Consider the following 49845-nt stretch of genomic DNA (forward strand, 5'->3'; position numbering starts at 1 on the left):
CATGGCCCGCATGTGGTTGCGCGCCTGATAGTTGCGCACGCCGGTCCATTCCTCTCCGGCCTCGCCCTTGGCCTGCTGCTGCTCCCACGACCAGGCGTCGGGCTCGGACTTGAACAGCCAGAAGGCCATCAGCCCACCACCTTCTTCCATTCCGAGATCGTCACGCTCTCGAACAGCCCGGCACGGGCGTAGGGATCGCCCGCGGCCCAGGTCTGCGCATCGGCCAGCGTCTCCACCTCGAGCACCACGAGAGAGCCGGTCATCTGCCCCTCGGGCGAGAGGAACGGGCCGGCCATCTCGACCACGCCGGTTTCGGCGATATAGGCGAGGTGGGCGGCGCGGTTGTCGAGCAGGGTCTGGAGCGCACCGGGCCGGTCGGTGCAGATCAGGGCCACGCGCATGGGCTACTCCTGTTTCAGGGGGCGGGACAAAAGGGTCTGGATCGCCTGCGGCAGCGTCACGCGCCCGTCGATCAGCGCATCCACCATCGCCGTGATCGGCATGTCGATTCCGCGCCGCGCGGCCAGCGCCACGACCGCCGCCGCCGTCGCCCGGCCCTCGACCGTCACGGCGGGATCGAAGCCCGCGCCCGCGCCAAGGGCCTGCCCGTAGCGGAAGTTCCGCGACTGTTCGGAGGTGCAGGTCAGCACCAGATCCCCCAGCCCCGAAAGGCCCGCAAGCGTATCGGCGCGCGCCCCGAGCGCCAGCGCCAGCCGCTGCATCTCGGCATAGCCCCGCGTCATCAGGGCGGCCCGCGCGGATTGCCCGAGGCCCGCGCCGATGACGACGCCCGCGGCAATGGCGATCACGTTCTTCAGCGCGCCGCCCAGCTCGGCCCCCACCGTGTCCGTCGTGCGGTAGAGCCGGAGCGTCGCCGTCGAAAGCTGGCGTTGCAGCGCCTCGCCCGCGGCCTCGTCCGCGGTGGCAAGGGTCAGGGCGGTCGGCAGGCCGCGGGCGATGTCGGCGGCAAAGCTCGGGCCCGTCAGGATCGCGGCCGTGGCGCGCGGGCAGGCTTCGGCGATCAGCGCGGTCGGGCCGTGGCCGGTGGCAAGGTCCACGCCCTTGCAGCAGGCGACCAGCGCCCGGCCCTCGAGGTGCGCCGCATGATCCCGCAGAAGCCCGCCCAAGGCCTGCATGGGCACCGCGAGCAGCACGGTCGGCTCGGTCACGGTGTCGATGTCCGACGTGAGCCGCACCAGCGGAGGAAGCTCCACCTCGAGCTTCGTCACACCGCGCCGCGCCCAGAGCGTCACGGGCTGCTCGCGCCCCAGAGACACGGCAAGGGCCGTGCCGAAAGCGCCCGCGCCGAGGATGCCGATCATGCCTTTGCCCCCTTCCTGCCCGACCCGATCAGGGCCGGCGCGCTCTGGTCGAGAGGCCAGCGCGGGCGGGCCTGCAGATCCATCCCGTCGCGGCCGCCCGCCCGAAACCTCTCGATGCCCGCCCAGGCGATCATGGCGGCATTGTCCGTGCAAAGCCGGAGCGGCGGGGCGAGGAAGCGCACGCCCGCCTCCTCGGCCACGCGGGTCAGCGCCGCGCGGATCGGCCCGTTGGCCGCCACGCCGCCGGCCACCGCCAGCGCGGGCGCGGGCGCCTGTTCCGCCGCATAGACCGCGAGCGCGCGGCGCGTCTTTTCCGCCAGCACATCCACCACGGCCGCCTGAAAGCCCGCGCAGAGATCGGCCCGATCCTGCCGCGTGATCCCGCCCTTGTCGGCCACGATCCCGTCGCGGGCGCGCAGCAGCGCCGTCTTCAGCCCCGAGAAGGACATGTCGCATCCCGGCCGGTCCAGCATCGGCCGCGGAAAGGCGAAGCGGCGCGGATCGCCCGTGGCGGCCTCGGCCTCGACCGAGGGGCCTCCGGGTTGCGGCAGGCCCAGAAGCTTGGCGGTCTTGTCGAAAGCCTCGCCCGGCGCATCGTCGATGGAACCGCCAAGGCGCGAGAATGCTTCCGCTCCACGAGCGATCAGGAACTGGCAATGACCTCCCGACACGAGAAGCATCAGATAGGGAAAGGCGAGCCCGTCCGTCAGACGCGGCGTGAGCGCGTGTCCCGCGAGGTGGTTCACCCCCACGAGCGGCAGCCCCGTTCCCGCCGCCAGCCCCTTGGCCAGCATCACGCCCGACAGCACGCCCCCGATCAGGCCCGGCCCCGCCGTCACGGCGATGCCATCCAGATCGCCAAGACCCAGCCTGGCCTCCTGCAGGGCGCGTTCGACGCAGAGGTCGAGCCGTTCGACATGGGCGCGGGCCGCGATTTCCGGCACCACCCCGCCGAAGGGCGCGTGCAGCGCCGCCTGCCCGTCCACCACCGAGGACAGGATCTCGGCCCGCTCGGCCGCGCGCACCACGGCCGCCGCGGTGTCGTCGCAGCTGCTCTCGATGCCGAGGAAGGTGAGCGGGTGAGACATGGCGCGCCGTTGCCGAAGGTTCTGACCGCAGGTAACACCTTGCTCATGGCCCCACAATCCCGCCCCCTCCTTCCGGCCGTCCTTCTCACCCGCCCCGAGGCGCAGGGCGCGCGCTTTGCCGCGGCGCTGCGCGAGGCGCTGGGGCCGGTGCGGCTGGTGACCTCGCCGCTGATGGTGCCCGAGTTCCTCTCTCCCCCGATCGCGCTCCGGCCCGAGGCGCTGATCTTCACCTCCGAGACCGGGGTGGACGGCTTCCGCCGCCTCGCCGCGCCCGAACTGGCGGGCGTGGGCCGCGCCTGGTGCGTGGGCAACCGCACCGCCCGGGCCGCGCGGGCCGCGGGGCTGGACGCGCGGTCAGCCGAGGGCGATGCCGAGGCGCTGATCGTGGCCATCGTCGCCGCTGGCGAGAAGGGGCCGCTCCTTCACCTGCGGGGCGCGGAGTCGCGCGGAGAGGTGGCGCCCCGGCTTGCGGCGCAGGGGCTCGTGGCGGACGAGGCCGTCGTGTATGACCAGCGCCCGCAACCGCTGTTGCCCGAGGCGCTGGCGCTGCTGGCCGAGGGGGCGCCGGTGCTGGCGCCGCTGTTCTCGCCGCGGACGGCCCGGCTTCTGGCGCTCGAACTGGCGCGGACGGGTCTGGACCCGCAGCTCTGGGTGGCCGCGATGAGCCCGGCGGTGGCCGAGGCCGCCGGCCCGCTCTGTCCGGCCCGCCTGAGCGTCGCGGCCCGCCCCGATGCCGACGCGCTCCTCGATGCGGTCAAGGCGCTACTTGACGCAGAGGCAGATGCTTGAGGCATCCCGCCGCAGCAGCTAGGGTGACTGCGGTCACAAAACACCTGAAAAACTGGAAGGCACGGCGATGTCAGAACCGGAGTCCCGCGAACCTGGTGAGAAGAATCGGGACGATGACTCGCCCGACCCCCAGACCCTTTCCAACCCCGAACCCGTCGAGGTGGGAGAGGCCGCCGAGCCGACGCCCCCCGAATCAGCGGACGAGGGTCTGACCACGGAAGGCGTTGCCGCCGAGCCCTCCGATCGTGACCGCGCGCTGCCCGACGAGGCCGAGATCATCGCCGAGATGCCGCCCGCCCGCGACAGCGAAGCACTGGACGAGCCCGCTCCCGTCGCCCCGCCACCCCCACGCAAGCCCGAGCCGCAGCGCAGCGGCAGCGGGCCGGCCGGCTTCGTGCTTCTGCTCGTGGGCGGAATTGCGGGCGCGGCGGGCGGCTTCGCCTATTCCCGCCATGCCCAGCCCGACTGGCCGCTCGCCAACTACGGGCAATCCGAACAGTCCGCGGCGCAGCAGCGCGAGATCGAGGAGCTTCGTGCCGAACTCGCCTCGGCGTCGCAGGCGGCCCCGGCCGCCGAACCCGCCCCGGTCTCCGGCCCCTCGCAGGGCGAACTGACCGCCGCGCAGGACCGGGCCGCCGCGGCCGAGGCCCGCGTGGCGGAGCTTGAGGCGCAACTGGCGCAGGCGCCGTCCGAACCGGCCCCGGCGGCGGATACCGGATCGCTTCAGGCCGAGATCGAGGCGCTTCGCCGGCAGATCGCCGAAGCCTCGGGCTCGGCGGTCAGCGACGCGCAGGCCGAGGCGCAGGCCCGGATCGCCGAGGCCGAGCGGGCCGCCGCCGACCTCAAGGCCGAGGCCGAGGCGCAGGCGCGCGCCGCCACCACCGCCGCGGCCCTCGCGCAGGTCGAGGCCGCCATCGACGCGGGCTCGCCCTTCGCCGAGCCGCTGCAGCAGCTTTCCGAGCGCGGCATCGAGCCGCCGGCCGCCCTCGGCGCCCATGCCGAGGCGGGCGTTCCGACGCTCGACACGCTCGAGGATGATTTCCCGGCCGCCGCCCGCGAGGCGCTGGCCGTGTCGCGCCGCGCGACGATGGGCAACAGCTGGACCTCGCGGGCGCAGGCCTTCCTGCTCTCGGAGGCGGGCGTGCGCTCGCTGGCGCCGCGGGCTGGCGACGATCCCGACGCCGTGCTTTCCCGCGCGGAGGCCGCCGTTCGCTCGGGGGATCTGCCGAAGGCGCTGGACGAGATCGCGGCGCTGCCGCCCGAGGGTCAGGAGGCCATGACCGGCTGGACCGAGGCGGCGCGCAAACGCATTGAGGCAATCGACGCCGTCGCGGCTCTCGCCGCAGCCGCGGAAGGGAAGTGAGGCCGGTTCCATGCTTTGGTCCTTGATCAAGATCCTGATTTTCGTGGCCCTCGTGGTCGGGCTCACGTTCGGCGCCTCGCTGCTGATGGAGAGCGGCGGCGCCTTGCGTCTGGCCGTCGGCACCCTCGAGCTGAACCTCGGGCCGCTGCAGGCGGTGATCGCCGCGCTGCTGCTGATCTTCACGGTCTGGCTGTTCCTGAAGATCGTGGGGTTCCTCTTTGCCGTCCTGCGCTTCCTGAATGGCGACGAGACGGCCGTCTCGCGCTACTTCGACCGTTCGCGCGAACAGAAGGGCCTGCGGGCGCTGTCCGAAGGCATGATGGCGCTGGCCGCGGGCGAGCCGCGCATGGCGATGTCGCGGGCATCGAAGGCGCGGAAATACCTCGGGCAGAATGCGATGACGACGCTGCTGAACGCGCAGGCGGCCCAGCAGGCGGGCGATTCGCGCCGCGCGCAGGAATCCTACAAGCTGCTTCTCGAGGATGAGCGGACGAAATTCGTCGGCATCCGGGGCCTCCTCAAGCAGAAGCTGGACGAGGGCGACACCGAAACCGCGCTGGCGCTGGCCCAGAAGGCCTTCGAGATCAACCCCAAGCATTCCGAGACGCAGGACATCCTGCTCAAGCTGCAGGCCGACCGCCACGACTGGTCGGGTGCGCGCAGCACCCTCACCGCCAAGATGAAATCGGGCGCCCTGCCCAAGGCCGTCTACAAGCGCCGCGACGCGGTGCTGGCGCTGCAGACGGCCAAGGACGTGTTTGACGAGAATGCCTCGATCGAGGCGCGCGAGGCGGCGATCCTTGCCAACAAGCAGTCGCCGGACCTGATCCCGGCGGCCGCCATGGCGGCGCGCAGCTACCTGGCGCAGGGCAACAAGAAGTACGCGACGCGGGTGCTGAAGAAGGCGTGGGAGGCCGAGCCCCACCCCGATCTGGCCGCGGCCTTCGCCGAGATCGAGCCGAACGAGACCCCGGTCGAGCGGCTCAAGCGGTTCCGCACGCTCACGTCGATCAATCCCGACCACGAGGAATCGCGGCTGCTCACCGCCGAGTTGTCGCTGGCCGCCGAGGACTTCCCGGCGGCGCGGCGCGCGCTTGGCGACATCGTCTCGCGCCATCCGACGCAGCGGTCGCTGACCATCATGGCGGCGGTCGAACGCGGCGAGGGCGGTGACGAGGCGCTGGTGCGCGGCTGGCTGGCGCGCGCGCTGTCGGCGCCGCGGGGGCCGCAGTGGTGCTGCGACAACTGCCAGACGGTCCACGCCAACTGGGCGCCGATCTGCGACAACTGCGGCGGGTTCGACACGCTCAGCTGGCGCGAGCCCACGCAGAAATCCACGCCGAGCGCCACCGGGACCGAGCTTCTGCCTCTGATCGTGGGTGCGCCCGCGGCGGCGCAGGCCTCGGCCGCGGATGATGACGTGATCGACGAAAAAGCGGTTGAGCCCACCTCAAAATAGGGCTACCCACCGCCGCGGGACTTTGCTAGAAGCCCGCAACATCGCCGGATCGGGCGCAGGCGGACCAGCCGCCGTGCGCCAGATCCCCGGAAGAAGACCGCAACATCAGCGGCTTGAACCGGAGCAGCGACGGACAGGTCCGCCCGGCGGACCTTCCAGAGAAGTGCCGGTGTAGCTCAGCTGGTAGAGCACGTCATTCGTAATGATGGGGTCGGGGGTTCGAGTCCCTTCACCGGCACCACTTCTCTCCCGATCTCCGACAACCTTCCACGCCTCTTCCGCTCTGGCTCGGCGTTCGGCGCCGCCGTTCCTGACGGACATGGACGGGCCGCCTTGGGCTGTTCGCGAAAGGCGACTTTTCCCGTTCCTTTTCATGACACCCGGGATCACGCTGGACGCCATGGCCGCAGGGTGCCACCCTCGCTCCGGCACCAAGCGGAGGATGACATGATCGAGAAACGCGACTTCTACATCGGCGGCCGGTGGGTGGCGCCGGTCACGCGGAAGGATTGCGAGGTCGTGGACCCTTCCACCGAAGAGGTCTGCGCGGTGATCTCGCTCGGCGATCAGGCCGACACGGACGCGGCCGTGTCCGCGGCCAAGGCCGCCTTCGAAGGCTGGGCCGCCACGCCCCCGGCCGAGCGGCTGCGGCTCGTGAAGGGAATCCTCGCGCAATACGAGGCGCGCAAGGAAGAGATGGCGCAGGCGATCAGCCTCGAGATGGGCGCGCCCATCGACCTTGCGCGCACCAGCCAGGCGCCTTGCCTGCCTTGGCACCTCACGAACTTCCTCAAGGCGTTCGAGGAGATCGAGTGGGTCCGACCGCTCGGCCCGCACGCGCCGTACGACCGCATCGCGCTGGAACCGATCGGCGTCGTGGGGCTCATCACGCCCTGGAACTGGCCGATGAATCAGGTGACGCTGAAGGTGATCCCGGCGCTGCTGGCGGGCTGCACCTGCGTGCTGAAACCCTCCGAGGAGGCGCCACTGTCCTCGCTGCTCTTTGCCGAGTTCGTGCATGATGCGGGCATTCCGGCGGGCGTCTTCAACCTTGTGAACGGCGACGGCGCGGGGGTGGGCACGCAGTTGTCCTCGCACCCGGATGTCGAGATGATCTCCTTCACCGGCTCGACCCGCGCGGGCCGGGCGATCTCGAAGGCCGCGGCCGAGTCGCTCAAGCGCGTGACGCTCGAACTGGGCGGCAAGGGTGCGAACCTGATCTTCGCCGATGCCGACGAGCGCGCGGTCGAGCGGGGCGTGAAGCACTGCTTCAACAACTCGGGCCAGAGCTGCAACGCGCCGACCCGGATGCTGGTCGAGCGTCCGCTTTACGACCGGGCGGTCGAGATCGCGGCCGAGGTGGCCTCGAAGACCCGCGTGGCCTCGGCGCATGAGGAGGGGCCGCATATCGGGCCGGTGGTGAACAAGCGCCAGTTCGAGCAGATCCAGGCCTACATCCAGAAGGGCATGGACGAGGGCGCGCGGCTGGTGGCGGGCGGCCTCGGCCGGCCCGACGGGCTGAACCGCGGCTTCTTCGTGCGGCCTACGGTCTTTGCCGACGTGACCCCCGGCATGACCATCGAGCGCGAGGAGATCTTCGGGCCGGTCCTGTCGATCCTGCCGTTCGAGACCGAGGACGAGGCGGTGCGGATCGCCAACGACACGCCCTATGGCCTGACCAACTATGTCCAGAGCCAGGACGGCGCGCGGCGCAACCGCCTCGCCCGGCGCCTGCGGTCGGGGATGGTCGAGATGAACGGCAAGTCGCGCGGCGCAGGCGCCCCCTTCGGCGGCGTCAAGGCCTCGGGCCGGGCGCGGGAAGGCGGCGTCTGGGGGATCGAGGAGTTCCTCGAGGTCAAGGCCATCTCGGGCTGGGATCCCGAGGCCGAGGCGCTGGCCGCGGAGTGACGACGGGCCGGGGCGGGCTAGCTTTCTGCCCCGGTGCCGCCCGTCAGAAGGGACAGGGCGCGCTGTAGGTGAGGCTCTTGCCTGTGTCAGGATGGCGGACCCGCAGGCTCTCGGCGTGAAGCATCAGGCGCGGATGCTCCCGCGCGGCACCCGCCGCATAGAGCGCGTCGCCGAGGATCGGATGCCCGGTTTCGGCCATATGCACGCGAAGCTGGTGGCTGCGGCCCGTGACCGGCATCAGCCGCACGCGGGTCTCGTTCGGCAGATATTTCACCACCCGCCAGTCGGTCTGGGCCGGGCGGCCGTTCTCGTGATCCACATGCTGCCTCGGCCGGTTCGGCCAGTCCACGCAGAGCGGCAGGTCCACCCGACCCTCGCGCGGTTCCAGTCGGCCCTCAAGGCGGGCCACATAGACCTTCTTCGTCTGCCGCTTCTCGAACTGCTGGCCCAGCGCGGCCTGCGCGGCCCGCGTCAGGGCGAAGACCATCACCCCGGAGGTGTCGCGGTCGAGCCGATGCACCAGCAGGATCTCGGGGAAGACGCCGCGCAGGCGCTTGATCAGGCAGTCGGTCTTGTCCTCGCCCTTGCCAGGCACGGACAAGAGGCCCGCAGGCTTGTCCACCACCACGATCTGCGCGTCGTGGTGGATCAGCGAAAGCGGCACGTCCGGCGGGGCATAGAGGTCGGTCATCCCCGCCCCATAGCCGAGGCCGCCCGCGGGAACAATCACCCGCTGCCCGCGATTGGACCGGGCGACCCCGTCGGGAGAGAAACCATGAGCGAAGCCATCACCACCCGCGACCATGACACGATCCGCAAATGGGCCGAGGCCCGCGACGGACATCCGGCAAAGGTGGATACGGGCGGCAAGGGCGGCATCCTGCGCATCGACTTCGGCGAGCCGGAAGACCGGCTGACCCAGATCGACTGGGAGGAGTTCTTCCAGATCTTCGACGAGAACGGCCTCTCCTTCCTCTATCAGGACAAGACGAAGGACGGCGGGCAGAGCCGGTTCAACAAGTTCGTCTCGGAGTGACCGTCCGGGGCGTCACTCCTCGTCGTCGCCTTCCAGTTCCGGGGTGCCGTCGTTCACGCGGTAGTAGTCGCCGGCCTCGGCCATGAAGATGTGATGCCCCATCCGCAGCCCGGTGGCCCCGTCGAGGGCACCGGGCGAAAAGCTCATGCGGTCGCTGTCGTCGGGCTTCCAGAAGAGGCTCGATCCGCACAGGGCGCAGAAGCCGCGGCTCGCCCGGTCCGAGGCGCGGAACCAGCGCAGCCCCTCGTCGCGCGTCAGCCGGAAGCGGTCGAGCGGGACCGACGTTGCCGCCCAGAAATGCCCCGACCATTTGCGGCACTCGTTGCAGTGGCAGGCCACGACCGGGCGCGCTTCGCCGTCGGCCTCGAAGGCCACGGCCCCGCAGAGGCACGCGCCGCGCATCACGAGGCCTCGCGGAAGGTGCGGTCGAGCAGCGCCTGAAGCCGCCGCGCGTCCTCTTCGGTGAAGGCCGCCGGCGTGTTGCTGTCGAGGTCGAGCACCCCCAGCAGCCGGCCCTCGCCGTTGCGGACCGGCAGAACGATCTCGGAGCGGGTGGAGGACGAGCAGGCGATATGGTCGGGAAAGGCCTCCACGTCCGGCACCAGCTGGATCTCGCCCGTGCGCGCCGCCGCCCCGCAAACGCCCCGCCCGAAGGGGATCACGAGGCAGCCGTGCGAGCCCTGGTAAGGCCCGATCTTCAGCACCTCGGGCTCGGTCACGCGGTAGAAGCCCGTCCAGTCCGACAGCGGGTGCGCATGGTGCAGCTCGCAGGCGACGGTTGCCATCAGCGCGACGGTATCACGCTCGCCGTGGCAGAGCGCGTCGATGGTCTGGTCGAGCCGGTCGTAGTCCATGTTCCCTCCAGGGTGCCGCCGCGGATGCGGCCGGGCGGGCAGGATAGGCCCGCCGCGACCGGAACGGAAGCCGCCGGTTACCGAATGTCAACGGATGGGCCCTAGCCTGCGTCGGCGGAGAACAGGAGCTGGCGATGAACCTCGAGGCGGAAGCACGCGGAGACCTTCTGGTGGTGCGCGTTCAGGAAGAGCGGATTGATGCGGCGAGCGCGATCCAGTTCAAGGACAGGATGCGCGAACTGGTGGCGGCGCCCTGCCCGCGCGTTCTGCTCGATCTTTCCCGCGTGACATTCCTCGACAGCAGCGGGCTTGGCGCGGTCGTGTCGGTGATGAAGCTGCTCGGGCCGGATCGGCGTCTTGAACTGGCGGCACTTGGCCCGGTCGTGCAGAAGGTGTTCCGGCTCACCCGGATGGATAGGGTCTTCACGATCCACGAACGGGTGAGCGATGCCTTGTGACCAAGGCCTCAGCAGCCGCATCACGCTGCTCAGTGCTCCGCTCGCGGTGCGCGAGGCGTTGGCCTCCCTCGTCGGCTCGCCCGTGATCCGCTCTCTGCCGCAGGAAGACAGGCTCAACGCCGAGATCCTGCTGGCCGAGGTGCTGAACAATTGCGTGGAACATGCCTATGGCGACGGGAAGGGCGAGATCGAGGTGTCGCTCGCGCTCCGGCGCGGGCGGCTGGCCTGCGAGATCGTCGATCGCGGTCGGCCGATGGCGGGCCGAACGCTGCCGCCCCGGCGCGACCTGCGGGCGGGTGCTGCACCGCCGCTGGCCGAGGGCGGGTTCGGCTGGCACATCATCCGGGCCCTGGCGCGCGACCTCGCCTACCGCAACGAGAACGGCGTGAACCGCCTGACCTTCCGCCTCGGCCCCGCCGAGGCCGACTGTTGCCCATGATGGGCCCGCACGCCGGATCGCGGAAGACCGCAATTTGGCCGGATTCCGGCTGCGAATCCGCCCCACCCGCCGCGCAGGCTGATCCTGTAGCGACTCCACGCTTCCCTCGGCGCCGGGTTTCCCCGTCCCCCACATGGTCCGGCGCCGAGGTTCTCATCTTGGAAATTTCGGCGCGGGCTTCTAGGCTCCTCCCGATCAGGAGGATGACATGCGCGATTTCCAGCTTCCAGGCCGCTCGGCCGTCCATGCCAGCAACGGCCTTTGCGCCACGTCCCATCCTCTGGCCTCCAAGGTCGCCCTCGACATCCTGCAGGCGGGGGGCAATGCGGCCGATGCGGCCATCGGCGCGGGCGTTCTGCTGGGGATCTGCGAGCCGCAGATGACCGGGATCGGCGGCGACTGCTTCGTTCTGCTGAAGCCGCCCGGCGAAGAGCGGATCGTGGCCCTGAACGGCTCGGGCCGCGCGCCCGCCGGCCTCTCGGCCGCCCTGTTGCGCGAGAAGGGGCACGAGGTCGTGCCGCTGCACGGGCCCGAGTCGGTGACGGTGCCGGGCGCGGTCGATGCCTTCTGCCGCCTCTCGGCCGACTGGGGCAACCTCGATCTGGCGCAGGTTCTGGCCCCCGCCATCCGCTACGCCGAGGAGGGCGTTCCCGTCGCCCCCCGCACCGCCGCCGACTGGGCCGTGGCCGAACCCAAGCTGCAGGGCGCGGCGCGGCAGTATTACCTCTTCGACGGAGCCGCCCCGCGCGTCGGGCAGATCTTCCGCGCCCCGGGGCAGGCCGAGGTGCTGCGCCGAATCGCGGCCCAGGGACGGGCCGGCTTCTACGAGGGCGAGGTGGCCGAGGACATGGTGACCTCGCTCCGCTCGGCCGGCGGAACCCACACGCTTGAGGATTTCGCCGCCACCGCCTGCACCTATGGCGAGCCGATCTCGGGCCACTACCGGGGCGTCGAAGTGGTGGAGCATCCGCCCAACGGCCAGGGTGCCACGGCGATCCTGATGCTGAACATCCTTGCGCATTTCGATGTGGCGTCCCTCGATCCGTTTGGCGCCGAGCGCGCCCATCTCGAGGCCGAGGCCGCGAAGCTGGCCTATGACGCGCGCAACCGCTTCATGGCCGATCCCTCGCACATGAGCCGCCTTGCCCATATGCTCTCGCCCCGAACGGCCGAGCAGCTCGCCGGCCTGATCGACCGCACCCGCGCCATGCCCTCGGCCGCGCCATTGTCCGAGTCGGTGCACCGCGAGACGGTCTATCTGACCGTCGTGGACCGCGACCGGATGGCCGTGTCGCTGATCTACTCGGTCTATCACAGCTTCGGGTCGGGCCTCGCCTCCTCGCGCTTCGGCATCAACTTCCAGAACCGCGGCGCCGGCTTCTGCCTGACGCAGGGCCACCCGAACGAGGCGATGGGCGGCAAGCGCCCGATGCACACGATCATTCCGGGGATGATCCGGCGCGACGGGCGGCTCTTGATGCCCTTCGGCGTCATGGGAGGCGCCTACCAGCCGGCCGGACACGCCCGGTTCGTCTCGAACCTCGTGGATTTCGGCCTCGACCCGCAGGAGGCGATCGACGCGCCGCGCAGCTTCTCGGGCCCCGACGGGATGCTGGTCGAGCGCGGCTACCCCGAGTCGGTGCGCGCCGCCCTCGCCGCCATGGGCCACGATGTCCGCATCCCCGACGAGCCGATCGGCGGGGCGCAGGCGATTCTGATCGGAGAGGATGGCGTTCTGGTCGGCGCGTCCGATCCCCGCAAGGACGGCTGCGCGCTGGGTTACTGAGGCGTCCCGCTCAGGGGCCGCTCAGGCCCCTGACGATCAGTTGAACTGGAACTGAAGCGGATAGCGACCGTCCTCGAACTCGCCGAACAGCTCGGCAAGGTCGGGATGCTCCACCGGCTCGCCCGTGTCGTCGGGCACGAGGTTCTGTTCGGAAACATAGGCCACATAGTAGCTCTGCTCGTTCTCGGCGAGCAGGTGGTAGAAGGGCTGGTCACGCGACGGACGGCTTTCCTCGGGGATGGCGTCATACCATTCCTCGGTGTTGGAAAACATCGCGTCCACGTCGAAGACCACGCCCCGGAAAGGATGCTTCCGATGACGGAGCACCTGTCCCAGATGATATTTCGCCTCTGTCTTGAGCATGTCACGCACCCCCGACCACTCCATTATTCCGCCTGCCAGCCATTTGTCCACCGCCACCCCGCGCGGTACAGGAAACAGTATGTGGCGCCTGCCCGCCCGCCATCCGGTCCCCACCGGCGGCCGTCACAGATCCCGGCCTGCCCCAGAGGTCAATGGCAAGATCCCGCGACAGTTCCACCGCCTCGCATTTTTCTGATAAGCGAGGCGGTTGCAGCCATTTCCCCCCCGCCGGAATTGCCCTATCCTGCGGCAAAAGAGAACACGCGAGGGGCAGATGAGCAGACTTCTCCGCGCGGCCATACTGCTGGTCTTCCTGGCCTCCTGCGGCGGCGGGCGCTACTCCCCGCCGCGCGATCTGGAAAACGCCTGCAGCATCGTCGCCGAACGGCCGCAATATTATCGCGCCATGAAGGCCACCGAGCGCCGCTGGGGCGTTCCCGTGTCGGTGCAGATGGCCACGATCCATCAGGAATCCAAGTTCATCGGCAATGCGCGCACGCCGCATCAGTTTCTCCTCGGGATCATCCCGATGGGCCGGCAAAGCTCGGCCTATGGCTACAGCCAGGCGCTTGACGGCACCTGGGAGGAATACATGGCCGAGCGCAACAAGCGCCGGGCCCGCCGCGACCGCATCGAGGACGCGACCGACTTCATGGGGTGGTACATGGACGGCACGACGCGCCGCCTCGGCATCCCCAAGTGGGACGCGACCAACCAGTATCTCGCCTATCATGAGGGCCGGACCGGCTACGCCCGCGGCAGCCAGAACGGCAAGCCGTGGCTGATCGCCGTGTCCAAGCGGGTGGGCGAGCGCGAGCAGCGGTACCGCGCCCAGCTCGCCTCCTGCCGCCGCTGACGGCGGCGGCCGAGGCCGCTCAGCGCGTGCGCTTGGCGGTCTCGGACTGGATGCTGAAGAGCGAGGCCGGCAGGTTTCCGCCCTGCGACATCTCTCCGAGGATCACTGTGGTCTGGCTGCCGGCGTCATCCGTGATGACCCACTGGCGCAGCGCCACCGGATTGGCGGTGAAGACCATCTCGATCGTGCCGTATTCGGGATGCGCCGGATCCTGCGCCACGACGCGGGTCGTGTTCCTGTCCTCGCGGTGGCCCACCACCGTGCGCGCGCGGCCCAAGTCGATGTTCTGCGCGAGGATCAGGCTCAGCGGGGTCCGGCTCAGCGGATATTGCTCGGGCGGCTGGTTCGACTTGGCGTCGAAGATCGCCACCTGTCCACCCCCCGCCATCACGAGGCTCCGCTCGGGCGGCGCATATTCGAACCGCACCCGGCCCGGGCGCTTGATGAAGAGCCGGCCGGTGGACATCGAGCCGTCGGCATTGACCTGTGTGAAGTCGGCTTCCGCCGTGCTCAGCCGATTGAGATAGGCCGAGATCGTCGAAAGCGGGATCTTCTCGGCCGCCGCAGGCAGCGCGAGGGCGAGAAGCGCCAGAGGGGCGAGGATCAGACGCATGGGTTTCATGGTGATGAAGCTAGTCGCTCCCCCTGGGCTGCGCATCCCCGCCGCCTTCACGTTGCGGCGAGGAAGGTTTCAGGCCGGTCGGCGCGGCCTCATTGCTCGGGCAAGAGGATCTCGCGCTTGCCCACATGGTTGGCGGCCGTCACCACGCCCTGCTCCTCCATCTGCTCGACAAGGCGCGCGGCCTTGTTGTAGCCGATGCCCAGCTTGCGCTGGATGTAGGAGGTCGAGCATTTGCGGTCCTTCGCCACGATGGCCACCGCCTGATCGTAAAGCGCATCCTCGGAGTCCGAGTTCCCGCCCAGGCCCAGAACCGCGTCGATATCGTCCGCCCGGTCGTCCTCGGGGCCTTCCACCACGCCGGACATGTATTTCGGCGGGCCAAAGCTCTTGAGGTGGTTGACGATCTCTTCCACTTCCTCGTCGCTGACGAAGGGGCCGTGGATGCGGGTGATCTTGGCCCCGCCCGCCATGTAGAGCATGTCGCCCATACCCAGCAGTTGCTCGGCCCCCTGCTCGCCCAGGATGGTGCGGCTGTCGATCTTCGAGGTGACCTGGAAGCTGATCCGGGTGGGGAAGTTCGCCTTGATCGTGCCGGTGATGACATCGACCGAGGGGCGCTGCGTCGCCATGATGAGGTGGATGCCCGAGGCCCGCGCCATCTGCGCAAGGCGCTGGATGCAGGCCTCGATCTCCTTGCCCGCGACCATCATCAGGTCGGCCATCTCGTCCACGACAACGACGATGAAGGGCAGCTTGACCGGCTGCAGGTCCTCGGTCTCGAACACCGGCTCGCCGGTGTCCTCGTCGAAGCCGGTCTGGATCGTCCGCTTGAACATCTCGCCCTTCTCGAGCGCCTCGGCCACGCGGCCGTTGTAGCCCTCGATGTTGCGGACGCCGAGCTTCGACATCTTGCGATAGCGTTCCTCCATCTCGCCCACGACCCATTTCAGGGCCACGACCGCCTTCTTGGGGTCGGTCACGACGGGAGAGAGCAGGTGCGGGATGCCGTCATAGACCGACAGTTCCAGCATCTTCGGGTCGATCATGATCAGCCGGCATTCCTCGGGCGTCAGCTTGTAGAGGAGGGAGAGGATCATGGTGTTGATCGCCACCGACTTGCCCGAGCCGGTGGTCCCGGCAATGAGCAGGTGGGGCATCTTGGCAAGGTTCGCGACCACAGGCCGCCCCGCGATGTCCTTGCCGAGCGCCAGCGGCAGCCGCATCGCACTGTCGCCGAAATCGCGCGCGGCGAGGATCTCGCGCAGGATTACCTTCTCACGGCTGGCGTTCGGCAGTTCGATCCCGATCACCGTGCGGCCCGGCACGGTCGAGACGCGGGCCGACAGCGCCGACATCGAGCGCGCGATGTCGTCAGCCAGACCGATCACGCGGCTGGCCTTCAGGCCGGGTGCCGGTTCCAGTTCATAGAGCGTGACGACCGGCCCGGCCTGCGCGTCCACGATCTCGCCCTTGACGCCATAATCCTCGAGCACGGACTCGAGCATCCGCGCATTCTCCTTCAGCGCATCGACCGAGAGCGTGTTGCGAACCACGGTCGAGGGGCAGGCCAGCAGCGACAGCGGCGGCAGTTCGTAGTCCGTCTCCACCTCCTCGAAGCGCGGCCTGGGCCGGGCCTCGGCCACCGGCGGGCGCGCTGGCTGCGGACGCGCGGGCGTCACCGGGGCCGGCGCGGGCGCCGGGTTCGCCGTCAGCGCGGCGCTTTCCGCCGCCCAGTCGATGCCGTCGTCAAAATCCTCGTGCGGCAGCCAGGCGGCCTCGTCCTCGGCGTAGGCCAGCGTCTCCTGATCGGCCTCCTCCTCGTAGCCGGCATAGGCGCCCACATCGTCCTCGTCGGAACAGGCAAGCTGCTCGCGTGCGGTGAGAAGCGGCTCCTGCACCTCGTCCATCTCGGGATAGGTTTCGGACAGGAGGCGCGGCGCGGCACCGGCGGCCGAGGCCTGAAGCGCGCTCACCGCGATGCGGGCGGTCGCCGAGGCCGGGATGCGCGAGGCGACCATGCCCGAGGCGAAACGGATCTTCTCACCCGCGCCGGCCACGAGCGGCGGCTCGGGAGGCAGTTCCATCGGCGCGCGGCGGGTTGCCACCATCGGCGCCGACCCGGCGCGGCGGCGCGCCACCGGCGGCTCACGCCGGGCGATCGCCGCGGCGATGGGCGAGAGGGGGCCCGTGGTCTGCCGCACGCGCGAGCGGATCACGTCGTTGATGCGGGCCTTGATCCGGTCCTCGGACGGGCCCTCGGCGTTGGCGGCGGCGTCCGAAAGCCTCGGCTCCACCAGCTCGGCCTCGGGATCGGTGACGCGCCGGATGATCTGGGGCACCCGGGCAAGCAGCCCCGTCCGCTCGCGCGGGGCGGCGGGGGCCGGCGCAGGCTCGACGTACCGCGGCTCGGCGCGCAGGCCTTCGGCACGCAGCGCCGCCGGCCGGGTCGTGTCCGCCCGCAGCGTGGCGGGGCGGCCCCAGGCGGCTTCCTCGATCACCGGCTCGGGGTCTTCCACCGGCTGCGAGACCCGCAGACGGCTCAGGAAGCCCATGCGCGGGGCGGGTTCCGGCTCGGGTTCGGGGTCGCTGAAGCGGACGCGCGGACGCGGCATCGCCTCGGCCCGGGCATCCGAACGCACGGCCGCGGCATCGACGGCGGCGCGCCCCTCGCGGTGGGCGCGGATCTTCTCCTGCAGCAGCTGCGCGGCCTGCGCCGAGCCGCGCCCGGCCAGTTGCAGCACCGCGTTGTAGGTCACGACCAGTCCCACCAGCAGGAACTGCGCCACCTGGCGCAACTCGCGCAGATCGAAGCCGCAGACGAAAAGCCCCATCGCCACCAGCCCGCCGCCCACCAGCAGCGAGAGCAGCTTCAGCGCGTAGGCGGCCGGCAGCGGCACGATCTCGATCAGCGCGCCCAGCACCGTATCGCCGAAGAGGCCGCCCAGACCGAAGGAATGGCTCCATTCCGGCCCCGGCACATGGGTGGCGGCGTAGATCGAGCCCAGCGCGACGGCGATGACGGCAAAGACGATGCGGCCCAGCGCCCGCTCTTCGCCCCGATGCAGCAGGAACCGCGCCCCCCAGGCGGCGGCAACGATCGGCAGCCCCCAGGAGCCCTTGCCCGCGATGATCATCAGCGTCGAGGCGACGGCCGCACCGATCCGGCCCAGCGCGTTCTGCGCGGGTTCGTCGGTGGCGACCATCCAGCCCGGATCCTCGGGCGAATAGGTGGCCAGCATCAGCATGAAGACGAAGGCGGTGATCAGCAGGCCGATGCCCAGCAACTCCCGCCCGCGGCGTTCCAGCATCGCCTGCATGTTCTGGTCCAGAAGCGGGTCGCGCTGCCGTGCGTGATAGGATGCCATGCTACCGTCCTCACCCGTAAAGGCAGTCGCGAAGCCGCATGAGCCCGCGCTGCATTTCGTCCTTGGGGGCCACCATGGCGACCCTGATATAGCCCTTGCCGGGATTCTCTCCGCCGACCTCGCGGGCGAGATAGGCACCGGGCAGAACCCGCACCCCCGTCTCGGTCCAGAGCTTCAGCGCCGCTTCCTCGCCGTCCGGGACGGGCAGCCAGAGGAAAAAGCCCCCCTCGGGCCCCATATAGCCCTGAAGGCCGGAAAAGACCGTATCGGCGATGCGGAACTTCTCCTGATAGAGCGCGCGGTTGGCCTCGACATGCGCCTCGTCGGCCCAGGCGCGCTCGGAGACGCGCTGCACGGGCAGGGGCAGCGGCGCGCCCGCAAAGGCCCGGAGTTGCCGGATGCGCTCGATCCCCCCTGCCCCGCCGGCGACAAAGCCCGAGCGCAGGCCCGGCAGGTTCGACCGCTTGGACAGCGAGTGGAAGACGAAGACCCGCTCGGGGTCCGCGCCCGTCGCGTCCGCCACCTCGAGCGCGCCCGCGGGCGGCGCCGTGCGCCAGATCTCGGAATAGCACTCATCGGCGAAGATGCGGAAATCATGCGCCTCGGCCAGATCCATCAGGCTGGCCCAATAGTCGCGCGAGGCGACCGAGCCCTGCGGGTTGGCCGGCGAGCAGAGATAGGCCAGAGCCGTCCGCTCGAGGATCTCGCGGGGCAGGCCCGCGTAATCCGGCAGGAAACCGTTCGAGGCGAGCGCGGGCACATAGACCGGCTCCGCCCCCAGGGCGAGCGCGGCCATCGCATAGACCTGGTAGAAGGGGTTGGGCATCAGCACCACCGGCCGCTTGCCCCGCTTCTGCTCGGGCACCAGCGCGAGCGCGGCGTTGAACAACCCCTCGCGGGTGCCGTTCAGCACCATGAGCCGCTCGGGCCCGACCTCGACCCGGTACCGCCGCTTCAGCCATCCGCCGATGGCGGCCAGCAGCTCGGGCGTGCCGTCGTTCGGCGGATAGACAGCGAAGCCCTGGAGTGTCTCGGCCAGCACGGGACCGACGAACTCCGGCATCGGATGTCTGGGCTCGCCAATCGTCATGGCGACGGGCTCGCCGCCCGGCGGGTGCGAGTCCAACAGCTTCCGCAGACGCGGAAATGCGTAATCTGGCAGGTTCGAAAACCGCTCGGGAAATGCCATCTACTGCCTCTTGATCGGGGTCGTATCGCCCCGTTTGTCGCAGGATAGCGGCAACTTGCGGGAGGGTCCAGAAAAAGGCCGGTGCGGCCCGGACCCGCCCGGCGCTGTGGCTTTTTCGCCCCTCAGCCCAACGCCCGTTCGGCCGCGGCGCCAAGGCGCAGCAGGCGCTCCTCGCAAAAGGGCTGCCCCATGAGCGAGATCCCGCACGAGGGCTGCCCCGTCGGCAGGGTCAGGACCGGCAGCCCCATGAGGTTTCCGATCCGCGTGTTGCGCAGCGCGAGCAGATTCTCGGTGACGTAGTAGGTCTCTTCCGTCATCAGCCGGCCCGCGTCCGGGGGCAGGATCGGCGAGGTCGGCACGAGAACCGCGTCATACCCGGCCGTCCTCGCGTTCCACGCCCCGCGCAGCCGGTCGAGCTTCTGCCAGCCGGCGACATAGTCGGCCGCCGAGACATGGGCCCCCGACCGGAACCGATCCAGGATGCGCGGAAACATGAGATGCGGGGCGGCCTCGATCACCTCGGCCCAGGTGCCGTAGGCCTCGCCGGTGAAGAGCAGGCCCGCGAGCGCCATCGCTTCGGCCACCTCGGGCACGCCCCCCCGCTCGATCCGCGCCCCCGCACGGGCCAGCCGCGCCACGGCCTCCTCGAAACCCTGCGCCGGCGCCTCACGGAGATCCTCGAGCGCGACCGTCTCGAGCACGAGGAACCGCGCCCCCGCCAGCGACGCGCCCCGCAGATCGGGCGCCCGCCCGCCTTCCAGCGCCGCCATCAGCAGCGCGCAATCCTCGACGCTGCGCGCGAGCGGCCCCACCGTGTCGAACCGCGCGGCGAGCGGCACGGCGCCCCCGAGCGGAACCCGGCCGGCGGTGGTCTTGAGCCCGGTCAGGTCGTTCCAGGCGGCGGGAATGCGCACCGACCCGCCGGTGTCCGAGCCGATGGCGGCGGGCGCGAGGCCGAAGGCCACCGAGGCCGCGGCCCCCGAGGAAGAGCCCCCCGGAACGGCCGCCGGATCGTTGATGCAGGGCGGCGTGGCGGTCACCGGGTTCAGGCCCAGACCCGAAAAGGCCAGTTCGGACATGTGGGTCTTTCCGAGGCAGACGAGCCCCTGCAGCGTCGCCGTCACCACCACCTCGGCATCCCGCTCGGGCAGCCGCCCCTTCAGCAGCAGCGATCCCGCTTCGGTTACAATCCCTGCCGTGTCGAACAGGTCCTTCCACGAGACAGGCACCCCGTCCAGCGGCCCGCGGCGCAGGCCGAGCTTGGCGCGCTCGGCCGCGGCCATGGCCTCGCCACGGGCGCGCTCGGGCGTCAGCCGCGCGTAGATCCGGGGGGCCTCGGGATGGTCGCTCGCGGCGTCTAGGAACGCCTCGGCCAGTTCGACCGGATGGATCTGCCCTCCGTCGATCCCCCGCCCCAGATCCGCCGCCGTCATCCACAGCCAGTCCATTGCGCTCTCCCTGCCCCGCGCGAGGACCCTAGCCGCCGCGCCATGGCTGGACAATCCCGCGCGCCCGGCCATATTGGCCCGCATGACCCAAGATGCCGACATCCTCATCGCCGGGGGCGGACTGAACGGCCCCGCTCTGGCTCTCGCGCTGGCGCGGAACGGATTTTCCGTGACGGTGGTGGATGGGCGGCCCGCCCCCCAGCGCGCCGAGCCCGGCTTCGACGGGCGCGCCTACGCGCTGGCGCTGGCCTCGCAGCGGCTGCTTGCGGCGCTCGGCCTCTGGGACGGACTTGCGGCCCGCGCCCAGCCGATCCTGCGGGTCGTGACCTCGGACGGCACCACCGCCACCGGCCCCTCGCCCTTCGTGCTGGCCTTCGACCATGCCGAGATCGAGGAGGGGCCGATGGGCCACCTGCTCGAGGACCGCTTTCTCTACGCGGCCTTCCTCGCCGCGATGGAGGCCGAGCCCTGCATCCGCCTGATCTCGGGCGCCACGGTCGAGGCGCAGGAGGCGGGTGCGAGCGGCGTCACCATCACCCTCTCGACCGGAGCGCACCTCTCGGGACGGCTGCTTGTGGGCTGCGACGGACGGCAGAGCGGCACGGCGCGGCGCGCCGGCATCCGCCGCAGCGGCTGGGGCTACGGCCAGACCGCCCTCGTCACCGCGATCGAGCACGAGCGCCCGCACGACGGCACCGCCTGCCAGTATTTCCTCCCCTCCGGTCCGCTGGCCATCCTCCCGCTGCCCGGCAACCGCTCCTCCATCGTCTGGAGCGAGAGCGACGCCGCCGCAGCCGAGATCCAGCGCCTGCCCGACGCCGACTATCTCACCGCCCTCCGGCCGCGGTTCGGCGACTTCCTGGGCGAAATCTCCCTCGCCGGCGAGCGGTTCACCTATCCGCTCTCGCTCTCGCTCGCCCACAGCTTCGTGGCGCCGCGCGTGGCGCTGGTGGGCGACGCCGCCCACGGCGTCCACCCGATCGCGGGCCAGGGGCTGAACCTTGGCCTGCGTGACGTGGGGGCGCTCGCCGAGGTGCTGACCCTCGCCGCCCGCCGCGGCGAGGATGTGGGCAGCGCCCTCGTCCTCGACCGCTACCAGCAATGGCGCCGCTTCGACGCCACCGCGCTCGCGCTGGGAATGGACATGGTCAACAGACTGTTCTCGAACGACAATCCGATCCTGAGGGCGGGGCGCGATCTCGGAATGGGGATCGTGAACGCCGTCCCCGGCCTGCGCCGCGGCTTCATCCGGCAGGCCGCCGGCCTCACCGGCGATCTCCCCCGGCTGCTCCAGGGCCGCCCGATCTGAGCCTTTCACTCTGCCCAAATATCCTCGGGGGTCCGGGGGCAGACAGCCCCCGGCGCTGGCCCAAGGCCCCGCGGGTCAGAGTTCGCGCGCTTCCGACACCAGCATGATCGGGATCCCGTCGCGGATCGGAAAGGCCAGTCGGGCCTGCCGCGACACCAGCTCCTGCCGCTCGGCGTCATAGCTCAGCCCCGACTGCGACACGGGGCAGACGAGCGCCTCAAGCATCCGGCGGTCGAACTGGGAGGACTCGGTCATTGCATCACCTCTTCACCATTGCCGCCCCTGAGGGCGAATTCGATCAGCGTCACCAGCGTCTCGCGCCGGGTTTCCAGCGACGGCGCCTCGAGCAGCGCCTGCTTGTCCTCGGGATCGAAGGGGCAGAGCATCGAGAGCGAGTTGATCAGAAGCTCTTCCTCGGCCTCGCGCAGGCTGCCCCAGTCGGTCGAAAGCTCCATCGCGGCGAAGTAGCGCCCGAGCAGTTCGAGAAAGGCATCCCGCCGGAAGCCGCAGTCGGACTCCGTCGGACCGAGATCGCGGGTGAAGTCGCTCCAGTCCACGGTGCAGCGGCGGTAGGGCGTGAACCCCTGCACCTCGGACAGGACGCGAAACCGCGAGATGCCCGAGAGGGTGATCATGTAGCGCCCGTCCTCGGTTTCGGAAAAGCCCGTCAGGCGGCCCGCGCAGCCGATGGCGTGAAGGCGCTTCTCGGCGCCTCCGGGCACGTCGCGCGGCTGCACCATGCCGATCAGCCGCTGCGGCGTCTTCAGCGTGTCCTCGAGCATCTGCAGATAGCGCGGCTCGAAGATGTGCAGCGGCAGGCGCGCCCGCGGCAGGAGCAGGGCTCCGGGCAGCGGGAACACCGGAATGACGTCGGGAAGATCGGCCTGCTTGATCATGGGCTCTGAACTAGAGCGCCCCATCGTTCAGGCAAATATCATCGAGGACAGCCGCCGGCGCCCCTTCAGCACGATCGGATCGGTCGGCTTCAGCGCGTCGAAGATGGTGAAAAGCTGGGTCCGCGCCGCGCCCTCGTTCCACTCGCGGTCGCGCCGGAACAGCTCCAGAAGCTGGTCCACGGCCTCCTCGACCTTGCCCGAGGCATGGAGCGCGAGCGCAAGGTCGAAGCGCGCCTGATGGTCGGCGGGATCGGCCTCGACGGCCCGGCTCAGCTCGGTCACCGGCCCCGCCTTGGCGGCCTGCCGGGCCAGCTCGATCTGCGCGCGCGCGCCCTCGATCTCCTTGGCACTGGCGATGGCGGCAGGGGCCGCCGCCGCATAGGCCTCCGCCTGATCCAGATCGCCGGCCGCCAGATGGCAGCGGATCAGGCCCGCATAGGCCGCGGCATTCTCGGGCTCTTCGCCCAGAATCGCGGCGAAGGTCTCCAGCGCGTCCACGATGGCGCCTTCGGCCAGCATCTCCTCGGCCGCGGCCAGCGCGTCGCCCAGACCGCCATCCCCCGCGAGGGCCGCGATCTTGTCCACGAACTTCTTCACCTCCGAGGGCGGCAGCGCCCCCTGGAAGCCATCGACCGGCTGGCCCTGGAAGAAGGCATAGACGGTCGGGATCGACTGGATGCGCAGCTGCCCCGCGATCATCTGGTTCTCGTCCACGTTGACCTTGACCATGCGGACCTTGCCCTTGGCGGCCGTCACCGCGGCCTCGAGCGCCGGCCCCAGGGTCTTGCAGGGCCCGCACCAGGGCGCCCAGAAATCGACGATCACCGGCACTTCGCGGCTGGCGTCGATCACATCCTGCATGAAGGTCGCCTCTGACGTGTCCTTCACGAGATCGCCCTTCGGAGCGGCGCCGTTCGCGGGCTTGTCACCGAATCCGAGCATGGGTTCATCCTCCGTCTGACGTGGTGCCCCTATATGCGCGCCGGCCCCGCAAAGGCCAAGAGGCAAACCATGCGCCGGCCCCGCAAAGACCGGCAGGCATGCGGGGATCCGCGCGCACGGCTAGGCTCTGCGCGCACGGCAGGGCCGGGCCGCCCCTCCGCGGGCCCGGATCAACCGGCCCGCGCCCTAGGGCCTGCGACAGCCCCGTCGCCGTCAAGCCGCTATACAGGGCCGCCCAAATCCTGTAGAGCCCCCGGACGGCCCGGAACCTCGGGACGGCGGGCGAGGAGGCCCGGCCGCGATGGGAGAAGGTTGGCCGTCAACCCGGGCGCCGCTGCGCGTCCCCCATTTGGCAGATACATGACCCATACCGATATTGCCGCGCCGCTGGCCGCGGCGCTTGCCGCCAAGGGCTACGAGTCCCTCACCCCGGTGCAGGAGGCGGTGCTCGCCGAAGGCGTGGCCGGACGCGACGCGCTCGTCTCGGCCCAGACCGGCTCGGGCAAGACCGTGGCCTTCGGCATCGCCGTGGCCGACCAGATCCTGCAGGGCGCCGACCGGCTCCTGTTCGCCGATACGCCGATCGCGCTTGCCATCGCCCCCACCCGCGAGCTGGCGCTGCAGGTCGCGCGCGAGCTTGGCTGGCTCTATGCCGAGGCCGGCGCCCAGATCGCCACCTGCGTCGGCGGCATGGACTACCGCACCGAGCGGCGCGCGCTGGAACGCGGCGCCCATATCGTCGTCGGCACCCCCGGCCGCCTGCGCGACCATATCGAGCGCGGCTCGCTGGATCTGACCGGCCTGCGCGCCGTGGTTCTGGACGAGGCCGACGAGATGCTCGACCTCGGCTTCCGCGAGGATCTGGAGTTCATCCTCGGCTCGGCCCCCGAAGAGCGGCGCACGCTGATGTTCTCGGCCACCGTGCCGAAGGAGATCGAGGCTCTCGCCAAGGAGTTCCAGCAGGATGCCGTCCGCATCCAGACCGCGGGCGAGCGCAAGCAGCATGCCGACATCGAATATCGCGTCCTGACCGTCAGCGCGCGCGACCGGGAACATGCGATCTTCAACGTGCTGCGCTTCTACGAGGCGCCCTCGGCCATCGTCTTCTGCAAGACGCGGATGGCGGTGAACCATCTGCTCGCGCGGATGGGCAACCGCGGCTTTCAGGTCGTGGCGCTCTCGGGCGAGCTGTCGCAGCAGGAGCGGACCCATGCGCTGCAGGCGCTGCGCGACGGGCGGGCGCGGGTCTGCATCGCCACCGACGTGGCCGCGCGCGGCATCGACCTTCCGGGGCTCGAGCTGGTGATCCACGCCGATCTGCCCACCAACTCCGAGACGCTGCTGCACCGCTCGGGCCGGACCGGCCGCGCGGGCGCCAAGGGCGTGTCGGTGCTGATCGCCGCGCCATCCGAGGTGCGCAAGGCGCAGCGGCTGCTGTCCGGGGCGAAGCTCGTGGCCGACTGGGGCAAGCCGCCCTCGGCCGACGAGGTGCAGGAACGCGACGACGCGCGGCTGCTCGAACATCCGGTGCTGGGGCAGGATCTGTCCGAGGAGATGCCGCTGGCCGAAAAGCTGCTCGAGCGGTTCGGCCCGGCGCAGATGGCCGCGGCCTTCGTGCGGCTCTGGCGCGAGGGGCGCTCGGCGCCCGAGGTGCTTCAGGACGTGGCCCCGCCCGAACCCGCGCAGCGCGCGCCGCGCGAGCGGGGCGAGTTCGGCGAGGCCGTCTGGTATTCGGTGGGCGTGGGCCACACCGGTCGCGCCGAGGCGCGCTGGCTGCTGCCCAAGATCTGCGAGGCGGGCGGCGTCACCAAGAACGAGATCGGCGCGATCCGCGTCCAGCAGGAGCAGACCTTCGTGCAGATCGCCCGGGCCGCCGCCAGCCGCTTCGGCGATGCGCTCGAGATCGAGGCGGGCGTGGGGATGGTCCGGCTCGAGGGGGAACCCTCGCTCGAGCGCCCGGAACGGGCGCCGCGCAAGACCTACGCCGAGCGCGCCCCCCGTGCGCGGGACGAGGCACCTCGGCGCGAGAAGGCGCCGTACCAGCCCAAGCCCTCGCGCTTTGTCGAGGACGAGCGGGACGAGGCTCCGCGCAGCGGCTGGACGCCCGACGACCGCCCCGCCCGCCCCCGGCGCGAAGAGGGCGCGCATTCCGCGAAGCGTGAAATGCCGGAAGGCACCGGCGCCCGCCGCGAAGGCCATGACGAGGGGCGCAAGCCGCGGCAGGCGCAGGGCGAGCGTCCGGCGCGTCCGGCCTACAAGGGCGCGGCCGCGCGGGCCGACGGCACCGGCCGCTCGGCCGGCTACAAGTCGCACGGCGGAACGGCGGGCCGGTCGGCCGGCTACAAGTCGCACGGTGCTGCCGGCGACGACGCTCCCCGCGGCAAGCCGCGCGGCGAGGGTGCACCGCGGTCGGCGGGCTTCAAATCCCATGACAAGCCGGCTCGGGACGAGACCGGCCCCCGCGACCGCGGCCCGGATGCGCGCCCGGCCCGCCCGTCCACCTTCAAGGGCGCGCGCGACGACCGGCCTGCTAAGCCGCGCACCGAAGGCGGCGCCAAGAAGGACTTCGGCAAGAAGGACTTCGCCAAGAAGGACGCTCCGCGCAAACCGCGCGCGGACGCTTCGGACACGAGCCGCCGTTTCACGCCTCCGAAAAAGCCGCGCGGCTGAGACGGGGGAAGGGTGTCGCCCCACCGGGCGGCACCCCGCGCTCCGCGCGAGGCGAGCCCCCTGTTCAGAAGGGGGCCGCCAGATGGATCCCCACCGAGAGGCGGGGCCCGCTCTCCTCGACGAGCGCAAGGGACTGGCATCCGTTGTCGAGAAGCGCCGCCTGCACGCGCACCGGAAGGCTCGGGATCTCGGCCACCGCGTGACCCGCCTCATCGACCAGCAGCACCACCGTCGAGGCGAAGGGCCGCCGGGGATCCCGGCTGAGGCGGAGGATGACTCCGGCCGCGGGCGGCGGCTGCGGGCCGATCGGAGAGGCCTCGCAGGTCATCACCCGCACGCTTCCCATCAGCCTGACGTCCGCCTGAACCTTGACCGCACTCGTCACGCTGTCCTGCAACGGATCTTCTGCCGCAATCATCAAGCTCTTCCCAATTCTCGCCGGTGGCGCAACGCGCGAAACCCGACATGGTTCACATCGGACGAACATTTTTTGTCGGAACGATGGCAACGCCCGGAGGTTGGTGCGGCTCATGCCGCGGGGCCCGGAGGTTGCTGCGGCTCATGCCGCGGGGCCCCAAGGTTGCCGCGGCTCATGCTGCGGGGGCGAGGTCCGCCCCGACCAGATCGGGAGAGACAGATCGACATGGCCGACTGCATCATCGTGGGCGCCGGCCCCGCTGGCCTGACCGCCGCCATCTTCCTGGCCCGCTTCCGGCGCAGCGTCATGCTGCTTGACGGCGGCGAGAGCCGGGCCTCGCTGATCCCGCGCTCGCACAACCATCCCGCCTTCCCCGACGGCATTCGCGGCGCCGAGCTTCTCTCGCGGATGCGGGCGCAGCTGGGGCACCTGGGCATCGCGCCGACGCCCCTCGCGGCCGAGTCGGGGCGCCGCCTGCCGGACGGGGGCTGGCGGATCGAGACACAGCAGGGGCCGCTGGAGGCACGCCACCTCATCCTTGCGACGGGGGTCCGGGACCGGCTGCCCGACCTGCCCGACGCGGTGCGCCATGTGCGCGAGGGGCTCATCCGGCAGTGCCCGGTCTGCGATGCGTTCGAGGTGATCGATCACTGCATCGCCGTGCTGGGGCACGAGGACTGCGCCGTCAGCGAGGCGCTCTTCCTGCGCAGCTACTCCCCGAGGATCACGCTCGTCTCGATAGGTCAGGATCTGCCGGAGGCGTCGCATCGACAGCTGGCCGAGGCCGGTGTGCGGGTGGACCCCCGCCCCGTGCGCCGGATCGAGGCCGACGCCGGGCGGCGGGTCACCATCCACTTCGCGGACGGCGAGCCCGGCCGGTTCGACACGCTCTATGCCGGCCTCGGGAACGATCCGCAGACCGCCCTGCCCCGGTCGCTGGGCATGGCCCTTCTGCCCGACGGCCGGATCGGCACCGATGCCCACCAGCGCACGGAACTGCCGGGCGTCTGGGCCGCGGGCGACGTGGTGACGGGGCTGAACCAGATCGCGGTGGCCATGGCGCAGGCCGAGATCGCGGCCACCGACATTCACAACCATCTGAGGGCGGCCGAAGGGCTCAGCCTGTCACGCCTGCCGAAGCAGCCCACCTGAAAGAAGCTGGGAACCGCGGCCGCGGCCGGCCGTTCCCCGGAACCGGCAAGATCTTGCTCATCCCGGGGTGCCGTGACGGCATCCGATCTTCCGGCGATGGGCAAACATGCAGAAGGATCGATTCAACCAGAAGGACCAACACGGAGGACTTCCCGCCATGACACGCTTGCCGCTCCGCACCGGGGCCTGTCTTCTCGCGATGATCGTTGCAGGCGCCGGCGCAGCCGCTGCGCAGGTGACCCTTGTCCGGGGCAACGACACCGATCCCGCGACCCTCGACCATCACCTGACCTCGACCGTGGCCGAAAGCCGGATCCTGAACGATCTCTACGAGGGGCTCGTGGTGCAGGATGCGCGGGGCGAGGTGGCGCCGGGGGTGGCCGAGAGCTGGGAGATCTCGGAGGATGGTCTCACCTACAGCTTCAAGCTGCGCGACGACGCCAGATGGTCGAACGGCGATCCGGTCGTGGCCGGAGACTTCGTCTTCGCGCTGCGCCGGATCGTGACGCCCGCGACGGCGGCGGTCTATGCCAACATCCTCTACCCGATCCTGAACGCCGAAGCCGTCGCCTCGGGCCAGATGACCCCGGAAGAGCTGGGTGTCGAGGCGGTGGACGATCATACGCTGCAAATCACCCTGAACGCGCCCACCCCCTACTTCCTCGAACTGCTGACGCACCAGTCCTCGCTGCCGCTGCATCCGGCGACGGTCGAGGCGGAAGGCGCGAACTTCACGCGGCCGGGCGTGATGGTCACGAACGGGGCCTACAAGCTGGTCAGCTTCGTGCCGAACGACCGCATCGTCATGGAAAAGAACGAACATTTCCACGGCGCGCAGGACATCGCCGTCGATCGCGTGGAATGGGTGCCCTTCGAGGATCGCTCGGCCTGCCTGCGGCGCTTCGAGGCGCAGGAGGTGCAGATCTGCACCGACGTGCCCGCCGAACAGATGAGCTACATGCGCCAGAACCTCGGCGAGCAGCTGCGCATCGCGCCCTATCTCGGCACCTACTACCTGCCCGTGAAAGGCGCCGACGGCAGCCCGCTCAAGGACAAGCGGGTGCGTCAGGCGATCTCGCTCGTGCTCGACCGCGACTTCATCGCCGAGCAGGTCTGGCAGGAGACGATGCTGCCCGGCTATTCGATCGTCCCGCCGGGCATCTCGAACTATGTCGAGACACCCCCCTCGCTCGATTATGCCGAAGAGGATCTCCTCGACCGCGAGGATCAGGCCAAGGCGCTCCTCGAGGAAGCGGGCGTGGCCGAGGGCAGCCTGACGGTGCAGCTTTCCTACAACTCGTCCGAGAACCATCGCAACACGATGACCGCCATCGCCGACATGCTGAAGAACATCGGCATCAACGCGACGCTGAACGAGATGGAGGGGACGAACTACTTCAACTACCTCAAGGAAGGCGGCGCCTTCGACATCGTGCGCGCGGGCTGGATCGGCGACTATTCCGACCCGCAGAACTTCCTCTTCCTGTTCGAAGGCGGCGTGCCCTTCAACTATTCGCGCTGGGAGAATGCCGATTACGACGCGCTGATGGACAAGGCCGCCCAGACCCAGGATCTCGACGAGCGGGCGCAGATCATGGCCGAAGCCGAGACGATCCTGCTCGACGAGGTGCCGGCGATCCCGCTGCTCACCTATTCCTCGCGCGCGCTCGTGTCAGACCGGGTGCAGGGCTACGAGGACAACCTGCCCGACATCCACCAGACCCGCTGGCTCTCGCTGTCCCAGTAATCGTTCCGGGGCGCGGCGGCCCTCCTCCGCGCCCCCCTTGCGAGGGCTTTTCCGATGCTTCGCTACACGCTGCGACGGCTGGCTTCGACCGTGCCGACCGTCTTCATCATCGTCACGCTCACCTTCTTCATGATCCGGCTGGCGCCGGGCGGCCCCTTCGACCTCGAGCGGCCGCTCGATCCCCTCATCATGGAGAACCTCAAGCGGGCCTATAACCTCGACGGGTCGCTCTGGTCGCAATATCTGACCTACATGGGCAACCTGCTGAGGGGCGATCTCGGACCGTCCTTCACGAAGCGCGATTTCAGCGTCAACGACCTCTTCGCCTCGGGTCTGCCGGTGTCGGTGCTGCTGGGCGGGCTGGCGATCTCGCTTGCGGTGCTGATCGGCACCGTCCTCGGGGCCATCGCCGCGCTGAGGCAGAACTCCTGGCTCGACTACACGATCGTGGGGCTTGCCACCTTCGGGATCACGACGCCGAACTTCGTGGTGGCGCCGCTGCTCAGCCTGTTCTTCGGGGTGATCCTGCGCTGGCTGCCCGCGGGCGGCTGGTCCGCGTCGGACCCCGCCTACTGGGTGCTGCCCGTGGTGACGCTGGCGCTGCCGCAGGTGGCGGTGATCGCGCGCCTCGTGCGCGGGGCGACCATCGAGGCGCTGCGCTCGAACCATGTCCGCACCGCCCGCGCCTACGGCCTGCCCGCCCGGACCGTGGTGGTCAAGCACGCCCTGCGCGCCGCCATGCTGCCGGCGGTCAGCTACCTCGGACCGACGGCGGCGGGGCTTCTGACCGGATCGGTCGTGGTCGAGACGATCTTCGGCCTGCCCGGCATCGGGCGCTACTTCGTGCAGGGCGCGCTGGGGCGGGATTACACGCTGGTCATGGGGACGGTGGTGGTGATCGCGCTCTTCATCCTGCTCTTCAACCTGATCGTGGACCTGCTCTACACCCTTCTCGACCCGCGGGTGCGCTATGACTGAGATGCCCATCCCCACGCCGGGCATGCCCTCGCCCGCGCCCGAAGCCCTCGTCGGCCGCTCGCTCTGGCAGGACGCCTGGATCCGCCTGCGGAAGAACCGCGCCGCGGTCGCCTCGGCCTTGGTGCTGATCTTTCTCGGCCTCGTCGGGATCTTCGGCCCGATGCTCTCGCCGCACGACTACACGCGGGTCTATCCCCAGTTCGTGCGTGCGCCCGCCAGCCTCGAGCCTTACCCGCGCGCCGATGTGGTGATCCCGAATTTCGAGCGCACCATGGCCCGCGCCCGGGTTGAGGGGACGCCGGTGCTCGAGAACGGCACCGTTTCGGTCGAGATCGCCGACGACGAGTCGATCGACGAACGCATCCTGCGCTATTTCCAGCGGTCAGACCTCTTCAGCAACCCGCGCCTCGACCTCGCCCCCGACGGGCGGAGCGGCACGCTCTCGGCGGAGGTCGAGCAGATCTACTTCCTGTTCGGCACCGATGCCGTGGGCCGGGATCTCATGTCGCGCATCTTCATCGGGGTGCGGATCTCGCTGGCGATCGGCCTTCTGGCCTCGGCCATGGCGCTCCTTCTCGGCGTCACCTACGGGGCGATCTCGGGCTATCTCGGCGGGCGGGTGGACAATGTGATGATGCGGGTGGTGGACATCCTCTATTCGCTGCCCTTCATCTTCTTTGTGATCCTGCTCGTGGTGTTCTTCGGCCGGAACATCGTCATCATCTTCATTGCCATCGGCGCGACCGAGTGGCTGGACATGGCGCGGATCGTGAGGGGCCAGACGCTCAGCCTGAAACGGCAGGAGTTCGTTCAGGCGGCCGAGGCGCTGGGGGCCACGCGCGCGGGCATCCTGATGCGGCACATAGTGCCGAACACGCTGGGGCCGGTGATCGTCTTCGTCACGCTGCTGGTGCCCAAGGCGATCCTGCTGGAGAGCCTGCTCTCGTTCCTCGGCCTCGGCGTGCAGGAGCCGCTGACCTCTCTGGGCCTTCTGATCTCGGAAGGGGCCGCCAACATGCGCGGCGCGCCGTGGCTTCTGATCTGGCCCGCCCTCACGCTGACCGCGATCCTGTTCGCGCTGAACTTCCTCGGCGACGGATTGCGCGACAGCCTCGACCCGAAGGACCGCTGAGATGGAGCCTGTTCTCAATGTGAGGGGACTGCGCGTCACCTTCGACACCAACGACGGCGAGGTGGAGGCGGTGCGCGGCATCGACCTTTCCGTGATGCCGGGCGAGACCGTGGCCATCGTCGGCGAAAGCGGCTCGGGGAAAAGCCAGACCACGATGGCGCTGATGGGGCTTCTGGCGCAGAACGGCCGGGCCACCGGATCCGCCCGCTACCGCGGCCGCGAACTGATCGGCCTGCGCGAGCGCGAGCTGAACAAGGTCCGCGGCGACAAGATCACCATGATCTTCCAGGAGCCGATGACCTCGCTCGACCCGCTCTACCGGATCGGCGACCAGCTGGCCGAGCCCTTGCGCTTCCACCGCGGTCTTTCCAAACGCGCCGCGCGTCCGCGGATCGTGGACCTCTTGCGCCTCGTCGGCATCCCCGAGCCCGAGCGGCGCATCGACAGCTATCCGCACGAACTGTCGGGCGGCCAGCGGCAGCGGGTGATGATCGCGATGGCCTTGGCCTGCGATCCCGACATCCTGATCGCGGACGAGCCCACGACCGCGCTCGACGTGACGATCCAGGCGCAGATCCTGACGCTTCTGGCCGATCTGCAGAAGCGGCTCGGCATGGCGATCCTCTTCATCACCCACGATCTCGGGATCGTGCAGCGGTTCGCCGACCGGGTCTATGTGATGCGCGCCGGCGAGGTCGTGGAAACCGGCGAGACCGGCGCCCTCTTCGCGGCGCCCGCCCATCCCTACACGCGGATGCTGCTCGATGCGGAACCCGAGGGCACCAAGCCCCCCCCGCCCGAGACCGCGCCCGTGCTGATGGAGGGGCGGAACATCGAGGTGACCTTCTCGAGCGGCGGCGGCCTTTTCCGCAAGGCCGAGGAGCTGCGCGCCGTGGACCGGGTGTCGGTGCGGTTGCGGCAGGGACAGACCATCGGCGTGGTGGGCGAGTCGGGCTCTGGCAAGTCCACGCTCGGCCGGGCGCTCCTGCGGCTTCTGCCCTCGGCGGGCCTCGTGACCTTCGAGGGGCGCGAACTGGCCCGCGACCCGGCCGAGATGCGGCCCCTTCGGCAGCGGATGCAGCTGGTGTTTCAGGACCCGTTCGGCAGCCTCTCGCCGCGGATGACGGTGGGGCGGATCATCACCGAGGGGCTGAAGATCCACGAGCCCGGCCTCTCCTCGCGTGAGCGGGACCGCCGCGCGGGCGAGGCGCTGGCCGAGGTGGGCCTCAGCCCCGACATGCGCAACCGCTATCCGCACGAATTCTCGGGCGGCCAGCGGCAGCGCATTGCCATCGCCCGCTCGATGATCCTGAAGCCGAAGGTCATCGTTCTGGACGAACCGACCTCGGCGCTCGACCGTTCGGTGCAGAAGCAGATCGTGGAGCTGCTGCGCGAGTTGCAGGCGCGGCACGGGCTGTCCTACCTCTTCATCAGCCACGATCTTGCGGTGGTGCGGGCGCTGTCCGACTACATCGTGGTGATGAAGGAGGGGCGCATCGTGGAGGAAGGGCCGACCGCCGACATCTTCGACCGTCCGCAGGAAAGCTACACCCGCACGCTGATGGCCGCCGCGCTCGAGACGCGGCGCTTCCGCGAGGACGCGGAACGGACGGGCGCCTGAGCGGTTTCACCGCGAAGGAGGATGCCATGACCGACAAGGACAAGCCCGCCCACAGCGATCGCCGCCGCGAGGGCAACAGCGTGGACCAGCGCCACCAGCAGATCGACCCCACCGGGCGGGACCGCGAGGATCCGGGCGAGGCGGGGCCGCATCGGTCGCAGAAACAGCCCGGACAGGCGCCGGAGGATCCGCAATCGGGCCGCTGATGCCTGCATGAACAGACCCCGGCCGCGCCTGCGGCCGGGGTCTGGAAAGAGCGCGGGTGGCGCGCCTCAGAACTCGAGCGCGCGATCCCCGGCGGCGTCCTTGATCCGCGTGGGCAGGCCCATCCGGTTCAGAAGCGCGAGGAACGGTTTCGGGTCCAGCTCCTCGACATTGACCATCTTCTTCACGTCCCACGTCCCCTCGGCCACGAGCATGGCCGCGGCGACGGGCGGCACGCCCGCCGTGTAGGAGATGCCCTGCGACCCGACCTCGGCATAGGCTTCGGCATGATCGGCCACGTTGTAGATGAAGACCTCGGCGGGCTGGCCGTCCTTCGTCCCCTTCACGATGTCGCCGATGCAGGTCTTGCCGGTGTAGTCGGGCGCCAGCGAGGAGGGATCGGGCAGGACCGCCTTCACCACCTTGAGCGGGATCACCTCGAGCCCTTCGGCCGTCGTCACCGGCTGCTCGGACAGAAGCCCGAGGTTCTTCAGCACCGTGAAGACGTTGATGTAGTGATCCGAAAAGCCCATCCAGAAGCGCACGTCCGCCTGCGGATAGTTGGCCGACAGCGAATGCACCTCATCGTGGCCGGTCATGTAGGCCTTCTGCCGGCCCACCACGGGCAGGTCGAACTCCTGCCCGACCTCGAACATCCGGTTCGCCTGCCACGCCCCGTCCTGCCACGAATAGACCGTGCCCGTGAACTCGCGGAAGTTGATCTCGGGATCGAAGTTGGTCGAGAACCAGCGCCCGTGGCTGCCCGCGTTGATGTCCACGATGTCGATCGAGGTGACCTCGTCGAGGTACTCGTCCGCCGCAAGCCGCGCATAGGCGTTCACCACGCCCGGATCGAAGCCCACGCCGAGGATCGCGGTGACGCCCGCCTCAGCGCAACGCTCGCGCCGTTTCCACTCGTAGTTGCCATACCACGGCGGCGTCTCGCAGATCTTGGCCGGATCCTCGTGGATCGCCGTATCCATGTAGGCGGCCCCCGTCTCGAGGCAGGCTTCGAGCACCGGCATGTTGACGAAGGCCGAGCCCACGTTGATCACGATCCCGGCGCCCGTCTCGCGGATCAGGGCGGCCACGGCGGCGGTATCCATCGCATCGACGGCATGGGCGTCGAACCGGCCCGCCCCCTTCATCGCGCCCTTCTCGTGCACCGAAGCGATGATCGCCTCGCATTTCGAGAGTGTGCGCGAGGCGATGTGCAGGTCACCCAGCACGTCGTTGTTCTGCGCGCACTTGTGCGCCACCACCTGTGCGACGCCGCCGGCACCGATGATCAACACGTTTTTCTTCACTTCGAACCGTCTCCTTCAAGGACAGAGGGAAGCGCCTCAGCCGAGGCTCGAGGCATAGTCGCCATAGCCGAACTCGCGCGCCACGCGCAGCGATCCGTCGGGCTCGCGGATCACGATCGAGGGCATCTTCACCCCGTTGAACCAGTTCTTCTTCACCATCGTGTAGCCCGCGGCGTCGGCGATGGAGAGGCGGTCGCCAACCTTGAGGGGCTCGGCAAAGCGGAACTCGCCGAAGATGTCTCCGGCCAGGCAGGACTTGCCACAGACCATGTAGCTATGTTCGCCGGCGTCGGGTTCAACCTTTGCCGCCTGCCGGTAGATCAGCAGGTCGAGCATGTGCGCCTCGACCGAGCTGTCCACGATGGCCAGCTGCTTGCCGTTGTCGAGCAGGTCGAGCACCGTCACCTCGAGCGTGGCCGAGCGGGTGATCGCCGCCTCGCCGGGCTCGAGATAGACCTGTACCCCGTGCGCCGCGGCAAAGGCCTTCAGCCGCGCGGCCAGCCGGTCCACCGGATAGCCCTCGCCGGTGAAATGGATGCCGCCACCGAGGCTCACCCAGTCGAGCCGGTCGAGGATCGCGCCGAAGCGGCCCTCGATCTCGGCCAGCTGCCGGTCAAAGAGGTCGAAATCGGCATTCTCGCAGTTGTAATGGATCATCACGCCCGAGATGTCGGGCAGAACCGCCTCGATCTTCTCGGCGCTCCATTCGCCCAGCCGCGAGAAGGGCCGCGCCGGGTCGGCCAGATCGAAGCCCGAGGTCGAGAGGCCGGGGTTCAGCCGCAGGCCGCGCGCGATCCCTCCGGTGCGATCCCGGAACCGCTGAAGCTGGCCCACCGAGTTGAAGATGATCTTGTCGGCGTAGCCCACCGCCTCGTCGATCTCGTGATCGGGCCAGGCCACCGAATAGGCGTGGGTCTCCTTGCCGAACTTCTCGCGCCCGAGCCGCAGCTCGTAGAGCGACGAGGAGGTCGTCCCGTCCATGTGATCGCGCATGTAGTCGAAGGCGGGCCATGTGGCGAAGCATTTGAGCGCGAGCAGCGCCTTGGCCCCCGATCCCACGCGGAGCCGGTCGATGACCGCCATGTTCCGCTTGAGGCTGGCGGAATCGATCAGGTAGAAAGGTGTCTGGATCATGAGACCCCCGCGCGAGAAGGAAGAACGGGGGCGTATAGGGCCACCCCCCCCCCTGATGCAAGGGTTTTGCAGCATCGGGATGACAGCCGGGCCGCGGTGGCTGCTCTTGGCGCGCGATGACCGGGGCGCGCGATGACCGCGGCCGGATCAACAAGGCGTGAGCACGGCCGCCCGAAGCGGGCCCTTGTGCGTTGGCACTTGAACCAGCACGGAGAACCGCGATGACCCTTCCCCGCCTCGGACTGGCGCTCGCCGCCGCCGCGCTCGCCGGCACTGCCGCCCTTGCCCATCACGGCTGGAACTGGGCCGAAGAGCAGCAGTCGCAGGTAACGGGCGAACTGCAGTCGGTCTCGATGAACCCGCCGCATCCCGAGATCGAGATCCTGGCCCCCGACGGCGCCCTCTGGCAGATCGAGCTGGGCAACCCGAACCAGACCCAGCGCGCGGGCTTCACCGCCGAGACCGCGGAACCGGGGGTTGCGGTGCATGTCCTCGGGCATCGCGCCAAGGACGGCACGAACCTGATGAAGGCCGTCCGCATCACGATCAACGGCACGCCCTACGACTTTTACCCTGAGCTGATCGAGCCGCAGGGCTGATGCTTCAGCTTGTGGCGGGCTGGCCGGGGGCGGATCTGATCCGCGGCTCCGGCACGGCCTACCTGCTGGTCAACGCGGCCCACATCCTCGGGATTGCCCTGCTTGTCGGGGCAATCCTGCCGCTCGACCTGATGATCGTTGCCGGACGGCGCGCAGGAGAGGTGGCGCCCTTTCTCGTGCGCAGCGCGGGCGTGGGGCTTGCGCTTGCGCTGGCCACCGGCCTCTGGCTGTTCAGCGTCGATCCGCAGGACTATCTCGGCAACCGCGCCTTCCTGATCAAGCTCGCGCTGATCGCGGCGGCGGTCCTGAACCTCGCCCTCCTGCATCTGGGCCGCGGCTGGAGAGCCTACGCGGTCGGCGGCGCAGCCAAGCCCGCCATACGCGCCGCGGCGCTTGCCTCGGCTGCGTTGTGGCTCTCGGCGCTCGTGGCGGGGCGGTGGATCGGCTTTCTCTAGGGCGCCGCTCGCGCTCAGTGCGTCCAGGCGCCCCGGCGGTCGGTGGCGAAGTTCTCGCCATAGCCACGCGGGCGGATGTTCGGGCGGCGCGGCTTGGGTTCCGTCACCTCGACCTCGATCCGATGCGCCTTGGCGTAGTCCAGGGCAGCCTCGCGGCTGTCGAAATGCAGCACCACCTGATTCTGCGTGTCCGCGGACGAGGTCCAGCCCATCAGCGGGTCGATGTCGCGGGCCTCGCGGCTCTCGAATACCAGAACCCAGCCCTTGGCCTTTCCGGTCCCGGACTGCATGGCGTTTCGGGCAGGCTGATAGATACGCGCGCGCATGAGGCCTCCGTGCAAGATGCCCCGTTATTGGCGGCTTTCCCGCCGCAGATCAAGACCTCCAGACCGCGTTGCAAGCGGCTGTCGATCGATCACGGAGGGGTGGGTGGGGTGTGTGGTGCAACCGACCGACAGCGTTCTGCTGCTTGCCCCCTCCTTCTAGCCGCCAATGGTTAAACGCGGGTAAAGAAGCACCCTCAGATCCCTTGTTTGCGAACAAAAACGGATCAAATCTAAGCGGCCGAGGGGAATCACCATGCCGCACAACAACATGAACATGCCGATGCACCGCCCGGAGGTGCTGACCCGCCCCAAGCTCGAGGGTGGGCGGCGTTTCGAGATGAAGACCCCGTTCAAGCCGGCGGGCGATCAGCCGACGGCCATCGCCGAGCTGGCCTCGGGCGTGCGGGCGGGCGAGCAGAACCAGGTGCTGCTGGGTGCCACGGGCACCGGCAAGACCTTCACCATGGCCAAGATCATCGAAGAGACCCAGCGCCCGGCGATCATCCTGGCCCCGAACAAGACGCTGGCGGCGCAGCTTTATGGCGAGTTCAAGGGCTTCTTCCCCGAGAACGCCGTGGAATATTTCGTGTCCTACTACGACTACTACCAGCCCGAGGCCTATGTCCCGCGCTCGGACACCTATATCGAGAAGGAATCGCAGATCAACGAGCAGATCGACCGGATGCGCCACTCGGCCACCCGGGCGCTGCTGGAACGCGACGACGTGATCATCGTGGCCTCGGTCTCCTGCATCTACGGCATCGGCTCGGTCGAGACCTATTCGGCCATGACGCAGGATCTGATCGTGGGGCAGAACTACGACCAGCGGCAGGTGATCGCCGAACTGGTGGCGCAGCAATACCGGCGCAACGATCAGGGCTTCCAGCGCGGCAGCTTCCGCGTGCGGGGCGATTCGCTCGAGGTCTGGCCCGCCCACCTCGAAGACCGGGCTTGGCGCTTCTCGTTCTTCGGCGAAGAGCTGGAGAGCATCGTGGAGTTCGATCCGCTGACCGGCGCCAAGACCGACAGCTTCAAGCAGATCCGCATCTATGCGAATTCGCACTACGTCACGCCGCGCCCGACGATGCAGCAGGCGGTGCAGGGCATCAAGAAGGAGCTGCGCCAGCGGCTCGACCAGCTGGTGGCCGAGGGCAAGCTGCTGGAAGCGCAGCGGCTGGAGCAGCGCACCAATTTCGACATCGAGATGCTGGAGGCCACCGGCGTCTGCAACGGGATCGAGAACTACTCGCGCTACCTGACGGGGCGGGCTCCGGGCGAGCCGCCGCCGACGCTGTTCGAGTTCATCCCCGACAATGCCATCGTCTTCGCCGACGAAAGCCACGTCACCGTGCCGCAGATCGGCGGCATGTACCGCGGCGACTACCGGCGCAAGTTCACACTGGCCGAGCACGGCTTCCGCCTGCCCTCCTGCATGGACAACCGCCCCCTCAAGTTCGAGGAATGGGACGCGATGCGCCCTCAGTCGGTCTTCGTCTCAGCCACCCCCGCGGCATGGGAGCTGGAGCAGGCCGGCGGCGTCTTTGCCGAGCAGGTGATCCGCCCCACGGGCCTTCTCGATCCGATGGTCGAGATCCGCCCGGTCGAGATGCAGGTGGACGACCTCCTGGACGAGATCCGAAAGGTCGCGGCCGCGGGCCTGCGCACGCTGGTCACGGTGCTGACCAAGCGCATGGCCGAGGACCTGACCGAATATCTGCACGAGCAGGGCATCCGGGTGCGCTACATGCACTCCGACATCGACACGATCGAGCGGATCGAGATCCTGCGCGACCTGCGGCTGGGCGCCTTCGACGTGCTGGTGGGGATCAACCTGCTGCGCGAGGGGCTGGATATTCCCGAATGCGGGCTGGTGGCGATCCTCGACGCCGACAAGGAGGGCTTCCTGCGCTCGGAAACCTCGCTGATCCAGACCATCGGCCGCGCGGCGCGGAACGCCGAAGGCCGGGTCATCATGTATGCCGACCGGATCACCGGCAGCATGGAGCGCGCCCTGCGCGAGACCGAGCGGCGGCGCGAAAAGCAGATCGCCTACAACGAGGCGCATGGCATCACGCCGCAGACGGTGAAGAAGAACGTCGAGGACGTGCTGGCGGGCCTCTGGCAGGGCGACACCGACATGAGCCGGGTGACGGCCAAGGTCGAGAAGCCGATGGTGGGCTCGAACCTTGCGGCGCATCTCGACGGGCTGCGCACCGCGATGCGCAAGGCGGCCGAGAACCTCGAGTTCGAAGAGGCGGCGCGGTTGCGCGACGAGATCAAGCGCCTCGAGGCGGTGGAACTGGCTGTCGCCGACGATCCCTTGGCGCGGCAGAGCGCGGTGGAGGACGCCGCCGAGGCCGCGGTGAAAAGCTCGGGCCGCAGCACGGCCGGACGCGCCGGCCAGCGCGGCGGCAACAAGCGCCGCGGGCGCTGACGCCCCGAGTGCCCTTAAGAGACCCTTAACCACGCCGGGCGCAGGCTGGGCCCGTCGGAGGGTCATCCATGCGAACCGCTCTCATGCGCCTTGCCGGGCCGGTGGCATTTGCCGGGGCGCTCCTCTGCGCCGCGGCGCCGGCCGCCTCCGGGCCGTGGGCACGCGAGAAGGGCGGCGTCTTCCTCACCCTCTCGCAACAGCAGGACGGGGCAGGGGACAGCTGGACGGGCCTCTGGGCCGAATACGGGCTTACCGAGCGGATCACGCTGGGCCTCGACGCCGGACGCTCGGCGCAGGGCGACGGCAAGCTGATCCTCTGGGCGCAGAAGGCGTGGGAGCGTGGGCCGCACCGGATCGCAGCCTCGGCCGGGGTCGGCGCAAGCCTTCTGGCGGGCGAGGTCGCGCCGCTGGTTCAGGTTGGCGGCGGCTGGGGCCGCGGGATCACGACCCGCTTCGGCCCCGGCTGGCTGGCCGCCGAGGCCCGCGCCGTCGTGACCGCCCGCGGCGTCACCTTCTCGCAGCAGGTGAACGCGCGGACGGTGGCGACCTACAGCTACCTGTTGCCCGAAACCAGCGCCAAGGCCGAGATCACGTTCGGCCTCAGGCCGCACGACCGGATCATGTGGATCGAGCAGCTCCAGTTCGAGCAGGGGCGCGAAACGGGGTTCGACGCTCGCCTCGCAAGCTCGCTGGTCTATGACCTGAGCACGCCGCTGAAACTGGAACTCGGGGTGATCCTGCCCGTCAGCGGGCGCGCCGATCCGGCCCTCAAGCTCGGGATCTGGCTCGACTTCTGACCCGCCGCCTCAGTCGAACAGGAGCCTCGCGACGAAGAGCACGATCACCGCGCCGATCAGCGCAGCCACCACCATCGCCACGAGACCCGACGCCGCCAGCACCGTCACCCCCAGCGCCACGAGCAGAAGCGGCGCGGCGATCGCGCCCACCAGCCCGATCAACATGTAGCGTCCGCGGTGGCGTCCACCCGCAACCTGGCTCGCGATCCAGCCGGCCGCAAGCCCGACCACCGCCAGCACCACGAGACCCACGACGCCCACTCCTTGCATGAACTCTTCCATCATCTTCTCCCCTGACCGGCAGGGAAACGCGGAAGACCGCAGGCGGGGTCCGCCTGCCCGCAAGAATGATCGCCCGCGCGGTGCAAGCGCGCCCTCGGGCGCCCGAGGCGTCAGGGGCGCCGCGCCGCCCCGTCAGTAGGCCGCGACGACGTCATACATGACCGGCTCGAAGCTGCGGCAGAGCGAGGCGAAGCGGCGGGTGCGCTCGCGCATCTCGGGCGCCCGCAGCATGGCCTGAAAATCCTCGCGCCTGCGCCATTGCGAGTAGTTGGCCACCCGCGTCTGCGCATCGTTCACATGCAGGCTGGCCGAGATGAAGCCGGGCTGGTGGCGGATGAAATCCTCAAGCGCCGCCTGCAACTCGTCCAGCAGGTCGGCGCAGGTGCCGGGCGTCATCTCGAAGGTCGTGATGACGGTCTGGCCGGTGAAGGCCGGGTCGATCTGGGTCATGTCCGCTCTCCTCTGCTCGAGGGAAAGCCTATGCCCGCCCGCCATGTGCCACAAGCGCGGCGAATGGCCCCGCATCGGGCGGGCGCGCGCTCAGACCATGCGGATCACGTCCTTGCCCACGGCCAGCATGTAGCCGCGCCGCGCGATCGTCTTGACCAGCAGTTCGCTCACCATCTGGTTGCCGAGCGCGTCCCGCAGCCGCTTGACCCGCGTCGCCCCCGCCGCTTCGTCGCAGTCGGTCACGCTCTTGCCCGAGATCATCGCCTCGATCTGCGCCCCGGTCAGCACGTCATCGTCCATCCGCGCCTCGGCCAGCACCGAGAGCGTCTCGATTGCGGCCTCGGTCAGGCTGAACTCCATGTCGTTGATATAGACCGACCGGCTCTCGCGCGAGATCATCAGCGAGGCCACCTGAATGCCCGACCGCTGGATCGCCGACATCCGCCGGTTCAGCGCGACGATGGTCACAAGCAGCACCAGCGCCGCCACCAGCAGCGAGGTCGAGAAGACCAGCAGCACGAAAATCACCATGCGGTAGCTGGCCAGCACCTCCGAGAAGGTGGTCCCCGACTGGGCGATGATCTCCAGCAGCCGGATCTCGGGCCCCGAGCGCAGGGCATCCACCTCGACGAACAGGCGCTCGACCCGCGCGTTGAAGGCGTCGGCGTCGGGCAGGTTGAGGAAGAGGAACACGGCCGCGGCCGACAGGATCAGGACGATGGCCGCGATTCCGCCGGCCACGACCCGGTTGCCGGCCTTCAGCGCGTCAGTAGCGGAGGAAGTAGCGTCCTGCACTCGCTTTCCTTTCGTCCAGTCCCTCGGGCCCGAACGTCGAGAGAACGTTCAGGAGCGTCCAGCCCGCCTGTTCGAGGCGCGGCTTCAGAACGCGTGTGGCGGCCTTGCGGTTGCAGGCGCTGTCGGGCACCTGCGCCACGCCGTAATGCAGGCGGAGAGGGCGGTCCTGCTTGGCCTTGTAATCGGCGTAGCAGGCGGCCTCGGCTGGCGCGGCAAGCGCGCCGGCAAGCGCGAGCACGGCCAGCAGGGCGGAAAGTCTCATGGAACTGCTCCGGGTTTCTCTTGGTCCCGATCATGGGGAGCGGGCCGGGGATAATCAATGTCAGAGCCCGATCCCGTCTCTTGTTATCGCCTATCAGGCCGCGGGTCATCGCCTGACAGGAGCCCGCTATTGCTCGGCAAGAGGTGCGGTGCCCAGCCTTGGGGGACGCCGGCGGGATGCCGGTTGCCTTCAGGAGGATACCATGTTCCCCGTCAGATCCCTAACCGCGCCCCTTGTGGCACTGGCGCTGGCGGCGCCGCTGCTGCTCGTGCCCGGCTGCTCCGAGGCACAGCCGGCCGGCCGCACGCCCGTCGTGGTCGTGGACCGCCCCATAGGCCTGCCTCCGGCGCCGCCGATCCGCCACAGGGCGCCGGACGGCTGGGGACGCCCCTACCCGCCGCCGCCGGTCTGCGGCAGCGACCGCCGCCCCGGCGTCCCCTGCGTCCGGGGCATCCAGCGCGCGCCCTCCGCATGGGAGTTGCCCGGAGAATGCCTCTTCCGAAGCCGCGACGGGAGGACGGCCTACGACGCCCGCTGCCTCTACCGGCATGGCTATCGCCGCTGATCCCCCCCTCGGCGGCGTGGGGCAGGCAATCTTCCGCGGCCTCTTTTCCCGCAGGCGTCCTGCGGCTAAAGCTCGGCCATGGAGATTGCCTGCCCCGACTGGAGCCATGAATCCGCGGCCTTCGCCGAAGGCTTCACCTGCATCGTCGGCGTGGACGAGGTGGGCCGCGGCCCGCTGGCGGGCCCTGTGACCGCCGCCGCCGTGCGGCTCTTTCCGGGCCGCATCCCCGAGGGCCTCAACGACAGCAAGAAGCTCACCGCCGCCCGGCGCGAGGCCCTCGCCGCCGAGATCCTCGCCGTGGCCGAAGTGTCGGTGGCTCATGCCTCGGTCGAAGAGATCGACCGGCTCAACATCCTGCAGGCAAGCCATCTGGCCATGGCGCGGGCGCTGGCGGGGCTGCCCTGCCCGCCCGATTTCGCGCTGATCGACGGCCACCTGATTCCGAAGGGCCTCGCCCACCGCTGCCGGGCCCTCGTGAAGGGCGACGCGCTGTGCCTGTCGATCGCGGCGGCCTCGATCGTGGCCAAGGTCGCCCGCGACCGGATCATGGTGGATTTGGAGCAACAGCATCCCGGCTACGGCTGGCGCACCAACGCAGGATACGGCACGCGGGATCATCTTCAGGCTCTTCTAAATCTTGGCCCGACCCCTCACCATAGGCGTTCCTTCAAACCCGTCCACAATATCTTGTATCAAGAGGCTTCCATAAGTCTTTGATTCAAAAAAGAATTTGACGGCGATTCGCCAATGACTCATCCTTTGCCCCCATAGAACGGCGAATAAATGCCGGCGACAGAGGCAGAGAATGGCGACCAAGACGAAGACGACGGAGGCGACGGCGCTTCCGCTGAACCAGATCCTTGCGGGCGATTGCATCGAGGTGATGCGGTCGCTGCCCGAATGTTCCGTGGATCTGATCTTCGCCGATCCGCCCTACAACCTGCAGCTCCGCGGTGACCTGCACCGGCCCGACAACAGCCGGGTGGATGCGGTCGATGACCACTGGGACCAGTTCTCGAGCTTTGCCTCCTACGACCAGTTCACGCGCGAGTGGCTGGCGGCCGCCCGCCGCCTTCTGAAGCCGAACGGGGCGATCTGGGTGATCGGCAGCTACCACAACATCTTCCGCGTGGGCGCCGCGCTGCAGGACCAGGGCTTCTGGATCCTGAACGACGTGGTCTGGCGCAAGTCGAACCCGATGCCGAACTTCAAGGGCAAGCGGCTGACCAACGCGCACGAGACGCTGATCTGGGCCTCGAAGCAGGAGGCCAGCAAGTACACCTTCAACTACGAGGCGCTGAAGGCGCTGAACGAGGGCATCCAGATGCGCTCGGACTGGGTGATCCCGATCTGCACCGGACACGAGCGGCTGAAGGACGAGCATGGCGACAAGGCCCACCCGACCCAGAAGCCCGAGGCGCTCCTGCATCGGGTGATGGTCGCCACCACGAACCCCGGCGACGTGGTGCTTGATCCGTTCTTCGGCACCGGCACGACGGGCGCGGTGGCCAAGATGCTCGGACGCGACTTCATCGGCATCGAGCGCGAGGAAGGCTATCGCAAGGTCGCCGCCGAGCGCCTGTCGCGCGTGCGGCGGTTCGACGCCTCGGCGCTGGAGGTTTCGGGCTCGAAGCGGGCCGAGCCGCGCGTGCCCTTCGGCCAGCTCGTCGAGCGCGGGATGCTGCGTCCGGGCGAAGAGCTTTATTCGATGAACAATCGCCACAAGGCGAAGGTGCGGGCCGACGGCACGCTGATCGGCAACGACGTGAAGGGCTCGATCCATCAGGTCGGCGCCGCGCTGGAAGGCGCGCCCTCCTGCAACGGCTGGACCTACTGGTGCTACAAGCGCGAGGGGAAGATGATCCCCATCGACATCCTGCGCCAGCAGATCCGGGCGGAGATGGAAGACCCCCGCCCGAACTGATCCTCGGACATCCGGTTCCGCCTGTGCCGTCGGTCCTGCGCCACGGCACCACTTCCCTCGCCGTGTCCCCACGGCGAGGTCTTTTCATGTGACGGATCGCCCGGAACGGCGCGCGACCCGCCGACGACCGACCCCCGCCGGATCGCCCGGCGGGGGCCTGCCCGGTCAGATCGCGGGCTCGCTCTTCTGCGTTTCGGGGGCGGCGGCCGCCTCCGCGGCCGGCGCAGCGGCGGCGCGAGGCGCCTCGGCTGGTGGGGCGCTGGCGACAGCGCCGCCCGGGGCGACCGGCTCCGCCGGGGCCGCGGCGGCCGCGGGCTGGCCGCTGTCGAGCGGCGCCCAGTCCGTGACGCCGGGATAGTAGGTCCTCCGCCAGTCGAGCAGGCGCGGGTTCATCTGCCTGCGCCAGACCTTCGGAAAGAGCGCCAGGGCCGCCATATGCAGGAAGCCGTGGGGCAGGTGCGGGGCCTGCTGCTCGGGCAAGGCCTGCAGCAGCGGGTAGCGCCGGTCGGGATGGGCGTGATGGTCCGAATGGCGCTGGAGGTTGATCAGCAGCCGGTTCGAGGCCTTGCAGTCCGAGTTCCAGCTGTGATGCGGCATGACAGGCTCTATCGTGCCGTCCGGCAGGGCCCGGCGGGTCAGGCCGTAATGCCCGACATAGTTCAGCAACTCGAGCTGGCAGACCGCAACGAAGGCCTGCACAAGGAACAGCAGAAGCCCCTGCGCCCCGCCCAGGGCGAGCGCAAGGCCCACCATCACGATCTGCAGCGCCCCATAGACCCAGAACGGGTTCCGCAGCGAATGGAGCGGCCGCCCCACGCGCTTGAGCTGCTCGGCCTCGACCTCCCAGGCGTGCCTGTGCCCTTCGGCCAGGATGCGCTGGAAGTAGCGGTAGAAATCCTCGTCCGGGCGGGCCGTCGCGGGATCCTGCGGCGTGCCGACATGCAGATCATGGACCTTCAGCCGCTCGGTGCGGAAGTGGCTGTAGAGGCCCATGGCGAGAAGGATGTCGCCCAGCCAGCGTTCGAGCCGGCTGTTGCGGTGAACAAGCTCGTGGGCATAGACCATGCCGACAAGTCCGGTCATCACGCCGATGCCGAGGAACAGGCCGATCTTCTCGATCAGGCCAAGATGGGCGGCGTGGCTGACATATCCGATGAGGCCGAAGACCAGCAGGAACTGGATCGGCACCCAGATCATGGTGAGAAGACGGAACCAGAACAGGTCCTTCTCATCCGTCGCGGGATCCTCGTTCGTCGTGTCCTTCTTGAACACGAGATCGAGCAGAGCGAAGAGCCCCCAGCCGAAGAGGGGCAACAGCAGGACCGTCCAGCCGCCATAGGCGGCGCCGATCAGGGCAAGAGGCACCATCGCGAGCGAGATCGCGAAGGGCAGCGCGCGCTTGAGATGCGCGATCGGTGGCGGGTTTGGCGTCACGACGTCAGGAGGAGAAACCATTTCACTACTCCACTTGCTACGGTCGATCCGCGGAGACTAGTCGAGTCGCGCCTCCTCCCTCGGGTGACGGATCGCCGCTGCGGCAACGTTCCATGCCTTTTGCATCACTGTGGGAAGACTGGCGGGGCGGAACCGCTCGTGCGGCACGAAGCTCCCTCGGGCGGGCGCGGCCTCCTGGGGCACCTCGGCCAGCAGCACCGAAAGCCGCAGGTGGAAATGGCTGAAGGTGTGGCGCACCTCGACCCCCGTCGCACGCCAGTCCGCGGAAATCGGCGGATCGGCCGGCCCGCCGCTCCGGTCCCAGTCGGTTCCCGGCCAGCCGAGCATCCCTCCCAGCATCCCCGTCTCGGGCCGCGTCTCGAGAAGCAGCGCCCCATCGGCCCGGACCGCGATCCAGAGCGTGCCTTCGCGGACGGGCTTGGCGGCCTTGGGCGCCTTGCGGGGCAGCTCGGCCTCAAGGCCGCCGCGCCGGGCCACGCAGTCCGGGCCAAGCGGGCAGAGGCTGCAGACCGGCCTCCGCGGCGTGCAGATCGTCGCGCCGAGATCCATCATCGCCTGCGCATGGTCTCCCGGCCGCTCCTGCGGGGTGATCGTGGCGGCCAGACGGGTCAGCGCGGGCTTGGCCGCCGGAAGCGGGGTCTCGACCCGGAAGAGGCGCGCAACCACGCGCTCGACATTGCCATCGACCACGGTCGCGGGCTCGTCGAAGGCGATGGCCGCCACGGCAGCGGCCGTGTAGGGGCCGACGCCCGGCAGCGTCAGCAGGCCGTCGCGCGTGTCGGGGAAACGGCCGCCGTGATCGGCCACCACCGCCCGCGCCCCCCTCAGCAGGTTGCGCGCGCGGGCGTAGTAGCCCAGCCCCGCCCATTCGGCCATGACCTCGGCATCCTCGGCCGCCGCGAGCGCCCCCACATCGGGCCACCGCTCGGTGAAGCGGTGGAAATAGCTCCGCACCGCGGCCACCGTCGTCTGCTGGAGCATGATCTCGGACAGCCAGACCCGGTAGGGATCGGGCCGCACGCCGGCGCGCCGGTCGGCCGGGCCCACGCGCCACGGCATCTCGCGCGCGTGGCGGTCATACCAGCCAAGCAGGCGGGCCGAGATGTCCGCTGCCACCTCCTCCGGGCTTTCCTCGGTGTCACGCAATCTTTATGCTCTCCCCTGCACCGCGGCTCTGGCGCCCCCGGGCGCGGCGCCTAAGATAGGCGCGCGATCAGGAATGAACAGATGACCCGAGCCCCCGCTCCTCCCTCCGCCAAGCAGAACCGCCGGATGCGCGGGTTCGAGGCGGCGTCGGGCCTGCTGCAGGAGCGGATCCGCAAGGCCGGCGAGAAGCGAGGCTTTGCCGTGACGCGGCTTCTCACCCACTGGCCCGAGGTCGCGGGCGAGGATCTGGCCCGCATCACCCGGCCGGTGAAGGTGGGCTACGGCGCCCGCGAGGGCTTTGGCGCGACGCTCACGCTCCTTGTCTCGTCCGCCCATGCGCCGCTCGTGCAGATGCAGCTTCCGACCCTGAAGGAGCGGGTGAACGCCTGCTACGGCTATGCGGCCATCCACCGGATCGTGCTGACGCAGACGGCCCCTTCGGGTTTTGCCGAGGGGCAGGCCCTGTTCGATCCGGCCCCTCCGGCGCCCCGCGCCGCCGATCCGGTCGTCAAGGCGCGCGCGGCCGCGGCCGCCGATGGCGTGCAGGACGAGGGCCTGCGGGCGGCCCTTGAAAGGCTCGCCGAGAATTTCCTATCACGCTCCAAAGCATGAAGAGGCACGGAATGGTCAAGAAACTCGGGCTGGCGGCGCTGGCACTCACCACGGTCGCGGGCTTCGCGCTCTGGAACGGCAGCCGCGAGCCGGCGCAGACGCTGCTGCCGCCGATGGTGGCCTCGGCGCAGGAGGCCGGTTCGTCCGAGACGGCCCCCGTGATCGAGGACATGGTGATGGGCGCCGAGGATGCGCCGGTCACGATCGTCGAATATTCCTCCTTCACCTGCCCGCACTGCGCCACCTTCGAAAAGGAGGTGCTGACGCCGCTCAAGCGCGACTACATCGACACCGGCAAGGTGCGCTTCGTCTATCGCGAGGTCTATTTCGACCGCTACGGCCTGTGGGCCGCGATGGTGGCGCGCTGCGGTGGCGAGATGCGCTACTTCGGCATCGCCGACCTGATCTTTGACCAGCAGCAGGAATGGGTGACGAACGACCCGGCGCAGGTTGCGGAAAACCTCCGCAGGATCGGCAAGACGGCCGGCCTCGACGATGCGGCGCTCGACGCCTGCATGAACGATCAGGCCAAGGCCGAAGCGATGGTCGCCGCCTTCCAGAAGAACACGCAGGCTGACGACATCACCGCGACCCCCTCGCTGATCATCAACGGCACCAAGCATTCGAACATGGGCTACGACGAGCTGCGCAAGATCATCGAGGCGGAGCTGGCCAAGGGATGAGCACGCCCCTTGCCGGCGTCCGGGTCGTGGAACTGGCCCGGATCCTGGCCGGCCCCTGGGCGGGGCAGGTGCTGGCGGACCTTGGCGCGGATGTCGTCAAGGTCGAGGCGCCCGAGGGCGACGACACCCGCCGCTGGGGCCCTCCGTTCATCGAACGCGAGGGCGACCGGTCCGCCGCCTATTTCCACGCCGCGAACCGCGGCAAGCGGTCGGTCACCGCCGACTTCCGCACGGCCGAGGGGCAGCAGACCGTGCGCCGTCTGGTGGCCGGGGCCGACGTCGTGATCGAGAATTTCAAGGTGGGCGGGCTTGCGAAATACGGGCTCGACTGGCCGTCGCTGCGCGAGGTGAACCCGCGCCTCGTCTATTGCTCGATCACGGGCTTCGGGCAGGACGGGCCCTATGCGCACCGGGCCGGCTACGATTTCATCATCCAGGGCATGGCCGGGCTGATGAGCGTGACCGGCGCGGCCGAGGGCCAGCCGCAGAAGGTGGGCGTGGCCGTCACCGACATCTTCACCGGCATCTATGCCACGACGGCGATCCTGGCCGCCCTCCACCAGCGGGCCAGCACAGGGCGCGGGCAGCAGATCGACATGGCGCTGATGGATGTGGCCACCGGCATCATGGCCAATCAGGCGATGAACTATCTTGCGACCGGCACCGCCCCGCGCAAGATGGGCAACGAGCATCCCAACCTCGCGCCCTATGCGGTCTTCGATTGCGCCGATGGCTGGATCATCATTGCAACCGGCAATGACGCGCAATACCGCAGGCTCTGCGGCTTGCTCGGGTTGCCGGGCCTCGCCACGGCGCCGGCCTTCCTGACCAACGCCGACCGGGTGGCGAACCGGGCCGAACTGGCGCGCGCGTTGACAGCTGTCACCTCGGGCAGGAAGAAGGCCGACCTGCTGGCCGCCTGCGAGGCCGAGGGCGTTCCCGCCGGCCCGATCAACGACATGGGCGAGGTGTTCGCCGATCCCCAGATCCTACACCGGGCCATGCGCATCGCGCCCGAGGGGGTGCCGGGCGTGCGCTCGCCCTTCCGCTTCTCGGGGGCGGAGCTGGCGCTCGGCCGCCCGGCCCCGCGGCTTGGCGAGCATCAGGCCGAGGTGCTGGGCACCCCGGCGGAGCAGGACTGACGCGGCGGGGCGCATTGCCTCGCCTGAAATGTTGCCGAAGATGTTGCCGTTGCCTCAGTAGAA

The 49845-nt window shown here is 69.5% G+C and carries 52 protein-coding genes and 1 tRNA gene (1 of these 53 only partly in view); 28 read left to right on the top strand and 25 right to left on the bottom strand.

All coding sequences use genetic code 11. From position 1 onward, the window contains the following. The 4 genes in view from FG154_RS10775 to tsaD are tightly spaced (at most 3 nt apart) and all read right to left on the bottom strand, a layout consistent with a single transcriptional unit that may run on beyond the window. Positions 1-129, bottom strand: partial view of an EVE domain-containing protein gene (locus FG154_RS10775; RefSeq protein WP_145107515.1) — the 5' end (the start) only. 285 nt of this gene lie to the left of the window's left edge; the window shows 129 of its 414 coding nt (coding positions 1-129); its start codon is at positions 127-129; its stop codon lies beyond the left edge, outside the window. Continuing rightward, the gene (locus tag FG154_RS10780; RefSeq protein WP_145107517.1) at positions 129-401 is read right to left on the bottom strand and encodes a YciI family protein; all 273 of its coding nucleotides are present in this window, start codon (positions 399-401) and stop codon (positions 129-131) included. The genes FG154_RS10775 and FG154_RS10780 overlap by 1 nt, the downstream gene beginning before the upstream one ends. A gap of 3 nt (positions 402-404) precedes the next feature. Continuing rightward, positions 405-1322, bottom strand: coding sequence for an NAD(P)H-dependent glycerol-3-phosphate dehydrogenase (locus FG154_RS10785; protein ID WP_145107519.1), 918 nt, complete (start codon positions 1320-1322; stop codon positions 405-407). After that, entirely contained in the window at positions 1319-2410 is a 1092-nt protein-coding gene (gene tsaD, locus FG154_RS10790; RefSeq protein ID WP_145107522.1) for a tRNA (adenosine(37)-N6)-threonylcarbamoyltransferase complex transferase subunit TsaD, read from the bottom strand. The genes FG154_RS10785 and tsaD overlap by 4 nt, the downstream gene beginning before the upstream one ends. A 45-nt stretch (positions 2411-2455) precedes the next feature. Between tsaD and FG154_RS10795 the strand changes: the two genes are divergently transcribed. From FG154_RS10795 to FG154_RS10815, 5 genes are all read left to right on the top strand, one after another. After that, the gene (locus tag FG154_RS10795; protein ID WP_145107524.1) at positions 2456-3199 is read left to right on the top strand and encodes a uroporphyrinogen-III synthase; all 744 of its coding nucleotides are present in this window, start codon (positions 2456-2458) and stop codon (positions 3197-3199) included. Between the two features lie 67 nt (positions 3200-3266). After that, entirely contained in the window at positions 3267-4562 is a 1296-nt protein-coding gene (locus tag FG154_RS10800) for a COG4223 family protein (protein ID WP_145107526.1), read from the top strand. 10 nt (positions 4563-4572) lie between these two features. Then, on the top strand, positions 4573-6021 hold the full coding sequence (locus FG154_RS10805; protein WP_145107529.1) for a heme biosynthesis protein HemY: 1449 nt from the start codon (positions 4573-4575) through the stop codon (positions 6019-6021). Between the two features lie 165 nt (positions 6022-6186). After that, positions 6187-6262: transfer RNA gene (locus tag FG154_RS10810), tRNA-Thr, on the top strand. A 206-nt stretch (positions 6263-6468) separates the two neighbouring features. Further along, complete coding sequence (locus tag FG154_RS10815; protein ID WP_145107531.1) at positions 6469-7929, top strand: aldehyde dehydrogenase family protein; 1461 nt, start codon at positions 6469-6471, stop codon at positions 7927-7929. Positions 7930-7972: 43 nt separating this feature from the next. On the opposite strand, the gene FG154_RS10820 is transcribed toward FG154_RS10815, so the two are convergent. After that, positions 7973-8620: an RluA family pseudouridine synthase gene (locus FG154_RS10820; protein ID WP_145107533.1), complete on the bottom strand. Its 648-nt coding sequence runs from the start codon at positions 8618-8620 to the stop codon at positions 7973-7975. 84 nt (positions 8621-8704) lie between these two features. Between FG154_RS10820 and FG154_RS10825 the strand changes: the two genes are divergently transcribed. After that, positions 8705-8965, top strand: coding sequence for a hypothetical protein (locus FG154_RS10825; protein ID WP_145107535.1), 261 nt, complete (start codon positions 8705-8707; stop codon positions 8963-8965). Positions 8966-8977: 12 nt separating this feature from the next. Here FG154_RS10825 and FG154_RS10830 read toward each other — a convergent pair whose 3' ends face one another. Both FG154_RS10830 and FG154_RS10835 read right to left on the bottom strand, forming a co-directional pair. Beyond that, positions 8978-9367, bottom strand: coding sequence for a GFA family protein (locus FG154_RS10830; RefSeq protein ID WP_246100219.1), 390 nt, complete (start codon positions 9365-9367; stop codon positions 8978-8980). Next, positions 9367-9819 carry a GAF domain-containing protein gene (locus tag FG154_RS10835; protein ID WP_108221945.1) on the bottom strand — a complete coding sequence of 151 codons (453 nt, stop codon included), beginning with the start codon at positions 9817-9819 and terminating at the stop codon, positions 9367-9369. Before FG154_RS10835 ends, FG154_RS10830 begins: the two co-directional genes overlap by 1 nt. Before the next feature lie 134 nt (positions 9820-9953). Here FG154_RS10835 and FG154_RS10840 point away from each other — a divergent pair, with 134 nt between their 5' ends. From FG154_RS10840 to FG154_RS10850, 3 genes are all read left to right on the top strand, one after another. Further along, positions 9954-10277 (top strand): STAS domain-containing protein, encoded by a 324-nt coding sequence (locus tag FG154_RS10840; RefSeq protein WP_108221947.1) that lies wholly within the window; start codon positions 9954-9956, stop codon positions 10275-10277. Then, positions 10267-10716 carry an ATP-binding protein gene (locus tag FG154_RS10845; protein WP_145107537.1) on the top strand — a complete coding sequence of 150 codons (450 nt, stop codon included), beginning with the start codon at positions 10267-10269 and terminating at the stop codon, positions 10714-10716. Before FG154_RS10840 ends, FG154_RS10845 begins: the two co-directional genes overlap by 11 nt. 208 nt (positions 10717-10924) lie before the next feature. Next, complete coding sequence (locus tag FG154_RS10850) at positions 10925-12502, top strand: gamma-glutamyltransferase family protein (protein ID WP_145107540.1); 1578 nt, start codon at positions 10925-10927, stop codon at positions 12500-12502. A 36-nt stretch (positions 12503-12538) separates the two neighbouring features. Here the strand turns inward: FG154_RS10850 and hspQ are convergent, their stop codons facing one another. Continuing rightward, complete coding sequence (gene hspQ, locus FG154_RS10855) at positions 12539-12865, bottom strand: heat shock protein HspQ (protein WP_044248910.1); 327 nt, start codon at positions 12863-12865, stop codon at positions 12539-12541. Between the two features lie 274 nt (positions 12866-13139). Here hspQ and FG154_RS10860 point away from each other — a divergent pair, with 274 nt between their 5' ends. Continuing rightward, a complete protein-coding gene (locus FG154_RS10860; RefSeq protein ID WP_145107542.1) occupies positions 13140-13721 on the top strand; it encodes a transglycosylase SLT domain-containing protein in 582 nt (193 codons plus the stop codon). A 19-nt stretch (positions 13722-13740) separates the two neighbouring features. On the opposite strand, the gene FG154_RS10865 is transcribed toward FG154_RS10860, so the two are convergent. The 4 genes from FG154_RS10865 to FG154_RS10880 form a co-directional block, all read right to left on the bottom strand. Continuing rightward, on the bottom strand, positions 13741-14379 hold the full coding sequence (locus FG154_RS10865) for a LolA family protein (RefSeq protein ID WP_145107544.1): 639 nt from the start codon (positions 14377-14379) through the stop codon (positions 13741-13743). A gap of 53 nt (positions 14380-14432) precedes the next feature. After that, on the bottom strand, positions 14433-17708 hold the full coding sequence (locus FG154_RS10870) for a DNA translocase FtsK (RefSeq protein WP_145107546.1): 3276 nt from the start codon (positions 17706-17708) through the stop codon (positions 14433-14435). A gap of 10 nt (positions 17709-17718) precedes the next feature. Then, positions 17719-18897 (bottom strand): aminotransferase class I/II-fold pyridoxal phosphate-dependent enzyme, encoded by a 1179-nt coding sequence (locus FG154_RS10875; RefSeq protein ID WP_145107549.1) that lies wholly within the window; start codon positions 18895-18897, stop codon positions 17719-17721. Positions 18898-19019: 122 nt separating this feature from the next. Continuing rightward, positions 19020-20345, bottom strand: coding sequence for an amidase (locus FG154_RS10880; RefSeq protein WP_145107551.1), 1326 nt, complete (start codon positions 20343-20345; stop codon positions 19020-19022). Positions 20346-20427: 82 nt separating this feature from the next. On the opposite strand from FG154_RS10880, the gene FG154_RS10885 reads away from it, so the two are divergent. After that, positions 20428-21654 (top strand): FAD-dependent monooxygenase, encoded by a 1227-nt coding sequence (locus FG154_RS10885; protein ID WP_145107553.1) that lies wholly within the window; start codon positions 20428-20430, stop codon positions 21652-21654. Between the two features lie 75 nt (positions 21655-21729). On the opposite strand, the gene FG154_RS10890 is transcribed toward FG154_RS10885, so the two are convergent. Genes FG154_RS10890 through trxA form a run of 3 tightly spaced genes read right to left on the bottom strand, consistent with a single transcriptional unit; the run spans position 21730 to position 23492 of the window. Continuing rightward, a complete protein-coding gene (locus FG154_RS10890) occupies positions 21730-21909 on the bottom strand; it encodes a Trm112 family protein (protein ID WP_145107555.1) in 180 nt (59 codons plus the stop codon). Next, a complete protein-coding gene (locus FG154_RS10895) occupies positions 21906-22550 on the bottom strand; it encodes an LON peptidase substrate-binding domain-containing protein (protein ID WP_044248408.1) in 645 nt (214 codons plus the stop codon). The genes FG154_RS10890 and FG154_RS10895 overlap by 4 nt, the downstream gene beginning before the upstream one ends. A gap of 27 nt (positions 22551-22577) precedes the next feature. Further along, positions 22578-23492 (bottom strand): thioredoxin, encoded by a 915-nt coding sequence (trxA, locus tag FG154_RS10900; protein WP_145107558.1) that lies wholly within the window; start codon positions 23490-23492, stop codon positions 22578-22580. A gap of 360 nt (positions 23493-23852) precedes the next feature. On the opposite strand from trxA, the gene FG154_RS10905 reads away from it, so the two are divergent. Further along, a complete protein-coding gene (locus FG154_RS10905) occupies positions 23853-26162 on the top strand; it encodes a DEAD/DEAH box helicase (protein WP_145107560.1) in 2310 nt (769 codons plus the stop codon). Positions 26163-26226: 64 nt separating this feature from the next. Here FG154_RS10905 and FG154_RS10910 read toward each other — a convergent pair whose 3' ends face one another. Further along, complete coding sequence (locus FG154_RS10910) at positions 26227-26580, bottom strand: hypothetical protein (RefSeq protein ID WP_145107562.1); 354 nt, start codon at positions 26578-26580, stop codon at positions 26227-26229. Between the two features lie 225 nt (positions 26581-26805). Between FG154_RS10910 and FG154_RS10915 the strand changes: the two genes are divergently transcribed. The 6 genes from FG154_RS10915 to FG154_RS10940 all read left to right on the top strand — a co-directional run bounded on the left by FG154_RS10915 (position 26806) and on the right by FG154_RS10940 (position 33416). Further along, positions 26806-27732 carry an NAD(P)/FAD-dependent oxidoreductase gene (locus FG154_RS10915; RefSeq protein WP_145107564.1) on the top strand — a complete coding sequence of 309 codons (927 nt, stop codon included), beginning with the start codon at positions 26806-26808 and terminating at the stop codon, positions 27730-27732. A gap of 157 nt (positions 27733-27889) precedes the next feature. After that, positions 27890-29479 carry a peptide ABC transporter substrate-binding protein gene (locus FG154_RS10920; protein WP_145107567.1) on the top strand — a complete coding sequence of 530 codons (1590 nt, stop codon included), beginning with the start codon at positions 27890-27892 and terminating at the stop codon, positions 29477-29479. A gap of 54 nt (positions 29480-29533) precedes the next feature. Beyond that, complete coding sequence (locus tag FG154_RS10925; RefSeq protein WP_145107570.1) at positions 29534-30457, top strand: ABC transporter permease subunit; 924 nt, start codon at positions 29534-29536, stop codon at positions 30455-30457. Continuing rightward, positions 30450-31589, top strand: a complete 1140-nt coding sequence (locus FG154_RS10930) for an ABC transporter permease (protein ID WP_145107572.1) — start codon at positions 30450-30452, stop codon at positions 31587-31589. The genes FG154_RS10925 and FG154_RS10930 overlap by 8 nt, the downstream gene beginning before the upstream one ends. Before the next feature lies 1 nt (position 31590). Beyond that, a complete protein-coding gene (locus FG154_RS10935; RefSeq protein WP_145107574.1) occupies positions 31591-33210 on the top strand; it encodes an ABC transporter ATP-binding protein in 1620 nt (539 codons plus the stop codon). A gap of 26 nt (positions 33211-33236) precedes the next feature. Further along, positions 33237-33416, top strand: a complete 180-nt coding sequence (locus FG154_RS10940) for a hypothetical protein (RefSeq protein WP_145107577.1) — start codon at positions 33237-33239, stop codon at positions 33414-33416. 66 nt (positions 33417-33482) lie between these two features. Here FG154_RS10940 and FG154_RS10945 read toward each other — a convergent pair whose 3' ends face one another. Then, positions 33483-34721 (bottom strand): saccharopine dehydrogenase family protein, encoded by a 1239-nt coding sequence (locus tag FG154_RS10945; RefSeq protein WP_145107579.1) that lies wholly within the window; start codon positions 34719-34721, stop codon positions 33483-33485. A 36-nt stretch (positions 34722-34757) separates the two neighbouring features. Further along, positions 34758-35855: a carboxynorspermidine decarboxylase gene (locus tag FG154_RS10950; protein ID WP_145107581.1), complete on the bottom strand. Its 1098-nt coding sequence runs from the start codon at positions 35853-35855 to the stop codon at positions 34758-34760. Between the two features lie 221 nt (positions 35856-36076). Here FG154_RS10950 and FG154_RS10955 point away from each other — a divergent pair, with 221 nt between their 5' ends. Beyond that, the gene (locus FG154_RS10955; protein ID WP_145107584.1) at positions 36077-36454 is read left to right on the top strand and encodes a DUF6152 family protein; all 378 of its coding nucleotides are present in this window, start codon (positions 36077-36079) and stop codon (positions 36452-36454) included. Next, positions 36454-36909 carry a DUF2214 domain-containing protein gene (locus FG154_RS10960; RefSeq protein WP_145107586.1) on the top strand — a complete coding sequence of 152 codons (456 nt, stop codon included), beginning with the start codon at positions 36454-36456 and terminating at the stop codon, positions 36907-36909. Before FG154_RS10955 ends, FG154_RS10960 begins: the two co-directional genes overlap by 1 nt. Positions 36910-36923: 14 nt before the next feature. Here FG154_RS10960 and FG154_RS10965 read toward each other — a convergent pair whose 3' ends face one another. Continuing rightward, entirely contained in the window at positions 36924-37235 is a 312-nt protein-coding gene (locus FG154_RS10965; RefSeq protein WP_145107588.1) for an ETC complex I subunit, read from the bottom strand. Positions 37236-37488: 253 nt separating this feature from the next. Between FG154_RS10965 and uvrB the strand changes: the two genes are divergently transcribed. Together uvrB and FG154_RS10980 are read left to right on the top strand one after the other, a co-directional pair. Further along, on the top strand, positions 37489-39669 hold the full coding sequence (gene uvrB / locus FG154_RS10975) for an excinuclease ABC subunit UvrB (RefSeq protein WP_145107590.1): 2181 nt from the start codon (positions 37489-37491) through the stop codon (positions 39667-39669). A 68-nt stretch (positions 39670-39737) separates the two neighbouring features. After that, the gene (locus tag FG154_RS10980) at positions 39738-40466 is read left to right on the top strand and encodes a hypothetical protein (protein WP_145107593.1); all 729 of its coding nucleotides are present in this window, start codon (positions 39738-39740) and stop codon (positions 40464-40466) included. Positions 40467-40475: 9 nt separating this feature from the next. On the opposite strand, the gene FG154_RS10985 is transcribed toward FG154_RS10980, so the two are convergent. From FG154_RS10985 to FG154_RS11000, 4 genes are all read right to left on the bottom strand, one after another. Continuing rightward, a complete protein-coding gene (locus FG154_RS10985) occupies positions 40476-40748 on the bottom strand; it encodes a GlsB/YeaQ/YmgE family stress response membrane protein (protein ID WP_145107595.1) in 273 nt (90 codons plus the stop codon). Between the two features lie 132 nt (positions 40749-40880). Then, positions 40881-41198 carry an antibiotic biosynthesis monooxygenase family protein gene (locus tag FG154_RS10990; RefSeq protein WP_145107597.1) on the bottom strand — a complete coding sequence of 106 codons (318 nt, stop codon included), beginning with the start codon at positions 41196-41198 and terminating at the stop codon, positions 40881-40883. 90 nt (positions 41199-41288) lie between these two features. Then, on the bottom strand, positions 41289-41993 hold the full coding sequence (locus tag FG154_RS10995; protein ID WP_011909820.1) for a winged helix-turn-helix domain-containing protein: 705 nt from the start codon (positions 41991-41993) through the stop codon (positions 41289-41291). Beyond that, entirely contained in the window at positions 41965-42255 is a 291-nt protein-coding gene (locus FG154_RS11000; RefSeq protein WP_011909819.1) for a hypothetical protein, read from the bottom strand. The genes FG154_RS10995 and FG154_RS11000 overlap by 29 nt, the downstream gene beginning before the upstream one ends. Before the next feature lie 202 nt (positions 42256-42457). On the opposite strand from FG154_RS11000, the gene FG154_RS11005 reads away from it, so the two are divergent. The 3 genes from FG154_RS11005 to FG154_RS11015 all read left to right on the top strand — a co-directional run bounded on the left by FG154_RS11005 (position 42458) and on the right by FG154_RS11015 (position 44744). Beyond that, the gene (locus FG154_RS11005; protein WP_145107599.1) at positions 42458-42820 is read left to right on the top strand and encodes a hypothetical protein; all 363 of its coding nucleotides are present in this window, start codon (positions 42458-42460) and stop codon (positions 42818-42820) included. Between the two features lie 78 nt (positions 42821-42898). After that, positions 42899-43537 carry a ribonuclease HII gene (locus FG154_RS11010; RefSeq protein WP_145107602.1) on the top strand — a complete coding sequence of 213 codons (639 nt, stop codon included), beginning with the start codon at positions 42899-42901 and terminating at the stop codon, positions 43535-43537. Positions 43538-43625: 88 nt separating this feature from the next. After that, the gene (locus FG154_RS11015) at positions 43626-44744 is read left to right on the top strand and encodes a site-specific DNA-methyltransferase (RefSeq protein ID WP_145107604.1); all 1119 of its coding nucleotides are present in this window, start codon (positions 43626-43628) and stop codon (positions 44742-44744) included. 165 nt (positions 44745-44909) lie between these two features. On the opposite strand, the gene FG154_RS11020 is transcribed toward FG154_RS11015, so the two are convergent. Both FG154_RS11020 and mutY read right to left on the bottom strand, forming a co-directional pair. Beyond that, complete coding sequence (locus FG154_RS11020; protein ID WP_145107606.1) at positions 44910-46199, bottom strand: alkane 1-monooxygenase; 1290 nt, start codon at positions 46197-46199, stop codon at positions 44910-44912. Positions 46200-46235: 36 nt separating this feature from the next. After that, the gene (mutY, locus tag FG154_RS11025) at positions 46236-47345 is read right to left on the bottom strand and encodes an A/G-specific adenine glycosylase (protein WP_145107609.1); all 1110 of its coding nucleotides are present in this window, start codon (positions 47343-47345) and stop codon (positions 46236-46238) included. A gap of 81 nt (positions 47346-47426) precedes the next feature. Here mutY and FG154_RS11030 point away from each other — a divergent pair, with 81 nt between their 5' ends. Genes FG154_RS11030 through FG154_RS11040 form a run of 3 tightly spaced genes read left to right on the top strand, consistent with a single transcriptional unit; the run spans position 47427 to position 49782 of the window. Then, on the top strand, positions 47427-47957 hold the full coding sequence (locus tag FG154_RS11030) for a DUF721 domain-containing protein (RefSeq protein ID WP_145107612.1): 531 nt from the start codon (positions 47427-47429) through the stop codon (positions 47955-47957). Between the two features lie 11 nt (positions 47958-47968). Next, positions 47969-48640, top strand: a complete 672-nt coding sequence (locus tag FG154_RS11035; protein ID WP_186312333.1) for a DsbA family protein — start codon at positions 47969-47971, stop codon at positions 48638-48640. Beyond that, the gene (locus FG154_RS11040; RefSeq protein ID WP_145107616.1) at positions 48637-49782 is read left to right on the top strand and encodes a CaiB/BaiF CoA transferase family protein; all 1146 of its coding nucleotides are present in this window, start codon (positions 48637-48639) and stop codon (positions 49780-49782) included. Before FG154_RS11035 ends, FG154_RS11040 begins: the two co-directional genes overlap by 4 nt. Positions 49783-49845 lie beyond the last annotated feature (63 nt).

This window comes from Cereibacter sediminicola (assembly GCF_007668225.1).
In the GTDB taxonomy this organism is placed as follows: Bacteria; Pseudomonadota; Alphaproteobacteria; order Rhodobacterales; family Rhodobacteraceae; genus Cereibacter_A; species Cereibacter_A azotoformans.

Coding starts and splice junctions, on each gene's coding strand:
- FG154_RS10880 (WP_145107551.1), bottom strand. CDS start 20,345: ATGGACTGGCTGTGGATGACGGCGGCGGATCTGGGGCGGGGGATCGAC.
- FG154_RS10950 (WP_145107581.1), bottom strand. CDS start 35,855: ATGATCCAGACACCTTTCTACCTGATCGATTCCGCCAGCCTCAAGCGG.
- FG154_RS10805 (WP_145107529.1), top strand. CDS start 4,573: ATGCTTTGGTCCTTGATCAAGATCCTGATTTTCGTGGCCCTCGTGGTC.
- FG154_RS10885 (WP_145107553.1), top strand. CDS start 20,428: ATGACCCAAGATGCCGACATCCTCATCGCCGGGGGCGGACTGAACGGC.
- FG154_RS10960 (WP_145107586.1), top strand. CDS start 36,454: ATGCTTCAGCTTGTGGCGGGCTGGCCGGGGGCGGATCTGATCCGCGGC.
- FG154_RS11005 (WP_145107599.1), top strand. CDS start 42,458: ATGTTCCCCGTCAGATCCCTAACCGCGCCCCTTGTGGCACTGGCGCTG.
- FG154_RS10870 (WP_145107546.1), bottom strand. CDS start 17,708: ATGGCATCCTATCACGCACGGCAGCGCGACCCGCTTCTGGACCAGAAC.
- uvrB (WP_145107590.1), top strand. CDS start 37,489: ATGCCGCACAACAACATGAACATGCCGATGCACCGCCCGGAGGTGCTG.
- FG154_RS10890 (WP_145107555.1), bottom strand. CDS start 21,909: ATGACCGAGTCCTCCCAGTTCGACCGCCGGATGCTTGAGGCGCTCGTC.
- FG154_RS11040 (WP_145107616.1), top strand. CDS start 48,637: ATGAGCACGCCCCTTGCCGGCGTCCGGGTCGTGGAACTGGCCCGGATC.
- FG154_RS10915 (WP_145107564.1), top strand. CDS start 26,806: ATGGCCGACTGCATCATCGTGGGCGCCGGCCCCGCTGGCCTGACCGCC.
- FG154_RS10925 (WP_145107570.1), top strand. CDS start 29,534: ATGCTTCGCTACACGCTGCGACGGCTGGCTTCGACCGTGCCGACCGTC.
- FG154_RS10990 (WP_145107597.1), bottom strand. CDS start 41,198: ATGACCCAGATCGACCCGGCCTTCACCGGCCAGACCGTCATCACGACC.
- FG154_RS11030 (WP_145107612.1), top strand. CDS start 47,427: ATGACCCGAGCCCCCGCTCCTCCCTCCGCCAAGCAGAACCGCCGGATG.
- FG154_RS10935 (WP_145107574.1), top strand. CDS start 31,591: ATGGAGCCTGTTCTCAATGTGAGGGGACTGCGCGTCACCTTCGACACC.
- tsaD (WP_145107522.1), bottom strand. CDS start 2,410: ATGTCTCACCCGCTCACCTTCCTCGGCATCGAGAGCAGCTGCGACGAC.
- FG154_RS11000 (WP_011909819.1), bottom strand. CDS start 42,255: ATGAGACTTTCCGCCCTGCTGGCCGTGCTCGCGCTTGCCGGCGCGCTT.
- FG154_RS11015 (WP_145107604.1), top strand. CDS start 43,626: ATGGCGACCAAGACGAAGACGACGGAGGCGACGGCGCTTCCGCTGAAC.
- FG154_RS10910 (WP_145107562.1), bottom strand. CDS start 26,580: ATGATTGCGGCAGAAGATCCGTTGCAGGACAGCGTGACGAGTGCGGTC.
- FG154_RS10845 (WP_145107537.1), top strand. CDS start 10,267: ATGCCTTGTGACCAAGGCCTCAGCAGCCGCATCACGCTGCTCAGTGCT.
- FG154_RS10875 (WP_145107549.1), bottom strand. CDS start 18,897: ATGGCATTTCCCGAGCGGTTTTCGAACCTGCCAGATTACGCATTTCCG.
- FG154_RS10895 (WP_044248408.1), bottom strand. CDS start 22,550: ATGATCAAGCAGGCCGATCTTCCCGACGTCATTCCGGTGTTCCCGCTG.
- FG154_RS10780 (WP_145107517.1), bottom strand. CDS start 401: ATGCGCGTGGCCCTGATCTGCACCGACCGGCCCGGTGCGCTCCAGACC.
- FG154_RS10980 (WP_145107593.1), top strand. CDS start 39,738: ATGCGAACCGCTCTCATGCGCCTTGCCGGGCCGGTGGCATTTGCCGGG.
- FG154_RS10940 (WP_145107577.1), top strand. CDS start 33,237: ATGACCGACAAGGACAAGCCCGCCCACAGCGATCGCCGCCGCGAGGGC.
- FG154_RS10825 (WP_145107535.1), top strand. CDS start 8,705: ATGAGCGAAGCCATCACCACCCGCGACCATGACACGATCCGCAAATGG.
- FG154_RS10830 (WP_246100219.1), bottom strand. CDS start 9,367: ATGCGCGGCGCGTGCCTCTGCGGGGCCGTGGCCTTCGAGGCCGACGGC.
- trxA (WP_145107558.1), bottom strand. CDS start 23,492: ATGCTCGGATTCGGTGACAAGCCCGCGAACGGCGCCGCTCCGAAGGGC.
- FG154_RS10930 (WP_145107572.1), top strand. CDS start 30,450: ATGACTGAGATGCCCATCCCCACGCCGGGCATGCCCTCGCCCGCGCCC.
- FG154_RS10785 (WP_145107519.1), bottom strand. CDS start 1,322: ATGATCGGCATCCTCGGCGCGGGCGCTTTCGGCACGGCCCTTGCCGTG.
- FG154_RS10800 (WP_145107526.1), top strand. CDS start 3,267: ATGTCAGAACCGGAGTCCCGCGAACCTGGTGAGAAGAATCGGGACGAT.
- FG154_RS10985 (WP_145107595.1), bottom strand. CDS start 40,748: ATGGAAGAGTTCATGCAAGGAGTGGGCGTCGTGGGTCTCGTGGTGCTG.
- FG154_RS10835 (WP_108221945.1), bottom strand. CDS start 9,819: ATGGACTACGACCGGCTCGACCAGACCATCGACGCGCTCTGCCACGGC.
- FG154_RS10905 (WP_145107560.1), top strand. CDS start 23,853: ATGACCCATACCGATATTGCCGCGCCGCTGGCCGCGGCGCTTGCCGCC.
- FG154_RS10860 (WP_145107542.1), top strand. CDS start 13,140: ATGAGCAGACTTCTCCGCGCGGCCATACTGCTGGTCTTCCTGGCCTCC.
- FG154_RS10820 (WP_145107533.1), bottom strand. CDS start 8,620: ATGACCGACCTCTATGCCCCGCCGGACGTGCCGCTTTCGCTGATCCAC.
- FG154_RS11010 (WP_145107602.1), top strand. CDS start 42,899: ATGGAGATTGCCTGCCCCGACTGGAGCCATGAATCCGCGGCCTTCGCC.
- FG154_RS10815 (WP_145107531.1), top strand. CDS start 6,469: ATGATCGAGAAACGCGACTTCTACATCGGCGGCCGGTGGGTGGCGCCG.
- FG154_RS10865 (WP_145107544.1), bottom strand. CDS start 14,379: ATGCGCAGCCCAGGGGGAGCGACTAGCTTCATCACCATGAAACCCATG.
- FG154_RS10795 (WP_145107524.1), top strand. CDS start 2,456: ATGGCCCCACAATCCCGCCCCCTCCTTCCGGCCGTCCTTCTCACCCGC.
- hspQ (WP_044248910.1), bottom strand. CDS start 12,865: ATGCTCAAGACAGAGGCGAAATATCATCTGGGACAGGTGCTCCGTCAT.
- FG154_RS10840 (WP_108221947.1), top strand. CDS start 9,954: ATGAACCTCGAGGCGGAAGCACGCGGAGACCTTCTGGTGGTGCGCGTT.
- FG154_RS11020 (WP_145107606.1), bottom strand. CDS start 46,199: ATGGTTTCTCCTCCTGACGTCGTGACGCCAAACCCGCCACCGATCGCG.
- FG154_RS10965 (WP_145107588.1), bottom strand. CDS start 37,235: ATGCGCGCGCGTATCTATCAGCCTGCCCGAAACGCCATGCAGTCCGGG.
- FG154_RS10920 (WP_145107567.1), top strand. CDS start 27,890: ATGACACGCTTGCCGCTCCGCACCGGGGCCTGTCTTCTCGCGATGATC.
- FG154_RS10850 (WP_145107540.1), top strand. CDS start 10,925: ATGCGCGATTTCCAGCTTCCAGGCCGCTCGGCCGTCCATGCCAGCAAC.
- FG154_RS10955 (WP_145107584.1), top strand. CDS start 36,077: ATGACCCTTCCCCGCCTCGGACTGGCGCTCGCCGCCGCCGCGCTCGCC.
- FG154_RS11035 (WP_186312333.1), top strand. CDS start 47,969: ATGGTCAAGAAACTCGGGCTGGCGGCGCTGGCACTCACCACGGTCGCG.